60 protein-coding genes and 1 pseudogene (2 of these 61 running past the window's edge) are annotated in these 55587 nt (G+C 62.2%); 31 read left to right on the top strand and 30 right to left on the bottom strand.

Annotation, left to right across the window (positions count from 1 at the left end; genetic code table 11):
• Positions 1-349 carry the 3' end of an MFS transporter gene (locus FDP28_RS15700; protein WP_144662474.1) on the top strand. Its footprint begins 1001 nt before the window's first position, so 349 of the gene's 1350 nt are visible here — the last part of the coding sequence; the start codon falls outside the window, past its left edge; the stop codon is at positions 347-349.
• Positions 349-1137 (top strand): triose-phosphate isomerase family protein, encoded by a 789-nt coding sequence (locus tag FDP28_RS15695; RefSeq protein ID WP_144662473.1) that lies wholly within the window; start codon positions 349-351, stop codon positions 1135-1137. The genes FDP28_RS15700 and FDP28_RS15695 overlap by 1 nt, the downstream gene beginning before the upstream one ends.
• A 37-nt stretch (positions 1138-1174) precedes the next feature.
• Here the strand turns inward: FDP28_RS15695 and FDP28_RS15690 are convergent, their stop codons facing one another.
• Positions 1175-4747, bottom strand: a complete 3573-nt coding sequence (locus FDP28_RS15690; RefSeq protein ID WP_144662472.1) for a TM0106 family RecB-like putative nuclease — start codon at positions 4745-4747, stop codon at positions 1175-1177.
• 96 nt (positions 4748-4843) lie between these two features.
• Here FDP28_RS15690 and FDP28_RS15685 point away from each other — a divergent pair, with 96 nt between their 5' ends.
• The 3 genes from FDP28_RS15685 to FDP28_RS15675 all read left to right on the top strand — a co-directional run bounded on the left by FDP28_RS15685 (position 4844) and on the right by FDP28_RS15675 (position 8413).
• Positions 4844-5299: a nucleoside deaminase gene (locus FDP28_RS15685; RefSeq protein ID WP_144662471.1), complete on the top strand. Its 456-nt coding sequence runs from the start codon at positions 4844-4846 to the stop codon at positions 5297-5299.
• A gap of 135 nt (positions 5300-5434) precedes the next feature.
• Positions 5435-5866: a CBS domain-containing protein gene (locus FDP28_RS15680; protein WP_144662470.1), complete on the top strand. Its 432-nt coding sequence runs from the start codon at positions 5435-5437 to the stop codon at positions 5864-5866.
• 132 nt (positions 5867-5998) lie between these two features.
• On the top strand, positions 5999-8413 hold the full coding sequence (locus FDP28_RS15675; RefSeq protein ID WP_144662469.1) for a Tex family protein: 2415 nt from the start codon (positions 5999-6001) through the stop codon (positions 8411-8413).
• A 17-nt stretch (positions 8414-8430) separates the two neighbouring features.
• Here the strand turns inward: FDP28_RS15675 and FDP28_RS15670 are convergent, their stop codons facing one another.
• Genes FDP28_RS15670 through FDP28_RS15660 form a run of 3 tightly spaced genes read right to left on the bottom strand, consistent with a single transcriptional unit; the run spans position 8431 to position 10774 of the window.
• Positions 8431-9441, bottom strand: a complete 1011-nt coding sequence (locus tag FDP28_RS15670; RefSeq protein ID WP_144662468.1) for an alpha/beta hydrolase — start codon at positions 9439-9441, stop codon at positions 8431-8433.
• Positions 9438-9830 (bottom strand): DUF1622 domain-containing protein, encoded by a 393-nt coding sequence (locus FDP28_RS15665; protein ID WP_144662467.1) that lies wholly within the window; start codon positions 9828-9830, stop codon positions 9438-9440. Before FDP28_RS15665 ends, FDP28_RS15670 begins: the two co-directional genes overlap by 4 nt.
• A 29-nt stretch (positions 9831-9859) precedes the next feature.
• Positions 9860-10774, bottom strand: coding sequence for an MSMEG_6728 family protein (locus tag FDP28_RS15660; protein WP_144662466.1), 915 nt, complete (start codon positions 10772-10774; stop codon positions 9860-9862).
• Positions 10775-10857: 83 nt separating this feature from the next.
• On the opposite strand from FDP28_RS15660, the gene FDP28_RS15655 reads away from it, so the two are divergent.
• From FDP28_RS15655 to FDP28_RS15645, 3 genes are all read left to right on the top strand, one after another.
• Positions 10858-11889, top strand: coding sequence for an adenosine deaminase (locus FDP28_RS15655; protein ID WP_144662465.1), 1032 nt, complete (start codon positions 10858-10860; stop codon positions 11887-11889).
• Positions 11890-12034: 145 nt separating this feature from the next.
• On the top strand, positions 12035-12913 hold the full coding sequence (locus FDP28_RS15650; protein ID WP_144662464.1) for a pullulanase X25 domain-containing protein: 879 nt from the start codon (positions 12035-12037) through the stop codon (positions 12911-12913).
• A 90-nt stretch (positions 12914-13003) separates the two neighbouring features.
• Positions 13004-13288 (top strand): acylphosphatase, encoded by a 285-nt coding sequence (locus tag FDP28_RS15645; RefSeq protein WP_144662463.1) that lies wholly within the window; start codon positions 13004-13006, stop codon positions 13286-13288.
• Between the two features lie 15 nt (positions 13289-13303).
• Here FDP28_RS15645 and FDP28_RS15640 read toward each other — a convergent pair whose 3' ends face one another.
• Positions 13304-13696, bottom strand: coding sequence for a type II toxin-antitoxin system VapC family toxin (locus tag FDP28_RS15640; RefSeq protein WP_144662462.1), 393 nt, complete (start codon positions 13694-13696; stop codon positions 13304-13306).
• Positions 13693-13959, bottom strand: coding sequence for a type II toxin-antitoxin system Phd/YefM family antitoxin (locus FDP28_RS15635; protein ID WP_144662461.1), 267 nt, complete (start codon positions 13957-13959; stop codon positions 13693-13695). The genes FDP28_RS15640 and FDP28_RS15635 overlap by 4 nt, the downstream gene beginning before the upstream one ends.
• An 83-nt stretch (positions 13960-14042) precedes the next feature.
• Here FDP28_RS15635 and FDP28_RS15630 point away from each other — a divergent pair, with 83 nt between their 5' ends.
• Positions 14043-14645 carry a TetR/AcrR family transcriptional regulator gene (locus FDP28_RS15630; RefSeq protein WP_144662460.1) on the top strand — a complete coding sequence of 201 codons (603 nt, stop codon included), beginning with the start codon at positions 14043-14045 and terminating at the stop codon, positions 14643-14645.
• Positions 14642-15703, top strand: a complete 1062-nt coding sequence (locus FDP28_RS15625) for an SDR family oxidoreductase (protein ID WP_144662459.1) — start codon at positions 14642-14644, stop codon at positions 15701-15703. The genes FDP28_RS15630 and FDP28_RS15625 overlap by 4 nt, the downstream gene beginning before the upstream one ends.
• On the opposite strand, the gene FDP28_RS15620 is transcribed toward FDP28_RS15625, so the two are convergent.
• Both FDP28_RS15620 and FDP28_RS15615 read right to left on the bottom strand, forming a co-directional pair.
• Positions 15649-16554 carry a ribokinase gene (locus tag FDP28_RS15620; RefSeq protein WP_144662458.1) on the bottom strand — a complete coding sequence of 302 codons (906 nt, stop codon included), beginning with the start codon at positions 16552-16554 and terminating at the stop codon, positions 15649-15651. The genes FDP28_RS15625 and FDP28_RS15620 overlap by 55 nt on opposite strands.
• A gap of 37 nt (positions 16555-16591) precedes the next feature.
• Positions 16592-17365 (bottom strand): GntR family transcriptional regulator, encoded by a 774-nt coding sequence (locus FDP28_RS15615; RefSeq protein ID WP_144662457.1) that lies wholly within the window; start codon positions 17363-17365, stop codon positions 16592-16594.
• A gap of 135 nt (positions 17366-17500) precedes the next feature.
• On the opposite strand from FDP28_RS15615, the gene FDP28_RS15610 reads away from it, so the two are divergent.
• Positions 17501-18952 carry an MFS transporter gene (locus FDP28_RS15610; RefSeq protein WP_144662456.1) on the top strand — a complete coding sequence of 484 codons (1452 nt, stop codon included), beginning with the start codon at positions 17501-17503 and terminating at the stop codon, positions 18950-18952.
• A gap of 75 nt (positions 18953-19027) precedes the next feature.
• Positions 19028-20020, top strand: a complete 993-nt coding sequence (locus FDP28_RS15605; RefSeq protein WP_144662455.1) for a nucleoside hydrolase — start codon at positions 19028-19030, stop codon at positions 20018-20020.
• 76 nt (positions 20021-20096) lie between these two features.
• Here FDP28_RS15605 and FDP28_RS15600 read toward each other — a convergent pair whose 3' ends face one another.
• The 4 genes from FDP28_RS15600 to FDP28_RS15585 form a co-directional block, all read right to left on the bottom strand.
• Positions 20097-20849 carry an ArsR/SmtB family transcription factor gene (locus FDP28_RS15600; RefSeq protein WP_144662454.1) on the bottom strand — a complete coding sequence of 251 codons (753 nt, stop codon included), beginning with the start codon at positions 20847-20849 and terminating at the stop codon, positions 20097-20099.
• A gap of 180 nt (positions 20850-21029) precedes the next feature.
• Positions 21030-21515 carry a DinB family protein gene (locus FDP28_RS15595; RefSeq protein WP_144662453.1) on the bottom strand — a complete coding sequence of 162 codons (486 nt, stop codon included), beginning with the start codon at positions 21513-21515 and terminating at the stop codon, positions 21030-21032.
• Entirely contained in the window at positions 21512-21943 is a 432-nt protein-coding gene (locus FDP28_RS15590; protein WP_144662452.1) for a VOC family protein, read from the bottom strand. Before FDP28_RS15590 ends, FDP28_RS15595 begins: the two co-directional genes overlap by 4 nt.
• 35 nt (positions 21944-21978) lie before the next feature.
• Positions 21979-22788: an SDR family oxidoreductase gene (locus FDP28_RS15585; RefSeq protein WP_144662451.1), complete on the bottom strand. Its 810-nt coding sequence runs from the start codon at positions 22786-22788 to the stop codon at positions 21979-21981.
• Positions 22789-22928: 140 nt separating this feature from the next.
• Between FDP28_RS15585 and FDP28_RS15580 the strand changes: the two genes are divergently transcribed.
• Positions 22929-23618, top strand: a complete 690-nt coding sequence (locus tag FDP28_RS15580) for a hypothetical protein (protein WP_144662450.1) — start codon at positions 22929-22931, stop codon at positions 23616-23618.
• An 8-nt stretch (positions 23619-23626) separates the two neighbouring features.
• On the opposite strand, the gene FDP28_RS15575 is transcribed toward FDP28_RS15580, so the two are convergent.
• Both FDP28_RS15575 and FDP28_RS20845 read right to left on the bottom strand, forming a co-directional pair.
• Positions 23627-24136 carry a GNAT family N-acetyltransferase gene (locus FDP28_RS15575; RefSeq protein ID WP_144662449.1) on the bottom strand — a complete coding sequence of 170 codons (510 nt, stop codon included), beginning with the start codon at positions 24134-24136 and terminating at the stop codon, positions 23627-23629.
• Positions 24137-24192: 56 nt separating this feature from the next.
• Positions 24193-24615: a hypothetical protein gene (locus FDP28_RS20845; protein WP_260842495.1), complete on the bottom strand. Its 423-nt coding sequence runs from the start codon at positions 24613-24615 to the stop codon at positions 24193-24195.
• Positions 24616-24895: 280 nt separating this feature from the next.
• Between FDP28_RS20845 and FDP28_RS15565 the strand changes: the two genes are divergently transcribed.
• The 4 genes from FDP28_RS15565 to FDP28_RS15550 all read left to right on the top strand — a co-directional run bounded on the left by FDP28_RS15565 (position 24896) and on the right by FDP28_RS15550 (position 29537).
• Positions 24896-25633: an ANTAR domain-containing response regulator gene (locus tag FDP28_RS15565; protein WP_144662448.1), complete on the top strand. Its 738-nt coding sequence runs from the start codon at positions 24896-24898 to the stop codon at positions 25631-25633.
• A gap of 177 nt (positions 25634-25810) precedes the next feature.
• Positions 25811-27196 (top strand): AAA family ATPase, encoded by a 1386-nt coding sequence (locus tag FDP28_RS20685; RefSeq protein WP_222120649.1) that lies wholly within the window; start codon positions 25811-25813, stop codon positions 27194-27196.
• Positions 27180-28013 carry a hypothetical protein gene (locus FDP28_RS15555; protein ID WP_144662447.1) on the top strand — a complete coding sequence of 278 codons (834 nt, stop codon included), beginning with the start codon at positions 27180-27182 and terminating at the stop codon, positions 28011-28013. The genes FDP28_RS20685 and FDP28_RS15555 overlap by 17 nt, the downstream gene beginning before the upstream one ends.
• Positions 28014-28172: 159 nt before the next feature.
• Positions 28173-29537 carry an MFS transporter gene (locus FDP28_RS15550; protein WP_144662446.1) on the top strand — a complete coding sequence of 455 codons (1365 nt, stop codon included), beginning with the start codon at positions 28173-28175 and terminating at the stop codon, positions 29535-29537.
• A 58-nt stretch (positions 29538-29595) separates the two neighbouring features.
• On the opposite strand, the gene FDP28_RS15545 is transcribed toward FDP28_RS15550, so the two are convergent.
• Complete coding sequence (locus tag FDP28_RS15545) at positions 29596-30783, bottom strand: TerC/Alx family metal homeostasis membrane protein (protein WP_144662445.1); 1188 nt, start codon at positions 30781-30783, stop codon at positions 29596-29598.
• Between the two features lie 178 nt (positions 30784-30961).
• On the opposite strand from FDP28_RS15545, the gene FDP28_RS15540 reads away from it, so the two are divergent.
• On the top strand, positions 30962-31405 hold the full coding sequence (locus FDP28_RS15540) for a hypothetical protein (protein WP_144662444.1): 444 nt from the start codon (positions 30962-30964) through the stop codon (positions 31403-31405).
• On the top strand, positions 31402-31707 hold the full coding sequence (locus tag FDP28_RS15535) for a winged helix-turn-helix domain-containing protein (protein WP_144662443.1): 306 nt from the start codon (positions 31402-31404) through the stop codon (positions 31705-31707). Before FDP28_RS15540 ends, FDP28_RS15535 begins: the two co-directional genes overlap by 4 nt.
• Before the next feature lie 76 nt (positions 31708-31783).
• Here FDP28_RS15535 and FDP28_RS15530 read toward each other — a convergent pair whose 3' ends face one another.
• The 11 genes and pseudogenes from FDP28_RS15530 to FDP28_RS15480 form a co-directional block, all read right to left on the bottom strand.
• Entirely contained in the window at positions 31784-32023 is a 240-nt protein-coding gene (locus FDP28_RS15530) for a PLDc N-terminal domain-containing protein (RefSeq protein WP_144662442.1), read from the bottom strand.
• A 109-nt stretch (positions 32024-32132) separates the two neighbouring features.
• Positions 32133-32540, bottom strand: a complete 408-nt coding sequence (locus FDP28_RS15525; RefSeq protein WP_110505829.1) for an SRPBCC family protein — start codon at positions 32538-32540, stop codon at positions 32133-32135.
• Entirely contained in the window at positions 32537-32863 is a 327-nt protein-coding gene (locus FDP28_RS15520) for an ArsR/SmtB family transcription factor (RefSeq protein WP_144662441.1), read from the bottom strand. Before FDP28_RS15520 ends, FDP28_RS15525 begins: the two co-directional genes overlap by 4 nt.
• A gap of 104 nt (positions 32864-32967) precedes the next feature.
• Positions 32968-33975, bottom strand: a complete 1008-nt coding sequence (locus tag FDP28_RS15515) for an agmatine deiminase family protein (protein WP_222120648.1) — start codon at positions 33973-33975, stop codon at positions 32968-32970.
• An 8-nt stretch (positions 33976-33983) separates the two neighbouring features.
• Positions 33984-34973 (bottom strand): nitrilase-related carbon-nitrogen hydrolase, encoded by a 990-nt coding sequence (locus tag FDP28_RS15510; protein ID WP_144662439.1) that lies wholly within the window; start codon positions 34971-34973, stop codon positions 33984-33986.
• Positions 34974-35057: 84 nt separating this feature from the next.
• The gene (locus tag FDP28_RS15505; protein WP_144662438.1) at positions 35058-35663 is read right to left on the bottom strand and encodes a TetR/AcrR family transcriptional regulator; all 606 of its coding nucleotides are present in this window, start codon (positions 35661-35663) and stop codon (positions 35058-35060) included.
• Entirely contained in the window at positions 35656-37170 is a 1515-nt protein-coding gene (locus tag FDP28_RS15500; RefSeq protein ID WP_144662437.1) for a purine-cytosine permease family protein, read from the bottom strand. The genes FDP28_RS15505 and FDP28_RS15500 overlap by 8 nt, the downstream gene beginning before the upstream one ends.
• Before the next feature lie 295 nt (positions 37171-37465).
• Positions 37466-37669: pseudogene (locus FDP28_RS20985) on the bottom strand (helix-turn-helix domain-containing protein); the annotation flags it as partial.
• A gap of 511 nt (positions 37670-38180) precedes the next feature.
• A complete protein-coding gene (locus tag FDP28_RS15490) occupies positions 38181-38993 on the bottom strand; it encodes a DUF2599 domain-containing protein (RefSeq protein ID WP_186313655.1) in 813 nt (270 codons plus the stop codon).
• A gap of 711 nt (positions 38994-39704) precedes the next feature.
• The gene (locus FDP28_RS15485) at positions 39705-39893 is read right to left on the bottom strand and encodes a hypothetical protein (protein ID WP_144662435.1); all 189 of its coding nucleotides are present in this window, start codon (positions 39891-39893) and stop codon (positions 39705-39707) included.
• Between the two features lie 31 nt (positions 39894-39924).
• Entirely contained in the window at positions 39925-40479 is a 555-nt protein-coding gene (locus FDP28_RS15480; protein ID WP_260842493.1) for a MarR family winged helix-turn-helix transcriptional regulator, read from the bottom strand.
• Positions 40480-40515: 36 nt separating this feature from the next.
• Here FDP28_RS15480 and FDP28_RS15475 point away from each other — a divergent pair, with 36 nt between their 5' ends.
• Both FDP28_RS15475 and FDP28_RS15470 read left to right on the top strand, forming a co-directional pair.
• Complete coding sequence (locus FDP28_RS15475; RefSeq protein ID WP_144662434.1) at positions 40516-41415, top strand: EamA family transporter; 900 nt, start codon at positions 40516-40518, stop codon at positions 41413-41415.
• A 206-nt stretch (positions 41416-41621) separates the two neighbouring features.
• Positions 41622-42776 carry a serine hydrolase domain-containing protein gene (locus tag FDP28_RS15470; protein WP_186313654.1) on the top strand — a complete coding sequence of 385 codons (1155 nt, stop codon included), beginning with the start codon at positions 41622-41624 and terminating at the stop codon, positions 42774-42776.
• A 215-nt stretch (positions 42777-42991) separates the two neighbouring features.
• On the opposite strand, the gene FDP28_RS15465 is transcribed toward FDP28_RS15470, so the two are convergent.
• On the bottom strand, positions 42992-44194 hold the full coding sequence (locus tag FDP28_RS15465) for a YDG/SRA domain-containing protein (protein WP_186313653.1): 1203 nt from the start codon (positions 44192-44194) through the stop codon (positions 42992-42994).
• A 548-nt stretch (positions 44195-44742) separates the two neighbouring features.
• Here FDP28_RS15465 and FDP28_RS15460 point away from each other — a divergent pair.
• The 5 genes from FDP28_RS15460 (at position 44743) to FDP28_RS15440 (ending at position 47754) form a co-directional block, all read left to right on the top strand.
• The gene (locus FDP28_RS15460; RefSeq protein WP_144662431.1) at positions 44743-46134 is read left to right on the top strand and encodes an APC family permease; all 1392 of its coding nucleotides are present in this window, start codon (positions 44743-44745) and stop codon (positions 46132-46134) included.
• A gap of 68 nt (positions 46135-46202) precedes the next feature.
• Positions 46203-46403, top strand: a complete 201-nt coding sequence (locus FDP28_RS15455) for a hypothetical protein (RefSeq protein WP_144662430.1) — start codon at positions 46203-46205, stop codon at positions 46401-46403.
• 105 nt (positions 46404-46508) lie between these two features.
• On the top strand, positions 46509-47129 hold the full coding sequence (locus FDP28_RS15450; RefSeq protein WP_144662429.1) for a dihydrofolate reductase family protein: 621 nt from the start codon (positions 46509-46511) through the stop codon (positions 47127-47129).
• A 118-nt stretch (positions 47130-47247) separates the two neighbouring features.
• The gene (locus FDP28_RS15445; RefSeq protein ID WP_144662428.1) at positions 47248-47523 is read left to right on the top strand and encodes a hypothetical protein; all 276 of its coding nucleotides are present in this window, start codon (positions 47248-47250) and stop codon (positions 47521-47523) included.
• A complete protein-coding gene (locus FDP28_RS15440; RefSeq protein ID WP_144662427.1) occupies positions 47524-47754 on the top strand; it encodes a hypothetical protein in 231 nt (76 codons plus the stop codon).
• Between the two features lie 49 nt (positions 47755-47803).
• On the opposite strand, the gene FDP28_RS15435 is transcribed toward FDP28_RS15440, so the two are convergent.
• On the bottom strand, positions 47804-49042 hold the full coding sequence (locus FDP28_RS15435) for a flavin-containing monooxygenase (RefSeq protein WP_144662426.1): 1239 nt from the start codon (positions 49040-49042) through the stop codon (positions 47804-47806).
• Positions 49043-49092: 50 nt separating this feature from the next.
• The gene (locus FDP28_RS15430) at positions 49093-49416 is read right to left on the bottom strand and encodes a hypothetical protein (RefSeq protein WP_144662425.1); all 324 of its coding nucleotides are present in this window, start codon (positions 49414-49416) and stop codon (positions 49093-49095) included.
• Positions 49417-49576: 160 nt separating this feature from the next.
• Between FDP28_RS15430 and FDP28_RS15425 the strand changes: the two genes are divergently transcribed.
• From FDP28_RS15425 to FDP28_RS20930, 5 genes are all read left to right on the top strand, one after another.
• On the top strand, positions 49577-50125 hold the full coding sequence (locus FDP28_RS15425; protein WP_144662424.1) for a hypothetical protein: 549 nt from the start codon (positions 49577-49579) through the stop codon (positions 50123-50125).
• Positions 50126-50368: 243 nt separating this feature from the next.
• Positions 50369-50572, top strand: a complete 204-nt coding sequence (cspE, locus tag FDP28_RS15420; protein WP_144662423.1) for a transcription antiterminator/RNA stability regulator CspE — start codon at positions 50369-50371, stop codon at positions 50570-50572.
• Positions 50573-50972: 400 nt separating this feature from the next.
• Positions 50973-53519 (top strand): helix-turn-helix transcriptional regulator, encoded by a 2547-nt coding sequence (locus tag FDP28_RS15415; protein WP_260842492.1) that lies wholly within the window; start codon positions 50973-50975, stop codon positions 53517-53519.
• A gap of 72 nt (positions 53520-53591) precedes the next feature.
• Entirely contained in the window at positions 53592-54848 is a 1257-nt protein-coding gene (locus FDP28_RS15410) for an APC family permease (RefSeq protein ID WP_144662421.1), read from the top strand.
• A 239-nt stretch (positions 54849-55087) separates the two neighbouring features.
• Complete coding sequence (locus FDP28_RS20930) at positions 55088-55297, top strand: hypothetical protein (protein ID WP_144662420.1); 210 nt, start codon at positions 55088-55090, stop codon at positions 55295-55297.
• Positions 55298-55314: 17 nt separating this feature from the next.
• Here the strand turns inward: FDP28_RS20930 and FDP28_RS20590 are convergent, their stop codons facing one another.
• Positions 55315-55587: the final stretch of an ABC transporter ATP-binding protein gene (locus FDP28_RS20590; RefSeq protein WP_186313652.1), read on the bottom strand. Its footprint extends 375 nt past the window's final position; only the last 273 of its 648 coding nucleotides appear in the window; its start codon lies off the right edge, out of view — the gene reads right to left on this strand; its stop codon occupies positions 55315-55317.

Raw genomic sequence — 55587 nt, 5'->3', positions numbered from 1 at the left:
CATCTTCGGTTCCGCTTGGGCCGGGGCCAACCACCAGCCGACGCTTGGCATCATCTTCATCACCTTGGCGGTGTGCAGCTTCCTCGCGATCGGTCCCATCGCCTGGTCCTACCCGACGGCGTTCCTCACCGGAACTGCCGCAGCGGCCGGTATCGGCCTCATCAACTCCCTGGGAAACCTGGGCGGTTTCGTCGCACCGATCCTGCGCACCTCGGTCAACGAAATGACGGCCTCGGACACGGGAACCATGGGTGTGTACGCCCTGGGTGTTCTGCCCTTCCTGGCAGCAATCATGATGTTCGGAACGCGCGCCTTCACCAACAAAGCCGATGAGCTGCTGGACAAGTGATGCTGTTGGACACTGACGCCTTGTATGTAGGAGTCAGCACCAAGATGTACATGGGCTACGCGCAATCGTTGGCGTGGCTGGAGCAGTTGGTGAAAGAAGTGGACGCCCGTCCGGCCCTCGCGGCCGGGCGGGTGGTCCCGTTTGTCATCCCTTCCTTCCCGGTTCTTCCTGCGGCGGCAGACCTTGCGGCGGATTCGCCGCTGGTTCTGGGGGCGCAGAATTGCGGGTGGTCGGACGGTCCGTGGACCGGTGAAGTGGCTCCGTCGATGCTCGCCGAACTCGGCGTCGGGTTGGTGGAAATCGGGCACGCCGAACGCCGGCGGTGGTTTGCGGAGTCTGACGCGATGATCGCGCGCAAAGTGGACGCCGCCGTCGAATCCGGCGTGACGCCGTTGCTGTGCGTGGGGGAGAACGAGGAGTCAGCCCCGGAGGTTGCCGCCGATGTTGTCTTCGAACAGATCGGCGCCGCTGTGTCCGGCAACTGGTCCTTGGCCGCCAGGCTCGTCATTGCCTATGAGCCTGTGTGGGCGATCGGCGCACCCGAACCTGCCTCGGCAGGGTACGTCTCGGCTGTTGTTGGCGCGCTGCGCGCCGCCCTGGGGCAGCACGGCTTGTCGGGGCTGCCGGTGATCTACGGGGGCTCAGCGAAGCCGGGCCTCCTGCCGCAGCTCAGCGGTGTCTCGGGGCTCTTCCTGGGCCGCTTCGCGCACGACGCCGCGAACTTCGGCCGGGTCCTGGACGAAGCCCTCGCCCTCCCCAACCAAGCAGCCCAACCAGGGGACAGCTAACGTCGCTATGGGCCGCCAATGGAGCACTAACTGTCCCCTAGGTGGGTGAGGCGCGTTGGCAGAGGGCCACAAAACCGCCCAGGTTTTCCAGCCCCTCCGGATGCGTCGGGAGGTAGTTGGTCAGCTCAGGCGAACGGACGACGACGGCACGCCACTGGCCGCGCGACACCGCCACGTTGATGCGGTTGCGGGAGAGCAGGAACTCCATGCCCCTGGGAACCTCACCTGCAGCGGAGGCAGCCATGGACACGATCACCACAGGAGCTTCCTGGCCTTGGAACTTGTCCACGGTGCCGACGCGGACTTTGTTCAGACCCACTGAGTGCAGTAGATGCTTGATGAGCTGGACCTGCGCGTTGTAGGGAGCTACCACCAGGATGTCGGCCTCGTCGAGGGAACGGCTTTGCGGTGATTGGGAGGGGTCCAACCACGTGAGGCCCAAGTGCGCCTGTACTTGCCGCACCACTTCGGCCGCTTCCTCGGGCGAGCTGGTGGAGTTGCCGGTGTGCTGGACGTAGACACACGAGATTCCAGGTTCTGCACCGTCCAGCCGGCGATGCGAGGCTGCGGGAGCCGCCTCCAACCGGGAGTCATAGGACAGCTCCGAGACAGCACCACAAAGTTCCGGATGCATGCGCCATGACAGGGCCAGGAAGTAGCCGAGCTCCGACGGCAAGGTGTTGTGGCCGTCGGACAACCAGCCCAGCGCGGACTCGTCAACCGGCTCGGGGTGCGTTCCCTGGGTGACCTGGGGAAGCTGTTGGGGATCACCAAGGAGCAGGAGCCGCTTGGCCGCCCGCGAGACGGCCATGGTGTTGGCCAGGGAGAACTGGCCGGCTTCATCGATAACCAGCAGGTCCAGCGATCCTTCCGGCACTTCCTTTCCCACCATGGCCCAGGCGGTGCCGCCGATCAGGGCGCCCCCGGGCATGGACAGGGCCTCGCTGACGTCTGCCTTGCCGCAGCCGCTCCAGGGCACGGGGTCGTTGTGCCTGACCTCCTTGGCCACCCGCTGAGGGTCCACGCCGGCTTTCTCGACGGCGGCACACAGCATGTGTTCCACCACGGCATGGGATTGCGCCACCACACCGACTTTCCAGCCGTCAGCCACGAGCCGGGCCAACACGTGCGCCCCCACATGGGTCTTTCCGCTGCCCGGAGGCCCCTGAACCGCAAGGTAGGAGTGGTCAAGGTCTTTGACGGCCGCCGTAATGGCGTCGACATATCCGTCCGGCTCGGGTTCCACGGCAGGAAGCGCAGAAAGAGTGCGCAGCCTGGGCGGTTGCCGGCGGACCAGGTCCAGCGCAGCGTCCTTGGGCCACTCCGGGAGGGAAGCCCGGAGCCGCGTGGCCAGGGCTGCCAACGCTGCCCGTTGGCCGTTCGTGGGAATCGGGCTGTCCGGGGTCAGTGCCATGGGCAGTTGGCTGAACTCGGTGGAATCCTTGCGCAGGCCTTCGGCGATGGTGACGAATTCAAAGTCCCCGTCGTCGCCAACCTCGCTGACTTTCGTATTTCCCCAGCCGGCACGGCCAAGCACCGACGATTCCTTGGCCAGCAACGCATCCGGCAGCGGGGGACCGTACATTCTGAAGTATGTCTTGCCCGGGTCCAGGCCCGCACCGTCCCCCGACCGTCCGAGCAGTTTGACCATCCGGACCGGGTTGCTGCGGGGTGTGGGTTTGGCCCAATCCTGCAGCAGCTCCGCGTGGTCCACAACGAAAATGTCCCTGGCGTCATCCCACTGCGAAGTGGGTTTCTCGAGACGGTCGAAGTGCCCCCACCAGTGTTGCTTGTCCTCGCGCCGGTGGTAGCCCACCCCTGCTGCGACAATTCCAATGGCCCGTGCATCAAGGCTGGAGCGTTCGTCTTCGGAAAGCTGCGCCAAGTACTCGAATAGGGCTGTCTCCTCGGGGGCAGCCTCGTAACCGGCCGCGTCCTTATCGCCGTTCCCGCGGTCATCGGGTTCTTCACTGAGCGAGCCCGGCACGATGGAGCGCTCAGTGGCCCGGGCCAGCAACCAGTTGCGCAACTCCAGCGTGGAGAGGCAGTCATACTCGTTGTAGTCCCGGATGCTCTCGAGAATCCGGGTGGCCAGGGCGGCCTTGCCACTGTCCCGGGCCGTGCAGTAGTCGGCGTAGGCAACCACGGAGGCACCGGCGTCGGTCACGTCACCGGAACGCAAGTGCTGTCCCATGTAAAGGGGTTCCAGCTTCTTGATGCTGTAGGAGTTCGAAGAGACCCGGATACTGTGCCGAACGGTGTCATAGAGATCCACCAGGACGCCTTGCTTGAGGAGGTCATCAACGGCGGTTTCGCCCATCACGTGCGTCAGGGACAGGTTCCGCAGGGCGGTCTTTTCGTAGGCCGCGTAGTGGTAGATGTGCATGCCCGGGTACTGTGCACGGCGCTTGGCGACGTAGTCCAGGAAGTCGACGAAGGCCTTGCCTTCTTCAGCCCGGGAGTGCGCCCAGAAAGGACGGAATACCGGTGACGCCCCCGGTTCAACGGGGTTCTCCATGACGCCGAACAGGTATTCCAAGCCCCATTTTCCCGTGACCGGGTCCTGCCACAGGGGATCGCCCTCGAAGTCGAAGAAGATGTCGCCAGGGTCAGGTTCGGGAAGCCTGCCCAGCGTGTTGTCGGCCAGGACGTTGTAACTGACGGATTTGGACTCGCCTGCCTTATCCGTATAGCTGACCGTGCCATCAGGGGACCCGACGCCGGTCTGCAGCCGGGCTTGTTCGCGCAGTCGAAGCTGGGTGTGGTCGCCCTCGGCCGGCATGGCGGCCAGTTGGTCGATGGTGGTGACTCCGGCTTCCATCAGCTTTTTGCGCCGGCTGATCCGCATGCCTGCCACCATGAGCAGGTCCCGGTGCAACAGGACCTGCTCCGCGCAGTAATCACAACGGCCACAGGCTGTGAAGCGGGGATCTCCCCACTCCGCAGCTCCGGACTCCGCCATGTGGGTCGCGGCCAGATCCAGGAAACGGCTGCGACGTTCCTTGAACACTGGCAAGATCTGGGAGAGAGGGTGGTCACTGTGTACCCGGTTCCCCAGCACCAGGGTGACTGTGGGATCCGGTGTGATGCCGGCCTTCAGGAGTTGGTCCCCGTAAGCGGCAAGCTGAAGGAGCGCCGTGACCTTGGCATGCCGGGCCAGCTTGGTATCGAAGACCGCATACTGGCCGCCAGGCTTCTTCACCAGGAAATCCGAGCGACCATGGAAGGTGCCATCAAAGAAGGCGGCCTGGAACACCACGTCCGCTCCGCCAACCAGGGCGTCGATGGATTCCGCATGCTTGGCCCTCAGGGTGGCGCGGTCCATTGCTGAGGCGGGTTCGACGTCGTAAACGCCTTTGCCTGTAGCCGGGTCCCATGGCCCAAACTCAGCCACGAACCCGTCCAGGACCTTGTGCTCGTGGACATCTCCAAGCTCGGCAGTGCGTTCCAGCATGGCATCAGTGGGGAAGTCAGGCCGTGGTGTGCGGCCAAGCTTTTCATCAAGTTTCCGCAGCAACTGGTATTCACACGTAGCGGCGATGACGAGATCGCTGGCAGAGAAGACCAGGTCCTGCGGGGCGCCAGCCAACTCCGGATCGAGAAAGAACACCGAGGGCCACCTGCCTTCCTTGCTGTGAATACCCTTGTTAGCCAAGCTATCAGCGGGCCCCGACAATTTAGCGTGCCTCAGCTTTAGACTGCCCCCATGACTGAATCGACCCATGCCACGGACGCAGCCTTTGAAGCCGCCTACCAAGCCGCACAGAAAAGCCTCAGCGAGGGCGGAATCCCCATCGGGGCAGCCTTGGCCCGCGACGGAAAAGTCATCGCCAGCGGACACAACGAGCGCGTCCAGCATGGCGACCCGATAGCCCACGGCGAAATGTCCGCGCTGCGTGCCGCGGGACGGCAGAAGAGCTACCGCGACACCACGTTGTACACCACCCTGGCACCTTGTGCGATGTGCACGGGAACCATCATCCAGTTCAAGATCCCCCGCGTGGTGGTGGGGGAGGCCGCGACCTTCCCCGGTGAGTTCGACCTCCTGCGTGCCCGCGGCGTTGAGGTGATTGTCCTGGGCGATCAACGTTGCGTGGACATGATGCGCACCTTCCAGCAAGAGCACCCTGAACTGTGGGCCGAGGATATTGCCGAGGACTGAATTCCGTCTGTTCAGGGCTACCTGCCCGGCGTAATCTGGCATCATCGGCGCCGGTGCCGAAGGACCCCCATCCGCAGCATTTCCGAGGACCCCGCAGCTCCCGCGTCGATGAACCCAATCGATGAAGGAGGACCCATGAGTGTCGTACGTGAATTCATGACGACCGATGCCAAGTGCGTCGTCGAGGACCAGACTCTTGAAGTGGCCGCCCGCATGATGCGGGATATGGACTGTGGTTCACTTCCCATCTGCGGCAACGACGGCAAACTGACCGGCGTCATCACCGACCGCGACATTGTGGTCAAGTGTATTGCCGAAGGAAAGGATGCCCGAGAGGTCCTGGCCAGGGAGCTCGCCCAGGGTAAGCCGTACTGGATCGACGCAGATGACAACGTGGACGAGGCCATCCGGATGATGGAAGAACACCAGGTCCGCCGGCTTCCCGTCATCAGCAACCACGCCATGGTGGGCATCATCAGCCAGGGGGATATTGCCCGCAACTACACCGAGCAACGCGTCGGCGAAATGGTGGAGCACATCTCCGCCAAGGAGCACATGGCCCACTAGGATCCAGTCGCCAACATCCAGCCGCCGCGAAGCGCTCCGTGGAGGAACGCCTCGCGGCCCGTTCCTCCGCACCAACGCAGCCGCCCAAACATGCCCCGACCTGAAACTGTCGGCCCGGTGAGGCAAACTGTCATGGTGACTTCACATCTCCAACACCAGTCAGCTGATTCCGCCATCCACGCACAGATCGCCGAAGAACTAGGCGTCAAAGCCTGGCAGGTCAAGGCGGCGGTGGAACTGCTCGACGCCGGATCCACCGTCCCCTTCATCGCCCGCTACCGCAAGGAAGCCACCGGGACGCTCGATGACACCCAGCTCCGCGACCTTGAAGAACGGCTCCGCTACCTTCGCGAGCTCGAAGAGCGGCGGAAGGCCGTCCTCGAGGCGATTGCCGCTCAAGGAAAGCTGACCCCGGAACTGGAAGCCGCCGTCGTCGGGGCCGATACCAAGGCCAGGCTGGAAGACATCTACCTGCCCTTCAAATCGAAGCGCCGCACCAAAGCCCAGATCGCCCGCGAAGCCGGACTGGAGCCGCTGGCAGACGTCCTTCTCGCCAACCCGCAGCTGGACCCGGCCACCGAAGCCGCGAAGTACCTGAATGCAGAGCACTCCATTGACGACGCAGCCACAGCGCTCGCCGGCGCCCGTGCCATCCTGGTGGAGCGCGTGGGCCAGGATGCCGACCTCGCCGAGGACCTGCGCGAACGCCTGTGGAAGCAAGGCCGCATGGTGTCCCGGGTCAAGAAGGGCATGGAAGCCGAGGGCCAGAAGTTCAAGGACTACTTCGAGTTCACGCAGGTGCCGTCCGGCATGCCTTCGCACCGCGTCCTGGCCCTGCTGCGCGGCGAAAAGGACGGCGTCCTGGAGCTCGACCTCGCCGAGGCAGACCCGGCCGACGACGACGCCCTGGCCGCCGCCCGTGGCAAGTACGAGAACGCTGTGGCCAAGTGCCTTGGGGTTTCGAACCAGGGGCGCCCGGCCGACGCTTGGCTGACGCAGACAGCGCAGCTCGCCTGGCGCGGGCGTATTCTGGACCGTCTCACCACGGACCTTCGTGGCCGCATGTTTGCCGATGCCGAAGATGAGGCAGTGCGTGTTTTCGCCGCCAACCTTCGTGACGTCCTCCTCGCGGCGCCGGCGGGCAACCGCGCAACGCTCGGCCTGGATCCGGGCCTGCGCACCGGCGTCAAGGTCGCCGTGGTGGACGGGACTGGCAAGGTAGTCGCCACCGACACCATCTACCCGCACGCTCCGGCGAAGAAGTGGGATGAAGCGTTGGCCACGCTTGGACGGCTCGCCAAGCAGCACAACATTGAACTCGTGGCCATTGGCAACGGAACCGCGTCCCGTGAAACGGACAAACTGGCCACCGAACTCATCAAATCCCTGGAAGCGTCAGGATCGAAGGGAATCCAGAAACTCGTGGTGTCCGAGGCCGGAGCATCCGTCTACTCCGCCTCAGCGCTCGCGGCATCCGAACTCCCGGGCATGGACGTGTCCCTCCGCGGTGCCGTGTCGATTGCCCGCCGGCTGCAGGACCCCTTGGCCGAGTTGGTGAAGATCGAGCCCAAGTCCATCGGCGTCGGGCAGTACCAGCACGATGTCACGGCTGCGAAGCTCGACCGTTCCCTGGATGCCGTGGTGGAGGACTGTGTCAACGCGGTGGGTGTGGATGTGAACACGGCCTCGCCTGCGTTGTTGAGCCGCGTGGCAGGCGTCGGGCCGCTGCTCAGCGAGAACATCGTGGCCTACCGGAATGAGAACGGTTCCTTTGCCAAACGCAGCGATCTGAAGAAGGTGCCGCGCCTCGGTGCCAAAGCGTTCGAGCAGTGCGCCGGCTTCCTTCGGATTACCGGCGGAGCGGAGCCGCTGGACGCCTCCAGCGTTCACCCTGAGGCCTACTCCGTGGCCCGCAAGATCCTTGTGGCGGCCGGTGGTGGCCCGGCCACTGCCTTGGACCCGCAGGCATTCGTTGACGGTACGTTCGGCCTCCCGACGGTCAAGGACATCATGTCCGAGCTGGAGAAGCCCGGACGTGATCCGCGGCCCGCGTTCAAGGCGGCATCGTTCTCGGAAGGCATCGAAAAGATCTCCGACCTCAAGCCCGGGATGATCCTGGAGGGCACAGTCACCAACGTGGCCGCGTTCGGTGCCTTTGTCGACGTCGGGGTGCACCAGGACGGCCTCGTGCACGTCTCGGCACTGTCCAACAAGTTCGTCTCCGACCCCCGGGAAATCGTGAAGTCCGGCCAGGTGGTGCGGGTCAAGGTGCTGGAAGCCGATCCCGAACGTAAGCGCATCTCGCTGACGTTGAGGCTCGACGACGAACCCGGCACCGCGGGCGGCCGCACCTCAGGCGGCCGTACTTCGGCTGGTCCGCGCGAGGGGGATCGTCGCGGAAACCAAGGACGGCCGCAGCAGGGCAACCCGCGGCAGGGCAACCCGCGGCAGGGTGGGCCCCGCCAAGGCAAGCCGCAGCAGTCGCCGGCCGCTCCGGCCAACACAGCCATGGCCGAAGCCCTGCGCCGGGCCGGGCTCGGCAAATAGGGAACCCCGCCGTACTATTATGGCCCATCCAGGGGTGGATTTTGGGCCATAAGTGACCCCGCGTTGCTTCTGGGCAGCCAACGTCCTATCCGCTCGAACGCTTCCTTCCTGATGGGTTCCGGCGACAGGAAGATGTCGTGGAAGGCGTTGGGCAGCCGGCTCACTGTGACAGTGTCCGCCAGGGACAACGATCGGTGGGCCACAGCGTCCACATTGAGGGCTACGTCTGCGGTGAGGGCGTCGGCGGACCACTTCGGCTGCAGGTAGCTCTTGTCCGAAAGCATCACAAGCACTGGCACGTCGATGCCCAGGCCTGCGGCCACCGTGGCTTGTCCGCGGAACACTGCGTCAAGGAAGGCGGGCGTGAGTGGGAATCCGCGATCGGGACGCCAATCGAGGTTGTAGTCCCATTCACCGTCCAGGGCCGCCGAGACTGCCCGGGTGTAGATCCCCGGATCCACGGGAGGCAGCGGTGCCAGTGGATGGAGTTTGGCGTGCAAGCCCACCAAGGGTGCAATGGCTCGGCGTCCGAGTTCGGTGGCTTGGAACTCCAACCACGGGCTGTTGAGGATCAGTGCGGAGGCCACCCCGGGGTGACGGGAGGCCCACAGGCTCAGGGTGAGGCCGCCGGTGGAGTGGCCGAGGAGGATGAGCGGCCGGTCCTGGGTCCCGGAGCGGCCCATGGCCTCCAAAGCTGCGGCGATATCGGCGTCGTATTCGGCGAGGTTGGTCACGAAGCCAGGGACCAGCCCCGGCCTGAGGCTGCGGCCATAGTTGTGCAGGTCCAGGGCGTGGAACCGTGCGCCTGCCCGGTGCCAGAACTCGGCGAGGTGGCGTTGAAAGAAGTAGTCGGACCAGCCGTGAACGTAGAGGACGTCGGCGTCGAGGCCAACGCGTTCAGAAGAGTCGGGCCGGTGCGGGCCGGTGCCAAGGTACCTCACCAAGGTGGCGACAGCACCGCCGTCGAGCTCCAAAGTCTGTTGCTCGAAACCCTCGCCAAGAATGTCCGGTACCCACGGCTGCGTCATGGATCCGATCGTAGCGGTTCACTGGTGCCGGAGCTTTTTTCCTTCTGCCATGGCCAGCGGCCGGTGATCTCCAGCTCCAGCGAAAAGCTGAGGAAGGTCCGGATGAGCACGATGATCGCCAGGACGCCAACGCTCTCGAAGGTGGGGGTTACGGCGACGGTACGAATGATGTCGGCGGCCACCAGGAGCTCCAAACCCAGCAAGATGGAGCGTCCCAGCAATTGTCGATAGGCGCGGTACGGCGTGAACGGTTCCAGTTCCGGGGCGCGTTCGGGTTGGTAGCCACGGAGGGCCATGGGAATGGAGACCAACGCTCCAATCACCATGACGGCCACGCCCGCAGCGTCCATGTACCTGCCAACGGACTCGATGATGTGCTGGAAATCCATGGCCCTCCCTGTGTTGGTGGAAAGCTCCGCTACAGCGCCGGTGCGGGGACCGGGAAGAACACCCGGGGATCCTGCAGCAGCGCGGGGTAGTCGAAATCAGAGCGCTTGATGACGTTGGTGACCTCGAAGTTTCGGGCGAACTGACCATCGACCGTGATGGGACGGCCGTGGATCAACCCGACGGCGAAGGTGCTGCCGCCGTCGAACGGGACCGCGATCTCTGTCTTGCCGGGAAGGGTGCTGAAGGCCTTCTCCTGGGCCTGGCGCTTGCGCGTGGGCTTCTTTTCCTGCGGCTTGACGGGACGCTTCTTGGGGCCGCCGACTTGCCGCCGCGACTTCTCCTCGGCGTAAACGAACTGGTATTCCTCATCGGCTGAAGGAGCAGCCGAACGTGCCTTGCCATGGGGTGGCATGCTCACGGTGGTGAGCTCTTCGGGCCTAAGGTCCCCGACGGCGGAGCGCAGGATGAACAGGCGGTCCTCTTCGGGATCCTCCGGGTGGAATTCATGGTTGGGTTCTGGCCACACATATTCCAGCTTCTCCTCGGTGCCCGGGAAGAGCTGCGCGTAGTGCTTGGGATCCTTGCTGATCAGCTTGGAACGGTGGCTGATGTGCAGGTCCTCGTGTCCCAACCAAGGCGGCATGATGATCCTGGAGGCGTAGTCCGGGTGGGCCGCCTGCGGAGCGAACTCGGCAATGTTGCTGCGCGTGTTGTCCGGGTGGCCCCGTTCCATCCATTCGTCGGCCATGGCCAAGCCGTAGAGGGTGAGGGCGGGAACGTGCCCCATCCACATACGGACGGCCGGGTGGGACTGCCAACCATACTCCGGGATCACCAACGCGCGGAGGACCTGGAGGGCTTCGACGCGTTGTTTGCCGAGCCTTGAAGTGTCGAGTGCCGCGGCGCTCTCACGGAAATCGGCAAAGGGGAGGAAAGTCTGCATCCTTTCAGTCTGAGGGTGCCGGGCGTGAGAACCAAGTTGAGTGCTCCGGGACACGTGCCCGTGTTCGGGCCTAGAGTTATCGGGTGGAAACTATTGGCGAGAAAACAACCACCACGGCACCCCCGGTTGCCGAACTGCACCTGCACATTGAAGGGACCCTCCAGCCAGAGCTGATCTTTGCCCTGGCCGAACGCAACGGCATTGAACTGCCGTACGAAGATATTGAAGAACTGCGCGGGAAGTACGAATTCTCGGATCTGCAATCCTTCCTGGACCTCTACTACGCCAACATGGCTGTCCTGCAGACTGAGCAGGATTTCACCGACATGACCCGCGCCTACCTGGAGCGGGCAGCCGCCGGGGGAGTCCGGCACGCGGAGATCATGATGGATCCCCAAGCCCACATTTCCCGGGGTGTGGCTTTGGAGACCTGCGTCAACGGAGTGGCCAACGCCCTGGCAACCTCCGAAGAGGACTTTGGCGTCTCCACCCTCCTGATTGCCGCGTTCCTGCGGGACATGTCCGAGGAATCTGCCGTTGAGGTGCTGGAACAGCTCCTTGCCATGCATGCTCCCATCGCGGGCATCGGCCTGGACTCAGCAGAGGTGGGCAACCCGCCGTCGAAATTCGAGCGCCTGTACCAGCGTGCCGGCGAGGCGGGGCTTCGAAGGATCGCCCACGCCGGCGAGGAAGGGCCGGCCTCGTACATCACGGAGGCGCTGGATCTGCTGCACGTTGAGCGGATCGATCACGGCATCCGGTGCATGGAGGACACCGATGTGGTGCAGCGGCTGGTCGCCGAGCAGGTGCCGCTGACCGTTTGTCCGTTGTCCAATGTCCGGCTGCGCGCCGTGGACAAGCTGGAGGACCACCCGCTGCCGGAAATGCTGGCCATTGGCCTGAACGTCTGCGTCAATTCCGACGACCCCGCCTACTTTGGCGGCTACGTGGACGATAACTATGAGCGCCTCGTGGAGGTCTTGAAGTTCTCGGTGCCCGAGCAGGCTACGCTCGCGGCCAACTCCATCCGCTCATCCTTTGCTTCGGACGCACGAAAAGCAGAGCTCCTGGACGAGGTGACCGAATGGGTCAAAACATCGGTGACGGGCGCCTGAACCGCTGCAGCCGATACCCGTACATCACTTGCGCCGCTTGTGATGTCACACTCAGTCACGACACACGGTGTTTACCTGCTGCAGTCGCGGGAATTAACAATTCATTGGCAAACTGCAAGGGAATATCCCCCGTAGAAGGAGAAGCATGGGCGCGAACACCGCCGAGAACACCAACCTTCGTCTGAAGGCCGTCCTGGACATCCTCGCAGAGGGCGTATGGTCCGGGACAACGCTGAACGCCGGCGAAGTGCTGGCCGAAGCGACTGCACGCGTTCCTTTCAACGACCACGAGGCCGAGCTGCTCAGCGGCGGCATCCCGCGCGGCCACAAGACCCTCACCACTGCCTCGGCCAAGCTGGTCAAGGCAGGCTGGCTGGTCAAGGGACGTTCGGGCTGGACCATCCCCGAAGACGGCCTTCGCGCGACTGTCGCGTTCGCGGATGTTGCAGCTTTCGCCGCAGCGCTCGACGCCGGAACACCGGTACCTGCCGACGTTCCGGTTCCGACCGCCCCGCCTGCCAAGGCCAAGGCCAAGCGCGTAGCCGCTCCCAAGCGTGCCGCCGCAAAGAAGGAAACGGCGCCGAAGGTCGCGGCCGGCGAGGTAGCGGAGCCCAAGGTGGCAGCAGCCAAGGTGTCGGCTCCGAAGGCAGCTGCCGCCACTAAGAAGCCTGCCAGCCGGAAGGCTCCCGCCAAGGCAGCGGCAACCACCGCCGTCGAGACCGTGCCGCAGCCGGACGCCGTCGCGATTGCCGGTGACTTCAACAAAATCCTCGGCGCTCCGGAGGATTGGGCACCGCAGTATGACGAGGCGCAGATGACCTTCAGCCCCTTGGCCCAGGTGTGGACGCTCACCGCCGAACTTCCGGCGGGTTTCTACACCTACAAGATCGCGCTGAACCGCTCGTGGTATGAGAACTACGGCGCGTTTGGCGCCCGTGACGGCGCGAACCACGAGTTGAACCACGACGGCGGTCCCGTCACCATCACGTACAGCCACGCCACGCGGGACATCGTAGTGAGCTGATTTTCAGTGGCTCAGCGCTGCCCTTGTTCGTCACGTACTCCGTTGCGCGGAGAGGCGACGGGCAGGGGCAGCGTTGGTTAAGGTGGGTCCATGAACTCTGTGGGGAAGCGGCTCACGGCACATGTCACCGGCGTCGTCCAGGGGGTGGGTTTCCGCTATTGGACCGCCCGGAAAGCCGACGAACTGGGCTTGACCGGCACGGTCCGTAATAACGCTGATGGTTCGGTGGAGTTGGTGGCCGAGGGGTCGGCAGGCGACATCGACCACATGGCGAAGTGGCTTCAGTCTTCACAGGCCCCGGGCCGGGTGGAAAACGTCGACATTGACATCTCCGAAGCTGCCGGAGGCTTCACTGGATTCCGGATCGTGGGCTAGGGCCCCGGCGAGACCTTAGGCGCCGGGTGAGACCGTCATGAGTCCGGATTCCTTCGCAGCCAGGAGCAGCTCTTCGTCGTAGGCCACCAGGGAGTCCGCCTGGAGTCTGATTGCGGTTGCCAGATGGATGGCGTCTGCGCTGCGGAGTTGCCTGGGCAGCGCGGAGGCATACATCAGATCCGAGCGCGTGACATCCACCAGGTTGATGCCCGCAAGGACATCGTTGACAAGGTCAAAGGGAAGCTTGCAGCGGCGTGCCGCGCAGTGAAGCTCGGTGTACAAAAGCATTGAGGCAACGAGGTGCCCTCCGGAAACTGTCGCATCGTAGAGGTGCGCGGCCAGGGTCTCGGATTCCTGCTCCTGCACAACGAGCTTCAAGATGGCGGAGGTGTCCGCGTAGACGATCACCGATCGCCGCGGAGGTCGGCCAGTATCGCGGCAGTGGTCATATCGCTTTCGACGCGGGGCAGGAACCGGAAGTCCACGGGTGACCCTGACGCCGGGCGAACGCTACCGGCCTGCAGCAGACGTTCAAACGGGGACGCGGAGGGCGGAATGAGCGTAGCGGCAACCTCACCATTGTTTGTGACGTCGATGACCTCGCCATTTCTGACGCGTTCAAGGATCTTGCTGCTCTGATTGCGCAGCTCGCGGTGCGGAATAGTTGTCATGTCTAACCTCCGTAGCAATCGTAGCACTGAAGGTTGGCGGCGGACTTTTGACAGAAATATATAGACTGGTCTATTTTTTTCATATGCCTTCTTCCTACCCCAAAGGACTCGCGACCCGGCAGCGTCTGGTCGAGTCCATGCTGGCCCTGATCCAGCTGAACGGCTACCACGGGACCGGGCTGAACACCGTGTTGTCGCAATCCGGGGCGCCGAAAGGCTCCCTGTACTTCCATTTCCCCGAAGGAAAAACCCAACTCGGAATTGCTGCTGTTGAATTGGCCGGCGAACAATTCGGCCAACTGGTCAGTGAGGCAACCGCGTCATCCTCATCACCGGAAGATGTCGTGGACACGCTCGTTGGTGAACTCAAGGACATCCTTGAGAACAGCGACTACCAGGCCGGATGTCCGGTCTCATCCGTTGCCTTGGACGCGGCCTCGGAGAACGAACCACTTCGGGAGGCCTGCAGCCAGGTGTATGACGCTTGGATCAACGCAGTGTCCAGCCATCTTTCAACGTTTGGGCTTGGAACGGATCAAGCGCATCCTCTGGCGACATCCATGATCAGCCTGGTGGAAGGCTCCCTCATCCTGTCCCGTGCCCACAAATCAACCCAGCCATTGGACGCGGCCGCCGGCACGCTCAAAGCGCTGATGAACGCAATTCACAAGGAGGCAAGCGCATGAGCTCCCGCCATGCTTTGGTATTCGGGGCCACTGGCCATATTGGAAAGTGGCTGGTCCGCGAACTCCTGATGCAGGATGTGACCGTGACGGCTGCGGTACGAACCGGGCATTCTTTCGGGAAATTGACCGATTGGCTGGCGGAACACGGTGCGGACGGGAGCCTGACGCACGTCCTGGTGGACTTCAGCCGCGAAAACCTGGGCCAGGATCCGGCGTCGAGCGTCTTCAGTACGGTGACCGAAGTCCACAACCTCGCAGGGGCGTTCGCTTTTGGCATGACCGCCGAAGCGGCCTACGCCGCGAACGTCAGCAGTGCTGAGGGCGTGGTCCGCTTCGCCGCGGAACTTCCGGCGTTGACCAGGCTGGTGCACCTTTCGGGTTACCGGGTGGGTGGCCAGGACCCGTCCGGGGTGCCGTGGAGCGAATCCCGTCGCGCCAAGCTCTACAAGCGTTTAGGCGCGTATGAGGGGTCGAAAGTGGAAGCCGACGCTGTCGTGCAAGCAACAGCGACGTCCCTGGGCATCCCGTTCACCATGGTCAACCCGGCCACGGTGATCGGCGATTCGGTGAACGGAGAATCCGGGCAGGTGGTCGGCCTCGCCACCACCATCTTGGACCTTTTCCATGGGAAGCTGCCGGCGCTGCCCGGAAACGACCGCACGTTCCTCCCGGTGGTCACCGCCGACTATCTGGCCTCCTTCATGGCGCTGATTCCCACCAGGTCCGAGGCCGAAAACGCCTCGTACTGGGTGCTCGATGAAGCCACGCCGCCGCTTCCACAGCTGCTGGCAATGCTCGGGCAGCACCTCACCGTCAAGGTTCCGCGGCTGAGGATCCCCAGCGGACTGCTGAAGAGACTGCCCGCCAAACTCACCGGAGCAGATCCGGAAACGTTGACGTTCTTGTCTGAGGACAGCTATCCGACGACGGCGGCGCGCGCCTTGGCGGAGGCGTCCGGATTGCACCACCCGCCGGTGGAAGTTGCCCTGAAACGCTGGGCCGACTACCTGGTGGCGGCCGAACCCGCCGCGAGGGAAGGCCGTGTCGCCTCGATGTAGTGCTCAAGTGTCCGAAGTGCCGGCTGGGACGAAGAGTCGCGGACCGCATCTGCGCCAACGGCGTTCGCTACAGCCAGGGCGTGTACGTGCTCAAGTCCACCTTGCAAGGCCAGTACCAAGGCTGCGCAGAAGGCATCGCCGGCCCCAATGGTGTTGGCGATGTCCGTGACGCGCACGGCGGGGGCTTCTGCCACGCGTTCGCCGTCCACGAAGATCGCCGAACCCTCGCCACCGTAGGTCACGGCTACCAGCGGGGCGTTCTTCAGTGCCGGGATGAGCTCGTACTCGGTCTCATTGACGATCACCAGGTCGCAGCGTTCCAGCAGTTCAGGAACGATCGGCGCGGCGGGAGCGGCGTTCAGCGCAAAGAAGCCCTTGGTGGCGCGTGCGGCTTCCAACACCACGTCCTGGTCCACCTCCAACTGGCACAGCACGGCCTCGTGTTCCTCGAACCTGACACCATCCAGCGCAACGGAGGCGTTCGCGCCTGGGCACACAACGATCTGGTTTTCGCCGTCGCTGTCCACAAGTACCAGCGCCGTACCGGTTGCCTCGTTCACCCGGGCGACGCTGCTGATGTCGACGCCGGCGGCGGCCATTGCGTCCAGAAGTGACCCCCCGGCGTCGTCCTGGCCTACCGCCCCCACCATGCGTGAGATGCCTGCGAGCCGGGCCGCGGCGACGGCTTGGTTGGCGCCTTTGCCGCCGGGCTGCTGGCGGAGGACGGCGCCACCCACCGTTTCGCCGGGGGAGGGGAGGCGGCTGGCTGTGGCCGTGATGTCGAGGTTGATGCTGCCGACGACCGTGAGGTTCAACGGCGAAGCGGGCGCGGCAGGAACGGTGTTGCTCATGGGAAATCCTTTGTGGTGGGTCAGCTGGGCGTGAGCTTCAGGAGGACTGGATGACGGAGAGGTGCCCTGCCTTGGCGGCAACGAGGCACTTAGCCAGGTAGAACGGTGAGCCCTTCCGCCGGACGTACTGGGTGAGGACCAGAACGGGATCGGACGGACGCAACCCGAGCAGCTTGGCGCGGCTGGGGCCAGCGGTGCTGAGGCTGATTTCGCACTCACCCGGGCCCAAGGGCGAGCCCGGCAGTCCGCTGAGAACTTCAAGGAGCGTAGCTGCCGAAAGGGTGGGTGCTTCGGCGGCTTCTTGAAGGGCTGACGCCTCGGGGATGTCCTGGGCGACGTTTTCCTGCAGGTGTGCCACGGGTTCGCCGTCGCGAATGAGCACGCTTTCCCAGAACCACACGTCCTGATCGGGTTCCACGCCAATGCCCGGAGCTACGAATTCGGAGGCCGGTTGCTTGATGGCGGCGACGCGTTTGACCTGGATGTCCTGGTTGGGACCACCGAGGAGCTGGTCGAAGGGGCGGATGTGTTCAATGCCAATGCGGGGGAGCGAGTCGGCAACGAACCTGCCAACGCCCCGGCGTGCCCGGGTTAGGCCGTCTTCTTCCAGCAGCATCAGCGCTTCCCGGATCACGGTGCGGCTGACGTCCATCATGGTGCCGAGTTCAGTCTCCGTGGGGAGCAGCGAACCCGGTGGCAGGATCTTGGTCCTGATGGCTTCGGCAATGCGGGAGTACGCGGCGACGCGGAGGGGTTGACCCGGCTGGGTTGCGATGGGTCGGGACAGGAACTGGACGGCGTTGTCGGTCAAGGGTGCCTCACTTGGAATGGGTTACCGACACTGTACCCGAAGAGTGTGACAGGTTGCACAAGCTCGTAATACATGCTTGTATAACAACTCACATCTCGCGGCGCCGCCCCGCGCCCTCGGACAAAGGAGTTTGATGTGAACATCCCCAACGCCACAGGCCAGCAGACGGTCGATCCGCTGGCCCCATCGTCGGAAAACCCCAACACCACTACGGATGAAGGCCGGATCCACGGCAAGGCCGCAGCCATGCTCATCTCGACGCTGGTGCTGGCTGTGCTGGCATTCCAGCTCAACGCCAGCATGATTACGCCCGCCCTTCCGCACATCGGCTCTTTCTTTGGCGAGACCCCCGAAGCCGTCGCGCAGGTGCAGTCGATGTTCTTCCTGGCCGGCGCCATTTCCGGGCCCGTGATTGGCCGTTGGAGCGACTTCATCGGGCGCCGCAATGCGCTGCTCCTGGTGTTGGTGATCATGGGATCCGGAACAGTGCTCTGCATCTTCGCCCCCACGCTGCCACTGCTGGTCACCGGCCGCTTCATGCAGGGTGTCTCCAGTGCCATCTTCGCGCTGTCCTACATTGTGCTGAATGAGTACCTTCCGGCGCGGCTCTTCGGTACATCCATCGGCATCATCGCCGCCATCAACGGAGGCGTTGGCGGCGTGGATGGCTACTTCGGCGGACTCATGGCCGAGACCTTGGGTTTCCAGTCGATCTTCGTCGCCGTGCTGGTACTGGCCGCGATCGCCGTCGTCTGCGTCATCAAAGTGGTTCCGGGCGGTAAGTCGGCGGTCGCTCCGGGCCGCATGGACTGGTGGGGAGCGGGTTCGCTCTCCGTGTTCCTGGTCTTCATTACCTACTTTGTGTCCACAGGGTCCTCCGCTGGCTGGACCTCGCCGTCCGCCCTCGGTCTGCTCGCCGGCAGCATCGCGTCCTTCACTGCTTTCTGGCTCATCGAAAAGAAGCGCGACACTCCCTTGGTAGCCGTGCACCACCTCCGTTCGCGCCAGGTGTGGCCGGTCATCGCGACCACCGTGCTGACCCTCGCCGGAATCTTCGCCATCATCAACTTCACCGTGGTGCTGCTCAGCCAGGACAAGGTGAACGGCTTCGGCCTGCCGGCCTCGGTGGCGGCGCTGCTGTTCCTCACCCCTGCCGCGCTGATCGGCGTGTTCGCCGCTCCGCTGGCCGGTTGGATCGCCGACCGCCGCGGCTGGATCAAGACCGTCCGGGTCGGCACTGCCAGCAGCCTTGCCTGTGCCATGGTCGCGGCTTTGTTCGCCAACAACCAGATCGCGGTACTCATCGCCATTGCCGCGCTGGGCATCTTCTACAATGGCTTCTTCCTCACCGCCATTAATGGACTGTCCGTGCTGCTCTCGCCCAAGGAAGCACCCGCCGCACTACCGGGAATCAACGGTGCCTCCTTCGGTATCGGGGCGAGTCTCGGCGTCGTGGTCGTTGCACCGTTCGCCGGGCAGGGCACCGCAGCCGGGTACTCCGCGGCCCTCTGGATCTCGGTGTCCATCACCGCCGTCGCGTTCATCGTGAGCCTGTTCATCGCCGCGCCGAAGGGCGAAAAGATCTAAAGCACGACGCCGGTCCGCCGGTTTCGCGCGCACCCACCCTTACCCTCACCACCGCTCCACCTGAAACGAGAGACCATGACCAAGCCTGCCCCCTTCTTCCTCGACTGCGATACCGGCATCGACGACGCCCTTGCCCTTGCCTACCTCCTGGCCTCGCCGAGGGCCGAACTCGTGGGCATCGGCACCGTGAGCGGCAACGTCAGCGCGGCCGGCGGTGCCCGGAACACCCTGGACCTGCTGAAGCTGGCCGGCCATCCGGACATCCCGGTTGCAGTGGGCGCGCACGATCCCCAGGTGGGCACTTTCCATGGCGGTGCCCCGCATGTCCACGGCGACAACGGGATCGGCGGTGTTGACCTGGCTCCGTCCGACCGTGAGCCTGTGGAAGCCACAGCCGCGGAGCTCCTTGTCCAGCTGGCACATCGGCACGCCGGGGAGCTGCGGCTGGTGGCGATCGGTCCGCTGACCAACATCGCCCAGGCATTGCGGCTGGAACCGAAGTTGCCGGAACTCATTGCCGAGGTGACCATCATGGGCGGGGCGGCGCTGGCGCCCGGGAACATCACACCCGTGGCAGAGGCCAATATCGCCAATGATCCCGAGGCCGCGGCAGAGGTCCTCGCTGCCGACTGGGACATCACTCTGGTACCGCTGGATGTCACCATGACCAATGTCCTGGAAGAGAATCACCGGCAGGAACTGCTGGCAAACGAGCACCCTGTTTCCCAGGCGCTGGGTGACATGTTGGGCTACTACTTCGGCTTCTACGTGGATATCTTTGGCCGGGCGTGCTCTGCTATGCACGACCCCCTTGCCGCAGCCATTGCCGTCAGGGGAGTGGAGCTGGATGTTGCTCCGAAGGTCAGAGTAAAGGTGGACACCACTGATGGGCCGGGCCGCGGCCAGACGGTCTGCGACCTCCGTGGTCAGTACGTCGGCTTCCCGGACCAGCGTGGCGCGCGGTGCCGGGTAGTGCTGTCGATCGGGGAAGAATTCGCGCCGCACTTGCTGGGAACCATGCAGGCGGCGTGGCTGAGCGAAGACCAGATGTCCGCGCCGGTCGCCTAACTCTCCCCCACCCAAGTAGGGGACAGATAACGTTGCTCTGGCACTCGGGAGCGACGTTATCTGTCCCCTACTTGGGTTAGGCGTACATGAGCGAGCCGGGAGTGGTGAGCTGCTCGCCGGTTTCGAGCCAGGTCTTCAAGCCGGACAAGATCATGGGCCAGCCGCCGTAGAGCTGGTCGTTGGCACCTTCGCGGAGTTGGTCGTGGGTCACTGTGAGATGGCAGGAATCTCCCACCGGCTCGATCTCCCATGTGATCCGGGACGTCCCTTCGGCCTTCACGTCCTCGCCCCACAAAGCGGTCATGGTCTGTACCAGCCGGCGTGGCGGATCGACCTCGATGTTCTCGCCCTCGCCCAGCGGCGCGTCAGCTTTGGGGTTGCGCATTTCGAAGCGGCTGCCCGGCGTCCAGTCGGAGGTCAACGTGTTGCCGAACTGGTACTTGCTCCGGATCTCGCTGTTGGTGATGGCTTCCCAGAGCAGTTCCGGCGTGGTCTTGATGTAAATTTCGAAGATCTTTTCCATGGGACTTTCCAATCTGGATTTGAGGTCGCTGAGGGCAGCGGCCCATGGTTCTGCGTACTTGCTCACCCAACGGTCGTGGATGAGTCGGATGGGGACCGGGTTCAGGAAGTGCAGCTTTTCACGCCCACGACGCCGGACCACCACCAGTCCTGCATCTTCCAGCAGCTTGAGGTGCTTTGCGATGCCGAAACGGGTCATCTCGAACCTGGCTCCGAGGGCTGTGGCGGACTGGCCGTCCTCACGGAACAACTCATCCAGGAGTTCCCTGCGAGTGGGGTCTGCCAGAGCCTTGAAGACGGCGTCCATGGCTTCAGAATAGGTGACTTTTTGGTCACGTGTCAACGGATTTTGGTGGGTTGCTCCGCGAGGAGGCTCCGCGGAGTTCCGACAGATCGCTGGAATGCAGCGAGATCGCTGGTTCTTTGCGGGGGTGTTCGCAGGCTTCCCACGATTTCGGTGCGGCGCCACGCGGCGACGGGCTTGTGCCTAAACCGATGTGATCTGTTCCCGCAAGATATCCGCGTGCCCGCAATGCTGGGCCAGTTCACGCAGCATGTGCAGGTACACCCAGCGGAGGGGCAGGGGTCCGCGGCGGTTGCCGTGGAGAAGATCGTCCAGCCCGAGACCCGACGTGGCTTTCCGCGAAGCTTCGCAGGCTGCCGAGTAAGCCGCTTGGATGCTGGCGACGGTGTCATCTTCGTCGAGGATGAACGATTCGTCGGGAGTGGCCGGAATGCCAATCTCGGCCCGAGACCTGCAGGTGATGGCTTCGTCGAACCACACCTTTTCCACGAAAGTCGCGTGCTTCACCAGGCCCAGAAGCGTCGTGCGCGACGCGACCAGCCGTCGTCGTGCTTGTTCTTCGGTGAGTCCGTCCAAACTTGCTTCCAAGGCCCGGCGGTGCTCATCCAGAAACGCCTCGAATTGCGTCCGGATGTCCTCGTGCGCGACGTCCTGCGTGGAAGCGCTCATGCGAAAACCACCGTACCGTCCTGGTCGATCCGCCAGCCGGGGTTGTGCGCGATCTCCCAGACGATGCCATTGGGATCCTTGACGTGCCCATGGAAGATGCCGCCGAAAGCGCCTGCCTGTGCGGGTTTGACCAGCGTGGCGCCGGCAGCCACAAGTGCCTCGATAGTGCTGGAAACCTCCGCTGCATTGCCGACGTTGTGCGAGAGTGTCACGCCGCTGACACCAACGGTTTGCGTGCCGCTGGCCAGATCCTGGTCGAACTTTTCGGCGTCGAACAGGCCAAGCATCAAACCCGGCGCAACCTGGAAGAAGAGGATTTCGCCGGTCACGTCCATGAGCGGCTCCCAACCGAGCCCGTCCTTGTAAAAGGCTCGGGCCCGGTCGAGATCAGGCGTGGCGAACGTGATGAAGTGCAGTCGCTGGTCCATACGGACATGCTAGCGACAGGGTACGACGCCGGGACTTAGGCAAGGTGCTGACGGGTACCGTTCAGGTGGGAAGCCGGGGCGTCGAAGAGCGCGGCGATGTGTTCGGCCAGTTCGGTGACGTGCGTGTAGCCGGGGAACTTGCGGTGCGGGGCGGCCTCCTTCATGGCGTCGTCCAAGAGGGCTTTCACAACGAAAACCACCGCAGCCGAGGTCTGTTCCTTGGGCTCAGTCTTGTGGCCGGATTGTGCCGAGCTGAAGCCGTCCGCGACGCCGAGGACCCATGCTTCAGAGGCGGCCTTGATGGCCGAGTAGCTCGCACCACCAGCGGTCGGGTTCGCCGCGGCCGTGGCGGAAACAATAGCCAAGCGACCGCGCGGTGATGCCTCCAAATCCGGGTAGAAGACGCGGGAGGTGTTCCGGAGCGTGGTCATGATGCTGGTGTGCAGGACGTCCCAATCGTCATCCTTCTGACCCGTGATTCCGTCGCCTCCGCGCCAACCGCCTACCAGGTGGATGAGTCCGTCCACTGGTCCCAGGTCGCTTCGAACTGCGGCCGCCAGCTTCTCCACCGACTCAAGGTTCGCCAGGTTGCACGTGTAGGGGAGGACGCCGTCGTGGTTCCGGGCGAGCTCTTCCAGGCGGGCGGCGTCGACGTCGACGGCGGCAACGCGGGCGCCTGCAGCGAGAAGCGCGGCGACAACCGCCTGGCCGGCGGCGCTCGTGGATCCTGCCACCACGACATTCGGGCCCGGGGTGGATGCCACGTCGTTGTGGCCATTCGTAGTCGGCAAGGTGTGTCCTTCCATAGGGTGTTGAGGGTTGGAAGGAGCATACCGACCCAGCAAGTGGAACTAATGTTTTATAGGTGTTAGGGCAAGAAAATCTAATGCTTCTGCGTTGCACAATGCCGTTAGGCCGCTGGCGGGTGGCGCTCCTTGAAATGGGACTGTTGAGGGGTAGTCAGCGGCGGTGGGAGGATGGAGCAGTGGAACCCCTCTTCGACTTCCTTGGCAGTTACTGGTGGCTCATCTTTCCCATCGGCGGTATGGCTGGCGGCTGGGCCAGGTCATGGTCGAAGGCTAGCGAAGAGCGGCACCGTCGCAAGGTGGAACTGTTGAAGCTGCGAAACCAGTTGGCCGTGCACGAGGAAGCGAACCAGGCTGAGGTGGTTTCCCTGATGGCCGCGCACGATTCCGTGAATCACAGATGGCTGGACTACGAGCTCGACGTCGGGAACCTCATCGATTTCCCTCTCATGACAGACGTTCGTGAGCCACTGACCGTCGCTTTCCTGCGCGCCAAGAAGGAAGCCGACGGCTTGCGCCCAGGAGTGCCGGAAGAAATTTCGACGCCGGCCCGGCTCGCCGAGTACCGCGCGGCAATCCACAGCTACGAACTGGCATTCGACGTTGCCGAGCGGGAAGCCCGGCGTATCAAGGACGGGAACTTCTCAGGCCCCGAGCGGCAACGGCTGGCGACGGCACGGAAGTTGCTGCGCATCGCCGAGGACACCGCCGCCACCCCGGCCGAACGTCAAACGGCGTACAAGCGGGCCCGGAAGGAACTCGATGGTTTGATCGTCCTGCCGGAGGCGACGGTTGCCGCATTGGAAGGCAAAATCGCGGGGATGCTGGACGAACGGAGAGACCCGGACACGGACGCCCGGTTGGCGTAACAGGTGCGCTAGATGGACGAACCTAACTCCACGCCCATCACTGTCCGCACCGAGGGACCTGCAACGTCATCCTCCAGGTGCCGCATCCCCAGATGCTCTGCTACGCGCCGCGAAGCCATGTTGTCTGGGTGAATAATGGCTACCAGGCGACCCGCCCCCACCACATCCCGGGCGTACTCCAGGCAGGCCAAAGCCGCTTCCGTGGCATATCCGCGACCCTGAAGCTCCAGGCGCACGTGATAACCGACCTCCAGCTCCGACCGGCCATTGACGTTCTGCCACGTTAGCCCGCAGTCGCCCACGAATTCGCCGTCGTGCGTCTCGACGAGCCACAACCCGTATCCGTGGCGGGCATAGTTCGCCTGGTTCCAGGCGATCCAGGCCGCTGCTTCGTCGCGGGACTTCGGCGCCGGGTAATACGTCATCACCTCGGGATCTCCGAGCAAAGCGCTCATCGCATCGAGATCAGGGAGCGTCATCTCGCGGAAGCGCAATCGGGCGGTCGGATGGGGGAGCACCCCCACAGCCTACAGAGAGGCGCTCCCGACCATTGGCCCGCTGCTTCCGGCGACCGTCAGCCCCGGCCCATGGACGTGGACGGGTCCTCGCCGCCTTCTGAGGGGTCTGCCCGGAGGGAATCCGGATCACCTTCAGGCAAGCCTGCCGGGCCGGGGACATCGCCCGAGGCAGAAGGTACGTCCCGATCGCCTTCGCGGTCCTGGTTGATGTCGCTGTCTGTCACGCCTTGATCGTGGTGAACGTGCTCTTCATGAGTCTCGCCGTGGCCGTCCACGGCGAAAGAACGCTCATCGGCTTGTTCCTCCGGCGTTTCCGAGTCCATGGCGTTGGATCCTTCGCTGATGGACGAGTGGACCTGAACGTCGTCGTCCTTCTCCCCGGGTTCCGGGACATTGTCCTTTTCCACGGGATCGGAGGTGCCTGCCAGATCTTCCATGGCATTTTCAGTGGCCTTGCGGATGCTGTCTTCTACGCCCATCTGATGACTCCTTTGCATGAATGGTTCATTGTTGGGCCGCGGTTTGGTGGGCCGCGCTTGCATAGTAAGCCTACTTACTTATTCTGTCCCCTGTAAACGTTGCCGGGGTTGACAAAACGGGATGTTGCTGGGGACGTTGCCGCAGGTCAGCTCGTCTTGGGATGCACTTTGTACCGGTGATCGTTGGGCGATAAGGTATTGCCAGACCGTTTTGCAGAGGGCGGCCCTTTTCGCTCCTTTGCTGTCTGCTGGGGACGCTTTTCAGTCAGTAGGAACGTGCATGGTCAACCCCCTCCCCGAGCAGGAAGCTCTCCAGAACGGATACTTTTTGGATCTGGTTCTGGGCAGCGAAGACGTTGAGGCATTTCTCAGCGATCTCGCAGCTTTCTCCGCCGAGAGTCTCTCCCACCCGGAGAGCCCCGTCTTCAGCGGCATCACCGTATTACGCCGCAAGAAGTCGGCTACCGCTGCCAGCAGCGACGAGCGTGCACGCGTCATGGATCAACTCCAGAGCACTTTTGACGGTCCCTGTCTTACGGCCATGGACAAACTCGCGCCTGTGCTGGTTGAGGACCTTCTGAGCGAGCACCGCTGGCCCGAATATGTTCGGGCTGCCTCGGACCAGGGCCTGCGCTCCATCCTCAGTGTGCCGCTGATGGTCGAAGGCGACACCCGCGCTGCCCTGAACCTCTACTCAGAGAAGGTCAAGGCTTTCAGTGATACGGACGTGGAGCGCGCCGAGGTCTTTGCCCTGCACGCATCCAAGTCCCTCCGGCTCGCCCTGAAAATCGCCCAACTCAGCGACGCCCGAAACGACATGGCAGCGGCAATGCAGTCGCGTACGGTGATTGACCTGGCAGTCGGCGCGATCATGGCCCAGAACCATTGCAGCCAGGACGAGGCGTTCACCATCCTCCGGACTGCTTCCAGCAACCGGAACATCAAGCTGCGGCACTTGGCCAAGTCCATCATCGCCGCCGTTTCCTCGGGGAAGATCACTACGCACTTCGAGGAGTGATCACCGACGCAGCGCTCCGTCCAATACGTGCTGACGGCGTTGCGGAGCTGTTAGGTCAGTAAACAGGTGCGTTGTGGGGTGCCTTGGGGACTTGTCCAGTGAACTCGAATAACGAGCGTGCATTGGACAATACTGATATATCGTTGCTGTTGGACAAGAGGCGAGTGGGGTCTGGGAATGAGAAGAGTAGTTCGGGTCAGAGTTGAGAAGCTTTTTGGATACGTAGATCACGACACGGTGATCCGCACTTCCACACCAACAATCCTGACGGCGCCGAATGGGGCTGGCAAAACGCACTTGCTTATGTTGCTTCGGGCAGCCCTGGGGCCGGACGTGCGAAGCTTGCTGTCGATACCTTTCTCAAGATTCCAGGTTGATTTCAGCGACGGCCGTGGGCTTAACATCGAGCGTTTCCAAGATGACAAGGCGAGCATTAGTCTTCTCTTCGAGTCTCTTACCACAGGCAAGAATGGGGGTGATAAGGCGATTTTCACTGAAGATGATTTGCCAGATGTGCAGCGTGAGCTTCCGGCCTATATAAAACAATTAGGTAATGATAGATGGTACGACGCGCGGATGGACCGTACCGTCTCAAGCGAATTTATTGAAAAACGATTTGGTGTACAGCTCAGTGACCAGAACTCTGAGCGCTTCAGACATACCCCCGAGATCCTTGAGCTATTCATGCCAAATAAGCCAATCCTCATCGACACTAAGCGGCTTGACGCGGCCGTCCCTGCAGGGTTGAGTGTCGCAAATTCAGAGCGCCTAAGCGAGACTGGATCCTTCGCTGGAGCAACCCGGATCAATGAGTACACCAATCAAATCCGCAACGAAGTGACTGATGCGCGCAGGAATTCTATTCGGGAGACGCAACGTGCGGACTTAAGTTTTGCAGGCCGTGCCATTGCTGCCGCTCACCAGGAAGTAGATGAGGACGCCCTTCATGTGCGGTATGACATGATTGTCGACCGGTATGAAAATTTGGCTCGGAATGCTCTAGCTGTTGGTCAGGCACCAATGGAATTTCCAAAGAAAACGACATCCACCGTACGTACAATCCTGAATGTCTTTCTCGATGACTGGGAGCGCCGTCTGGATCCTCTACTCCCGTTAAATGACAAGATTAGGCTATTGCGGGAGATCTTGGATACCAAACTGTACAATTCAGGTAAAAAGACATCGATGTCCCCTCAAGGCGGGCTAATGTTTACTACGTTTGCAAAGCGCCGCGTGCGAGTCTCCAGCCTATCCTCAGGTGAACAACATTTGGTCGCGCTTTTTACTCTATTGCTGTTCTCGGCCAAGCCTGGCTCGCTTGTTCTGATTGATGAACCAGAAATATCATTACATGCGGGCTGGAAACATGCATTCCTTGATGATATAAGTCGTGTCGCACAGTTGGCTGATTTGCAAATTATTTTGGCAACTCATTCCACTTCAATTATTAATGGCCAGTGGAGCTTGACTGAGGAACTAAGGTTTCCCTCTACTCGTGATGAACTATCCACAGTGGATGAGGAGCGTACCACCGAGGACGAAATGGATGACCTCCTTGAGTAAAGTGCTTGAAGCGCAATCGATTCGGCATTTTGATCGACCTGCTGATCGCATTCGACAACATCGTCAGGCGAGTAATCAAGCCATCGTTATTGTTGAAGGTCCGAGTGATGTGCGGGTGCTCAGGCCACACCTTGATGCTGTCGCCTTCTTCCCTGTCGATGGCAAGACGAATGCAGTGAATTGTGCGCGCTCCTTGAAGGAATGGGGCTTTGATAATTTTATTTGCGTGACCGATAAGGACTTTGACGACCCGAATGAGTTCACCGACATAGAAATCTGTCATCATCCCTATTTATTGCGGGACCTTGAGGCAATGCTAATTGAAATGGGTGTTTTAACGCACGTTTTGGAGCATCTTGGTTCGAGCGACAAGTTGAAGTCTCTGGGCGGTGCTGCGGCATTAGTTTCCCGTCTAGAGGAACTCGTTCGGCCGGTGACGCTCCTCCGTTACAGGAACTCTCGTGAGAATTGGGGCCTGCCCTTTGATGGCGTCGATCTCGCCAGCAAAATAGTTAAACGAGAGCTGACCTTGAAGATTAATAATTACTGTGTTGCGCTCGTTCAGGCCTCGGGCTCGGCCGCAACAGTCAGCGCGCTCGTCTCGGCCATTGAAGAGGGACAAACTGACGAGCTCGGGCCTCGCGGTAAGGACGTGGTGGCAGGTGCCGTTGTAGCACTTCGTCAAGTCGCCGGCTCACTGAAGCACGGCGTGGATGAGGATGTATTAGTGGCACAACTGCACAGCAGTTGTGGTCTTGCGTTATCGAAGAGTGCGTGGCTTGCTGGCCTTCGCGAAAAACTCCGGTTGGCGTCCTGATCGAGAATGCGATGACAGCATGCAGCGTGAGCCGTCGCCGGAAATCGTGCCAATTGGCAGTAGGGTCCTCAGAACTGTCTCGTGTCACCTGCACATGGAAAAGTCCGCCCACCGAACCCGTTTGGTAACCCGAGGCAACCATAGAGCAGACTGGGTTGGGTGACCGCCAACAAACCCCGTCCCGGGCTCGCCATTGCTGCGCTGAGCCTTGGAACGGCGCTGAATCCGCTGAACTCGTCCATGATCGCTGTGGCTTTGGTGGTCCTACGGGAGCACTTTGCGCTCGACGTCGCGACGGTGACCTGGGTGATTACCTCGTTCTACCTGGCATCGGCTGCGGGCCAGCCCCTTATGGGCAGGCTGGCCGACCGCTTCGGTCCCCGGCGGCTCTTCATGTTCGGCATGGCCTTGGTGGCGGTCACGTGCGCAATCGCCCCGTTCCTGCCCAACTTCGCCCTGGTCTGTGTGGCCCGCGCCCTCATGGCGGTGGGCACCGCAACCGCCTACCCGTCCGCCGTCGTAATGGTCACCGAACTGAGCCAGCTGGCGAACCTGCCGTCCACCCGGCCACTGGGCCGGATCCAGATGGCGAACACGTCCGCGGCCGCCGTCGGTCCCGTGGTGGGCGGTCTGTTGGTGAGTTTGGTGGGGTGGCAGGCCCTGTTCGCGATCAATGTGCCTATCGCCTTGCTCGCGCTCTTCGTTGTCCGTCAGATCGCTCCTGCAGATTCTGGCCGTGAAACAGGTTCCTTGGGAACTCTCATCCGCGACTCCGACATCCCCGGCATCCTTGCCTTCGTCACCTCGCTCATGCTCGCCATGATGGCCCTGCTCAACGTACTGCCGGGATACCGCTGGTACCTGCTGGGTGCCGCTACGGTGATTGGCGCGCTCTTTGCCTGGCGCGAGTTGAGGTTCCGGCCCCCGTTCCTTGACCTGCGCCTGTTGGGTCGGAACCGGCCGCTGCTGCTGGTCTACCTGCTCTTCGTCGTCTTCAGCGGCGTGTATTACTTCGCGTTCTTCGGACTTCCGCAGTTGCTGCAGGAAGCAGGCCATTACGACGCCGGTGTAGTAGGGCTGCTGATGCTGCCCCTTGCGGCGTTGTCGGTTGTGGTGACGCCGCTGACGGTGCGGTTCATTGAGCGGTTCGGCGTCCGTTCGGTGCTGATCACCGGGGTGTTGATACTAACCATGGCGGCGGGAGCACTGGGGTTCCTGACTGCGACTCTGTGGGCGCCGGTGGTCTTCGTGCTCACCGCGGTGATGGGCGTCCCGTATGGGATGGTCAGCACGGCCTCCAACCAAGGCCTCTACGTGTCCGCGCGGCCGGAGGAGAGGGGAGTGGCAGCCGGTATCTTCCAGACCTGCCGGTACCTCGGGGCCATCACCGCGACTGTCCTGATCGGTGTGCTCTACGGCTCGGGCGTGAACCAGGCCAACTGGGGTTTCATGGTGCTGGTGATGCTGGGGCTCAGTGCCGTGGTGTTGGCCCTCGCGGTGATGTGGCGGAAGCCCGCTACGTAGCGGGAGCAACGAAACGGGACCCTGGCTGTGAGCCAAGGTCCCGTCCGGTTCCTAACGCCTAGCGGTTGAGGAATTCCTCGTGTTGGCGGTGTGCCTCGGCCACTTGCTCGCGGATCTTGTCCACGTCCTTGGCCTTGTTCCTGTACTTGAGGGGCATCTGCACGATCTGTGCTTCCTCGGCCGTCAGGGCGCGGTAGATGCGTTCGCGCTCGTTGGCGTCGGCGGTGTAGTCCAGGTCCAGGTAGTCCACCGCGTGCCGGCGGGCGTTGTTGATCGCGGTCTGGGCCTTGCCCGCCGGGCTCAGGAGCGAGAGTGCAACGGTGATGATCAGCGTTCCGACGATCACCGACAACGAGAAGCCGGTGGTGATTTCGATGACGTTGACGTGCTCGCCGTCGTTGATGAACGGCAGGTTGTTCTCGTGAAGGGCGTGCAGGATCAGCTTGACGCCGATGAACGCGAGGATGGCTGCAAGCCCGTAGGAGAGGTAGATGAGGCGGTCCAGCAGGCCGTCGATCAGGAAGTAGAGCTGGCGCAGGCCCATCAGTGAGAATGCCGTGGCCGTAAAGACGATGAACACATTCTGCGTGAGGCCGAAGATGGCGGGGATGGAGTCGAGCGCGAACAGAATGTCGGTGCCGCCAATTGCCACCATGACCAGCAGCATGGGAGTCAGGGCACGCTTGCCGTTGACCATGGTGAAGAGCTTGTCGCCGTCGTACTTATCTGTGGTGTGGAAGAACTTCTTGGCCAGGCGGATGATGAAGTTGTTGGCTTGATCGTCGCCGTGGTCGCCGGGCTTGAGCAGGTTGCCGGCCGTGAGCAGCAGGATGAGGCCGAAGATGTAGAACACCCAGGCGAACGAGTTGATCAGCGCAGCGCCCAGGAAAATGAAGCCGGTGCGGGCGATCAGCGAGAACACGATGCCGAACAGGAGGACCTTCTGCTGATCCTCGCGCGGCACCCTGAAGCTCGCCATGATGATCAGGAACACGAAGAGGTTGTCGACCGAGAGTGCTTTCTCCGTGATGTATCCGGCGAAGTACTCGGAGCCCATCTGGGCTCCGCCGAAGACCAGTACCAGGATGCCGAAGATGACGGCCAGCCCCACGTAAATGGAGGACCAGATGGCTGCTTCTTTGAGCGATGGGACGTGGGCTTTGCGGATGTGGAAGAAGTAGTCAAAGGCCAAAAGCGCCAGAATGACGACGATGGTGATGCCCCAGATGAGGGGTGAGACGGTCATATGATCCTGCTTTCGTGAGGCGCGCGAGTGGTGTTGCTCACCGAGGGTCAAACTCGTGGAATCAAATTTACCGGGTTCGTGACGGCGACGGGCAACTGCAGGGCTCATGGAAAGTACTTGACAATGTGGAAAGTGCTTTCTTAGGCTCAATGCACCAGACCAACTTCTTGGGGGAACAATGACAGAAAACATCAGCGGCCCATCCGCTGCGGAAGCCCGCGAACTCCTGGCCCGGGCGGAGGCCATCAGCGCCACGTCCACCAATGCCGCCGCTTGGCCGGTCGCGGTGACCTTTACCAGCCTCGCGATCCTGGGTTCCTTGCTCATGATCGGCATGCACATTGTGCTGGTTACCGGCTATGGCGCCGCATTGCTGGCTTGCTCCGTGGGCGCCTGGGCCGCCGTGACGGCCTGCGTCTGGCCCATGTTCCAGCGCTCTACCAAAGCCGGGTTCAGCAAGCGCTTCCTCACGTCCCTGCTGGCGTACTTTGCCCTTTACGTGGTGCTGCTCGTCGTGGGAGCGTCCTTCTTCCGCGACGGCAATCTCTGGTTCTACATACCTGCGGCGATTGCCCTGGCCGGCATCGGCCTGGCCGCGGCCTTCCGTGAGCTGCGCGCATGACGACCCCGGCGGAGCACCCGCGCCACAAGCTCAACGAACTCGTTCACTCACCCGTCCGCTTCTCCATCATGGCCGCCTTGGCGGGGGCGGAGTCGATGGACTTCAAGGACATCCGCGATGCCATCCAGGTGAGCGATTCGGTCTTGAGCAAGCAGCTGGCCATCCTGGAGAAGGCCGGGTACGTGAAGATCAAGAAGAGCTTCGCGGGCAAGATGCCGCGGACCTCGGCCAGCCTCACTGCCTCCGGGCGTGAGGTGTGGGCAGCGCACTTGCAGACGCTGCGGGAGATCGCGGGCGGCTGACGGTTGGCTCGCCGGGAAGCATACGACGGCGGGTCGCGGCATTTGCGGGGGCCAGGCGCCCGGCGGGTAAGCGCCCCTAAAGGGTTTTTTTCAGGCGGACGTGGTCACTGCCGCCGGCGATCCGGGGTTTGGTGTAAAGCCATGCCAGGATGCCAAAGAGCGGCAGGGCGAAGATCAGTAGCGCCCATACAGTTCGCGTTGCTTGGTCAAGGCGCTTGTCACCAAGAACGTCGAATAACCCCCAAACGATCGATCCCGTCACAAAGAGTGCGGCGGCTCCCGCCAGGATCGCTGGTATCCACTGCAAAGCTTCCATGCCGTTCCCCCTTGAACATGCTGTTTCCCTGCAATGTAACACCGAGGCCTAGGTGCCGTAACGGCGCCCGCACATATGAGCCAGTCGCAGGGAACCGCCGCCCCCGCAATCAGCCCACACTCACCAGCACCTGCTCGATCCGCCCCAGCAGGCCCGGCCAGCCGTTGCCCATGCCCTCGATGGCCTGCCGTCCCATGGGCGAGTCCAGGTTGAAGCCGGCGTGTTCGAAGTGAAGTGTCGTCCCGGCGTCGACCGTTTCCAGCGTCCAGGTGATGGTCGTATCCAAGGTGCCTTCGGCGAAGACGAAAGTGATCGATTCGCCGGGCTCGACGGCGGTGACTTCGCACTGCTGCTGGCCCCAGGCGCCCATGTCCATGGTGAAGCGGTGCCCCACGACGGGCGCGATGTCCCCGGGCGCCCACCAACGGGCCAGGAGCTCTGGCGTCGTAAGCGCGGCCCACACTGATTCTTTGGGGTGGGGGAAGGTGCGCTCGAGGCGGATGGCGTTTTCAGTCATGGGTGTTTTCCTTCAGTAGATTCGTCGTCCAGCAGATCGGCCAGGGCATCGAGCCGCTGGTTCCAGTAACGCTCGTAGTGCTGCAGCCAGCCACTGACTTCACGCAGTCCTTGCGGCTGGAGGTGGTAGATCCTGTGCCGGCCTTGCCGTTCCTCGCGGATCAGCCCCGCCTCTTTGAGGACGGTCAGGTGTTCCGACGCCGATGAGCGGCTGAGCTCCAGTCGACCCGTCAGTTCGCCCGCGGTCAGGGGACCGGCGAGGAGGGTGTCGAGGATGCTCCGCCGCGAAGGGTTCGCGAGGGCGCCGAAGACGTCGGAGGGCACGTGAAGATGATATGTCGGAAATTTCCGAAATGACAAGCGGTCCGCTAACGCCAGCAGCCCGCCGTCGTGCGTTTAATGCACGACGGCGGGCTGCCGCGACTAGATCAGATGGCCGGTTGATGCTGCGTGATGCAGTGGATACCGCCGCCCCGGGCGAAGATGGGGCGGGCGTCCACGGTGACTACTTTGCGTCCCGGATAGGCCTGCTCGAGGATCCGCCGGGCTTCGGCGTCGGCGGGGTCATCGAAGCTGCAGGCGATCACGCCACCGTTGACCACAAGATGGTTGATGTAGCTGTAGTCCACCCAATCGAGCTCGTCGCGCAGCGTCTCAGGGGCGGGTACTTCCACGATGTCCCACGCACGTCCCTGCGCGTCCCGGGTCCGGTCGAGCATCGCGATGATGTCCGCCGTGACCTGGAAGTCCGGATGGGCCGGGTTGCGTTGGGAGTGGACCAGCAGGACGCCGGGTGACGGGATGGCAGCGACGATGTCCACATGCCCGCGCGTTCCCAGGTCCTGCGCGTCCCGGGTCAATCCACGCGGCAACCAAATGACATGGGTAGCGCCGATGGTTCGGGCCAGCTCGGCTTCGACGTCGGCCTTGCTCAGCTCAGGATTCCGGAACTTGTCGAGCTGCACGGTCTCGGTAACCAACACCGTTCCCAGGCCGTCCACCTGGATCCCGCCGCCCTCGTTGACCAACGGGCTCTCAACCAACTCGGCTCCGGCCTGGCGCACGACCGCCTGGCCGACCTTGGAGTCCTTGTCCCAACTGGCCCAGTCCTGCTGGCCCCACCCGTTGAAGACCCAGTCCACCCCGCCCAGCCTGCCGTCGTCGCCGATCACGAACGTAGGCCCGATGTCCCGCATCCACGCATCGTCAAGGGGCGCTGGGACCAGGTCGATCTCCGGCGAGAGGTAGGTCCGCGCGATCTCCACATCCGGCGGGTCAACAACCATGGTGACGGGCTCGAATTCCAGCACGGCGTGAGCCACGGCGGCCCAGGCGGTGCGGGCCTCATGGGTTTCCTCGGCAGTATTTCCTATCGAAGAACGCTCCGGCGGGAATGCCATCCAGACCCGTTCCTGGCGGGCCGTCTCGCTCGGCATCATCCAATTCATGACCGGCCCACGGTCTGAGCGGCGGACGTGGCGCCGTGCGGGTGCTCGAAGTCGACATCACGGGTGAGTTCGGCGTACGTGTCGGGACGACGGGTGGTCAGGAACGGGAACAGATCCAGCCAGTCCTTGCGCTGGTCCAGGTCGAGGTCGGCCACCAAAACGGCTTCCCGGTCCCGCGGTGCCTGGACCAGGACGCGGCCGTAGGGATCGGAGATGAACGAGGAGCCGTAGAAGGTGATGTCGCCTTCGTCGCCGGTCCGGTTGGGGACCACCATGAACGTACCGTTCGTGATGCCGTGGCCGGTGATGACGTGCTGCCACAGCGGCTGGTGGTCGAACTCAGGGAAGGTGGGCTCCGATCCGATCGCCGTGGGGTAGACCAGGATCTCAGCGCCGCCGAGTGAATACAGCCGCGCGACCTCCGGGAACCATTCGTCCCAGCAGGTAGGAAGTCCGACGGCGGCATGGTCCAGTTCCGCTGGACGGTACACCGGGTAGGCATCTTCGGCAGGACCGGCCCGGAAATAGGTGTCCTCGTAGTAGCCCGCGCTGACCGGGATGTGGGTCTTACGGGTCCGTGCCAGCAGTTCGCCCTGGGGTGAGATGAGGATGGCCGTGTTGAACCCCAGGCCATCGCTGGCGTCCGCACGCTCGTAGAGGGATGCGTGGACGGTGACGCCATGGGTGCGGGCCGCGTTGGCGGCGAACTCGAAGGTGGGGCCGGTGAGCAGGTCTTCGGCATTGCGGCCGGGGTTCTTGTCGGCTCGGACGTTTGCCGGGTATTTCGAGAGGGTGAGTTCCGGCAGGAAGACGGCGGCAGCACCGGCGTCGGACGCTTGGCCGATCGCCTGGGTGAGCACCGAGGTGAGTTCGGCGGGGTCTTCCCGCCAGTGGTGCTGGACCAGGGCGACGCGGAGCGGCTTGCGGGTGGTTTCCTGGCTCCTGGCGAAGGATACGGGCGGTTCGGTGTTGACGATGATGTCCATGGTGGTGCGTCCTAACGGGACCCTAGGGGTCCTTGCATGATGGTTCGATTCCGGCGGAATCGCGTCGTTTGATGTGTGGGAAGTTCATTTGCCCAGCCCCTGTGTTGCGGTTTCCTGGGGGCTCGCGGGGCGTGCTGCGGTGAGTGAGTCAATTGCGGTGGTCAGCAGTGACCGGGCGTGCTCTGTGGTGATGAATCCGTTGAGCCAGCGGCCGGAGATGCCCTCGACCAGGCTGGTGAGGATCTCCGCGGTCACTGCGGCTTCTTCCTCGCTGGTGCCTTCGTTGGCAGCGGCGAGAGCCTGTGCGATCTCCCGGTTCCACTCCGTAGTGGTCCGGGACAACGGCTCTGCCAGTTCCTGTTCGAAGATGGTGCAGGCCCTGAGTTCGTTCCAGGCCACCGAATTCCTGCGGACGTTGGCGTCGTCCTTGATTTCGTCAAGGAGGAGGTGCCGGACGTGGCGGGAAGGATCCACGGTGTTGGGGGAGGAGGGGTCGTCCTTGCTGACCTGCTTGTTGATGTGTTCCAGCGTTGCGGCAAGCAGGCCGGCCCGGTCAGTGAAGTGGTAGTACAGCAGGCCCGGTGAAACTCCGGCCTCTGCAGCAACATCGTTGACCCGCATTCCCCGCACGCCGCTCCGGGCGATGCACGTGGTGGCGGCGTTGAGGATCCTGACTAATTTTTCACTCATGGTTTGACAGTAATACGTGCTCACCTCCTGCCTGTGCGGACTCGGTGTTGAGGACAGTTTCCGGCCAAATCCACTCGGCGATCAGGTAGCCGGCGCCGCCTATCAGCGTGGACCCGATGAAGCTGAGGTCGATGCCCCCGGCGAGCTGCGAGAGCGGCCCGGTGTAGAGGGACGTGTCGGTTGCCAGCAGGCCGAACACTGATCCGATGGCCCACGGGATGACGGCCCGCAGATTCCAGCCGTTGCTGAACCAGTACCGGCCACGCGGGCCGTTGGCGCGGAACATTTGGAGGTCCTTGGCGTGGTATTTGCCCCGACGGACCAGCAGGAAGCCCAGGACGTTGATGGCCACCCACGGCCCGGCGAATCCGTTGAGCACAAGCGTCATGGCGGTGATGGAGTCCACCGCGTTGAAGACGAACACCCCAAGGTAGAGCAGTCCGACGGCGATGACCGACGTGATGAGGGTGGTGTGGATGCGGCGCAGGCGGGGGAAGAGGGCCTCTAGGTCCAGGCCGCTGGCGTAGAGGTTGAGGACACCCTGGCCGAGGCCGCCCGCCAACGCGATAATGAGGATCGGCAACAGGTACCAGGCCGGGGCTGACCTCACCAGGTCCGCGACGTAGGAACCGCCGAGCTCGGGGATGGCCGACGCCGTGAAAGCGCCGAACAGCGCTGTCACAAACAGGCCAAGGAAGACGCCGAGGCAGGTTGCGGCGACGACGGAACGGTCCGAGTGGTCCTTGCGGGAGATTCGCCGGCTGTAGTCGCCCAGCGTTGGGGCATAGGACAACGGCCCTCCCACGGAAATGACGGCGGACAGGATCCACGTGGGCCAGAAATCGCCCAGGAGGTAGTCCGCGTGCACGTTCGTAGGGCTGAAGGTCGGAGCAAAAGCGACGACGCCGATGAGCAGCAGAATGCCGACGACGGGCGCCACAAATTTTTGCATGGCGACCACTGTGCCGTGGCCGAAGAGGGCCACGAGGACGATCTCCAGGGAGATCACTGCGTAGCCGATTGCCAGGGTGGTGCCGTCGATGGGTATCCCCAGCAGCCGTTCGGCGGCGGCGACCAGGGCGTCGCCGGAAGTCCAGACGGCGATGGCGGCGTAGGCGAGGGCAAACAGCAGGGTTAGGCCGGAACCTATCAAGCGTCCGCGTGTACCGAAGTGCGCGGCGCTTGAAACTGTGTTGTTGGTGCCGGTCCGTGGTCCCAGCAGGGCCATGGGGGCGATGAGGGCTGTGCCCACAATGAGCCCGGTGAGGCTGGCCGTCGCTGCTCCGACGAAGTCCAGGCCGAAGGTGATGGGAAGCCAGCCGAAAACGATGACGGAAAAAGCGAAGTTGCCGCCGAAGAACACAGTGAAGAGATTTCGGGGGCGGGAGGTGCGTTGGTCGTCGGGAATGTACTCGATGCCGGCCGACTCGATGCGGCCAAAGCGGTCCTTGTGCGCGGATGCTGCACCGGCGGAATCCGCGTCTTTGCGAATGCGCGTGCTGATCATTGCAAGCCTTTCATGAGCTGCATCACTCGATGCGATGGTGACAACTGTAATCCTGACTGAATTTTCAGTCAAGGCGATCATGAGTGGTGGGAGGTTAGGGTCGAAGCCATGGGGGAGTTGTTGAGCGGAGTTCTCGGTGCCGGTTTTGACGCGTTGTTGGCGGCGGGACCGGAGGGGCCGGTTCGGCTCCGCTGGTATCGGGCGGCCTCTGATTCGGGGGCGCTGGGGCATGGTCCAACGGTGGTGTGGGCCCATGGTGGGGCCTTCTTTGCTGGCGGTCTTGATCAGAACTGCCGTGCGGGCAGCTCAGTGGTCGGCTGGGACGATCGAGCATGCCGGCCTCCCCGGATTCGACGAAACGTCCCGCCCAGCGGGCCGCAGTCGGCACGGAGACATTGAATCGTTCGGCGGCGCGGCGCAACGGCAAGCGGGCATCCACCACGCACCGGGCCAGTTTCAGCCGACCGGCAGAGGCAAGGATCGCGTTAGAGTGGGACACGAGGACCTCCTGGACATTGTGTTTTTGCTCTCGACAAGCACCACACAACACCCGGAGGTCCTCTTTATTGCGTTACTCCCAGCCCCTTGTCACCAACCTGCCGGGACACTACAGCTAGCCGTCCGGGCGTATCGCGGTTCGCCCGGACGGCTTCGCCCGGATAGCCCGCCAGGTGACGTGACGCTCGCTTACCGGAGGGCTGCCAAGTTCCTGGACCCACGCCCAGATGCAGTGCTGGGGCCCTAGCCCTTCACTTTCCTAAGGAGCCGGTATCCGTAAAGCGCGATCAGCGGGCCGACGATAGCACCGAACCAGATCAGCGGAATTGGAGTTCTACTGGGGTCAATTTTCTGTTCGTCAACTATGGTTCCCGCGACATACATGGCAATTATCCAGCTAATAAATAGTGCGCAGCCAAGCGCAATTATTGCTACCGGAACAATCGGTCTCTTGCGGTGTGATGGAGAATTCAATGTCATCTCACGTCCCCTAATGTAACTTTACGGATCATCTAATTACACAAGTTCGCGATGTACGCGTAATAGGAGTCCCGCCACAGCCATGAGTCAAGATTCCAGGTCGCCTTGAACGGTGCGAACTGAGCGTGGCAGGCAAGTTGCCACCACATCTGAGTGTTGCACGCACTGCCGTACTTGCTGCAAAACTCGGAAAGAAGAGCTTGGTGCATAAGCGGGCTGTTTCCGTTAGCACGCGCCCACCACGTGGGTGTCACAACGAAAGTGCGACCGGACCAGTAGGCCGAGGAAATGAGGTCTATGCCCAAGTAGGGGTCAGCTGTAACGGGGTAGGCGATATTGGCCGAGGAGTGATCAACAACCTGTACCAGAGTCGTACCCGTAACCTCGTAGTGTGTGCTCACATCCGCGCCGTGGGCGTCCTTAGCCCATGCTGGCGCGAAGGCTCCGATGCGGGATCCATCAGGGGCGAGAACTGAAACGCTCCCGTCGCTCTCGCTGGCCAGTGATGAACCTGGGGGTAGCCCAATGCGGTAGGTGTAAGCGGACGGCGCTTCGGAGTTATTGATGACTGTCATGATCTGAACCGAACCATCGTTCTTCACCACAGGCACAGTTGTAGACCCATTGTCATTGTCGTAAGCAACGACTCCGCTCAGAACTTCCTTCGCACTGGCCGCTTCACCGGCGAAGGGCAATGAAACTTTGATGCTGGTCCCAGTGGCAGACTCAACCGATACCGGTTCGACCGGATCAGTCGGAATGACGACGCGGATGTCGTTGACTGTCGCATCAATTGCATGGGCACCGACGTCATTCGTCGGAACACTCGCGACATCAGAGAGCACGTCAGTTGAGGCTGAGGATGAACCTGCCGTCAAAGTCTGGAGCGCGGACAATGGATTGCTTGGAAGCTCCGTTGTGGCCGATGAATGGGATGGTGGTTCAAGCGCGTCCTTAGCAAGGACAACATTAGTTGGACCCAGAATAGATATAGATACCGTCGCGGCAGCCAGCAAGGAAGATAATGACCTAGACTTCATTTGATCCCCAATATCGTTTCAGAGTGCTTCCACTCGTGGCTTTTCAGCCGACCCTGCAGGCCCCAATTGACGCCCGCCGAAGCCACCAGCACCTGTTGAGGTGACAGCGCCTACGAGCTGGCGTACCAACCCGCCGAGGTCTTGTTGCGGCGGATTCATTTGCATGTCCATGAGTCCCCACACCGATTGGCTTCATAGGACCGAAGCCAACCACGTCAAATGGGTAACTAGGTGGTTAGAAAATTCGTCTAGGTGTCGGTTGTCCCGCAAACACAAGGCCTCTGGAAACGGCCTAGGTGCCGAAAATCAAAAAATAGGTGGTCCATCAGGGTCTTCTAGGTGGCGTTGCCACAACACGCTCAAACGCCGCATAGGGCTTTAGTTACGGAAACAACCGCGACTGCTTGGCTGCTCATTACCGGACGGTGGTCTCGCCGTGCGATGCACGTAATGTAGCTTTTGGCACGTCGCAGTGCTTGAAGGTTCTCGTTACTGGACTTCTGCCCACTGCACTGCTCAGCTAGGCCCGAGCCCAGACACGAATCCGAAATCGATTCCGCCGTCATCTGCTTTCGACTCGCGCTCCAGCTTCCGGACCTCGCTGGGTGTGAAGTAGCTTTTCGCGACTCCGCTTTCGGTTTCGAACGTGAAGGATCCGAAGATCGTCGGGTCAGTGCCCTGCCTCAGGAGGAGGGTGGTGTCCACGCCTCATCCTTGCATGGGTGAGGCTGGCGCCCTAGGAGGGTTCGCCGTCGTTGTTCGCCAGGAGGAACTTCCGCAGGAGGTTCGCCAGCTGTTCGCGTTCGGTTTTTGAGAGTCCGTCGAGCATTTTCTGCTGGTTCTCCACGTGATGCTCGACTACTTCGTCGACCAGGGCGAGTCCTTCAGGCGTGAGGCTGACCAATAGTTGGCGGCGGTTGTCAGGGTTGGTCTCGCGGTGAATCAGGCCGCGGTTTACCAGGCGGTCGACGCGGTTGGTCATGGCTGCAGAACCGATCATGGTCAGGCTGGCGAGCCGGCCAGGGGTCAGGGGAGCCTCAGTTGCGGAGCGCCGCAGCGTTGCGAGGACGTCGAACTCCCAAGGCTCCAGGCCGAACTGGTTCATAAACTTCTGGATATCGAGCGACGCGAGGCGACTTGCCCTGCTCAGTCGGCCAAGCACGCCCATGGAACTGACGTCCAGATCCGGCCGTTCCCTGTTCCATTGGTCAAGAATCGTGTCTACCGCGTCGCGTTCCATCGCCCTCCCATGCTTGACCTCAAACAGTACAACACCTACATTGTCAGACATCAAATAGTTCGACATTAAAATGTATGGAAGTGAACAATGGCTAAAGCGTCTCCTCGTGACCTGCTCATCACCGCGCTTGCGCCGATGGTCTGGGGCTCCACCTATCTGGTGACCACGCAATTCCTCCCCGCCGACCGGCCACTCCTCGCCGCGACCGTGCGGGCACTGCCGGCCGGCATCGTGCTCATGCTTGTCACCCGCACCTGGCCTCGGGGGAGTTGGTGGTTTAAGGCGGCAGCTCTGGGCGCACTCAACATCGGTCTGTTCTTCTTCCTCCTGTTCTTCACCGCCTACCAACTGCCTGGTGGGGTGGCGGCGTTGGTTGGGTCGATTCAGCCGCTGTTCGTGCTGCTCCTGGGAGTGCCCCTACTTGGGGAGCGGATCCGCATTGCACACATCGTGGCGTGTGCCGTTGGCGCCGCCGGCGTCGGCTTGCTGGTCCTGCGGTCAGACGCGACGCTGACCGTCGTCGGTGTCCTCGCCGGGATGGCGGGTGCGCTGAGCATGGCGGCCGGCATTGTCCTCACCAAACGCTGGGGAAGGCCCGACGGCGTGGGGCTGCTTGGGTTTACCGGCCTTCAGTTGGCGATGGGCGGGGCGATGCTCCTGCCGGTGACGCTGGTGGTTGAAGGACTTCCGACGTCGGTTACCTTGCCTAACGTTGCAGGCTTTGCGTACCTCAGCGTTATCGGCGCCTTGGTCGCTTACGCGGTGTGGTTCCGGGGGATTCAGAGGCTGCCGACGATGGTGGTCTCGTTTCTGGGATTCCTGAGCCCGCTGGTCGCGACGGTGCTGGGGTTCGTGTTCCTGGGGGAGGCGTTGTCCGCGTGGCAATTGGTGGGCGCGTTGTTGGTGCTGGCATCGGTGTATCTGGTGCAGCGGGCCGCGGCTGATGCTGGTCGGCGGCAGCTGCTGAAGGAGGAAGTGCTCAGCTGAGGCTGATACTTGTCCCGCAGGTGGCGTGGGAGGACGATCAACGTAGCTGCATCGCTAATTGTGCGGTGCGGAACTGCGTTGTGGCGGCCCTGAGCCGTATCCAGGAACCAGCGCTCATCGGCTAGTCGTAGCCGGGAGCTGGATCCGAGGTCTTACATCCCGTCAAGGTTGGTGTGTCGATGAGCCGCCGGGGCTGGCTAGTTCGATTGACTGCACTCCTGGTTGCGACGCTTCTGGTGGGGTGCACATCGCCGGGCCCGTCGCCGTCGCCCTCACCCTCACCCACGCCGTCGTTCCGTGACGCCGAGGCGATCGCCTCGCTGGAGTACGCGATGCAGGCCTTCATGGCCCAAGATGCTGTGGCCGTCCTCGCGCAGGTGCGTTGGCCGGGCGGTGAATGGTCGAAGGCTTACGGTGTCCGCGACCTTGACACCAGGCAGCCAGCCCAGCCGCAGGACCGGGTCCCGGTTTCCAGTGTTACCAAGACCATGACGGCGGTCTCTGTCCTGAAGCTTGTTGACGATGGATTGATCAGCCTGGATGACCCCGTCAACGGGCTGTTGGAGGGTTTTGGGGTTGGCCTCAAGCCTCCTGTCCCGATTACTTTGCGGCAATTGCTCTCCGACACTTCGGGAATGCCGTCCTACGGAGACGTGATGTTCCGGGGCCTGGATGACTTTGTTGCCTCCAACCAGGAGCTGACTGCGCTTGAAGCTTTGAGGCTGGCCGGCACGTTGCCTTGGGAATCGCGGACTGTCGGGTTGTTCCAGTACTCCGACTCGAACAACCTGGCGCTGGGACTGATACTGGAAAGGTTCCGTGGGAAGACGTACACGCAGATACTTCGCGATGACATCATCGACCCCTTGGGGCTGACCCACACCACCATCGACGAGGAGGTAGCGGACGCGCCTGACTTGCTCAAGGGCTACGTCAGCATTGAGGGTAAACGCGTCACCGGCGGCACCGCATTGGAGCGGCTCGGTTCCCCCATGCCAGGCGTGGTCTCGACCATGTCCGACGTCAATGACTTTATGGCTGCTCTGTTCGGTGGCCGGCTGATCTCCGCTGGCGCTTTGGCGGAGATGAAGAAGGCTGTCATCGGCTCCTTCGCGCTGGGGGTGTACAAGTGGTCCCCGGACTGCAGTGGCGCGCCGCGGTTCTTCGCCAAGGGCGGTTTCCTCGACTTCCGGACCATCGCACTCAGTTCCAGCGATGGGCGGTACGAAGCAACCATGACGGTTTCCCCAGCTCCGGAGCCGTTACCGCGACAGAATCCGGGCACGCTGTACGAGCGTGATCTGATGAGCAGCCAAATTCTGTCGGCGCTTATGGAGGTGCAGGATCGGTTGTGTGGGTAGGGGTGAAGATGGGTGGTGAGCTAGGCCGACGGTGCTCGGAGTCGCTGGAGCCAGGGCGTCCGCTGGGGACGCCCGGCTTCTGGATGGGGCCGTTGTTAGAGGTGTTCTCGGCTGGGAATGGCCAATTAGAATGCCGGCCAATTGTGATTGGCCCGCACAAACCGCAGCGGAAAGCACCTTTCCGCGGCGGGGTAACCGCGATATGCCCGCCATAACTAGACCCCGCGACCCATGTCCCGACGTACCGTGGTGGCACGTGCAGACTCTGCCGCCGAAAACTGCTCTTGATAAGCAAGATGTTCGTAGTTCAGCCCGTGGGCCTTCACCACCTCTAGTTTTCCTACCACCCTCCCAAGATTCATGACTGTGCCGTCTGACTGAACCGTTAGGGCATGTCCATCAAAGAGAGCATGACAGTTGGGACAGAGGCAAAGGATGTTTTCCAAGGTATCCGGCCCGTTATGAGGGATACCTAGCGGGCGGATGTGTGCCCCCTGGGAATATGGTCCCGCAGCTGTGACAAGCCTTGTGCTGCAGATCTGGCATGTGTTGTCGTATAAGCGTTTCACCGACTCAGCTACGCCGTAGTCGCGGATGATTTGATTTACGTGCGTGCTGCGGCGAGCCGGCGCTACGTCTTCTCCTCGGACGAGTGACATGGCAACCTCGGACGGGATGAGACTTTCGCCAGCAACTGCCCGGAGTTGATAGATGAGTACTTTCCATCCGTCTCGCGTACCCCAGCCCCAGCTGGTGACGGTGAACAGCCCCAGGTATATGTACTCCTGGCTGGACTTCTTGCGTGTGAGCACAGACTCTTTGACCAGGACCCGTACCGGCCTGCCAAGTTTGTAATTCTCGACGAGGCCAAGGTTGCCCATTTCCAGCTTCTGATCCGCTATGTGCCGGCCCGTGTTGGCGTCCCGGCCACCAAAGCCGGTGTAAGTAATCAGGTCGCCCTGCACCGCGTCATCGGAGTATCCGTCGGAAAGGCAGATGGATTGTGTTCCGCTTGCCTGACCAGCGATGCCTGCCTGCGTCGTCCTGTGAACTCCGGCGTCGTAGGCTTCGCGCCGGTCCCTAAACGCCGTCCCAGGGGGACAATCCGGGATGTCCCCATAAACCCGCGCCGGTGTGTCTCCGGTCTTTGATACGAGCTCGATCCCGAACTGTCTCAGTGCTCTGCGAGTCTGCTCTCCACCTGAAAATAGGCGGACAGACAAAGGTCCTCGCTCGGGATGCTGGATCCCGTACGCAACGGCCAGGAGCGGTTTGGAGTCAATCAGGGTGCCGTCAGCTTCAGCGAAGTAGCGCACCGACGGTTGTTGACCGTGCTTTGCAAGGAAAGCCTCCCGCCCCAGAGCCCTGAACTCATCGATTGCTTTCGAAATTGCTGATGGATCTGTCAGCTCCGACAATGCCCCCACAATTAGCCCCAATGTTGTTGTCCCTTTTGTCGCCGGCTTCGGCCTGAGAACCAAAGCGGCGGATCGTCTGAGTACTGGCGCAGGCGCCGACGATCTAGTGTCCAAAATATAACGAAGATCCGCGTCACGAAACGACTCTTCCTCCCACTTATATCGGGGATCTATGTCTCCGGTTTCGAAGAAGTGCGGTGACAAGTGCGGTTGGGGCGCGGCTGTGACTCAAGTGTTTGGAGGACGCCAGGATTTGGTGTCGAAGATTTGCGTCGCCATCATTCGGTTTTCGGCATGACGGCGCTCTGGGTCGACCCAGTTCTGTGGATGGGTACCTAGCCCGTCACATATTGACTGTGACCCGGCTCACCGTCACACTAAATGAACGCTATTCATTTCCCGCTCCCATGGCCTGCGACCTTCATCCAGATCTCGCCAGCCACCCCAGCACTTCAGGATCCCGGTAACCCCGTAGATCCGGTCGCTGCTACGAAGTTCTGCAGCGCCGCAGCTTCTAAGCACATCAGCATCACGACCGAGGACCCAAAATGACCCCGACATTCAATACAGACACATCAGCAGGCGAGAAGCCTGTGGGGCCGACATCCGCCCAGCCAACCGCCCAAGGTTGGCGCCGCGTCCTGGGCGTTCCTTCGCTGGTCCTGCTGGGCTTGGTTTACATGGTCCCGCTGACGATCTTCAGCACCTACGGCATCGTCGTCGAGCTGACCGGTGGGCGCCTTTCCGCGGCCTATGCAGTGACGTTGGTCGTCATGCTGTTCACCGCCCGCTCCTATGGCCGGATGTCGCAAGCTTTCCCGTTCGGGGGATCCGCGTACACCTACGCAACCCGATCCTTTGGAGCCGGGCTGGGCTTCATGGCCGGCTGGTCGCTCCTGCTCGACTATCTGTTGCTCCCGATGATCAATTACCTGCTCATCGGTATCTACATGGAAGCTGCCTTCCCGGCCATCCCCGCCTGGGTATTCATGATCGTCTCCATCGCGGCGGTGACGGTGCTGAACATTCTCGGCATCACGGCGATCGCCAAGGCAAACTTCGTTGTCGTGGGACTGCAGGGGCTGTTCATAGTGCTGTTCGTCGCTCTGGGACTCTCGTCCATCACCGGCGCGGGCACCGTCGACTTGTTGGCGCCCTTCACCGGAGTTGACGGCGCCGACGGCCTCTCGCCCATCTTCGCGGGCTCCGCCATCCTCTGCCTCTCCTACCTGGGGTTCGACGCCGTCTCCACCTTCGCCGAAGAGACCAAGGACCCGAAGCGAAGTCTGCCCCGTGCCATCATGATCACCACGGTCCTCGCTGGCGTGATCTTCCTCGGTCTGGCGTACATCAGCCACCTCATTCTCCCGGTCAGCACCTTTAACGACGTCGACGCTGCCGCGATTGAAGTGATTGGCGCAGCCGGTGGAAATCTGTTGGTCGCTTTCTTCACCGCTGCATACATCGCCGGCAGCCTCGGGTCGGCTCTTACATCGCAGGCGTCGGTGTCGCGCATCATTCATTCGATGGGTCGTAGCGGGGTCTTCCCGGCAGCTTTGGGACGCTTGCACCCACGATTCCGCACTCCCGTGCTGCCGATCCTTCTGACCTCGGCCGTATCTCTCCTGGCCTTCGTTTTGGACCTTCTGACAATCTCATCGCTGATCAGCTTCGGCGCGCTCGTAGCGTTCTCGGTGGTGAACCTGGCCGTCATCAAGCACTACTTCATAGACCAGAAGGCCCGTGGAGTCAGAGGAGTAGTTCACAACCTGGTGCTACCCGCTATTGGATTCGCGCTGACCGTTTGGTTGTGGACGAGTCTGAGCGGGTTGTCGATCGGCTTCGGTCTCGCCTGGGCTGCCGTCGGCTTGGTATGGCTCGCCTACCTGACTCGTGGGTTCCGCAGGCCGGCACCTCAGCTGGACCTGAAGGAAGCCTAGAAAGTCGTTGCTTTCCGCGGATGACGTTAGTCTTCTTGGACGACATCGTAGGGGGAACGATTGTGAAAATGACTACCGCGCGGAAGCTCCGCGTTTTGAATATTGCAGCCTCAGTCTTGCTGATAGCCATTCTGACTCTGCAATTCACCAAAGTGATCGACGGGTTCTGGAGCATGGCACTCCTGGTGCTGATCGGGGCCCCGACGACGGTGGCTTGGGTGATTCTTGAGCGGCGCCAGGGCGCAGAGAAGATGAGGGACGGCGCGTAGATCCGCCGATCTTCCGGTGGCCATTGCCTGACAGTCCCACCTGTGGAACCCTCGACTTGATCCTGTCGCCGGGGTGACGACGGGCAGCTGGGAAGGAACCCGCGCATGGGACGCATCCATATTGACCTGTTCACCACACTCGACGGCGTCGCGCAGGCGCCCGGCGGGCCGGAAGAAGATCCAACCGACGACTTCGCATTCGGCGGCTGGCAGGCTCCACTTATTGACGAGGTTGTTGGCGAGCAGATCGATTCAGGTATGGACGGGATGGACGCGCTGCTCCTTGGACGGCGGACCTACGACATCTTCGCCGCGTACTGGCCGCACCAGGGCGGTGGAATCGCGGATCTGTTCAATCGCCTTCCGAAGTATGTGGCCTCGCGTCAGTCGCCACAGCTTGAGTGGAAGGGCTCCACGCTGCTCGGCGCCGACACGGTAGCCGGGCTGCGGGAGCTCCGCGAGAAGCATCAGAACATTCACGTCATCGGAAGCCTCGACTTCGTCCAAACCCTTTTCGCGGAGCGCTTGTTCGACCAGCTCAACCTGTGGGTCTACCCAATCCTTCTCGGAACCGGGAAGAAAGTGTTCGCCGATGGGGTGGTGCCAACAAGCCTCCGCCTTATCGAGCCAGTGGTTGCCTCACCAAAGGGCGCTGTGATGCAACGCTACGCCTTGGTAGAGGGGACTCCTGACGTGGGAAATATGGCGGAGATCGATCAGGCGTAAGGGCTGGTGTTGGAATGCGGGCGCGGATGGGGTGAAGCCCCTCAGCAGTTGGGTCAAGGTACGAGTTAGACCCGCGGGCTTCTAGGATGGTGTGACGGCCACGGACTGAAGGGGGACCATGTCGCTTGGATTCGTGTTCATGGCGATTGGCTTGGTGTGGCTGCTGTTCAGGAAGTGGATTGCCCGCCGGCAGTACTTCATCTCATCAGAGATGCTCGGACGGAAGATGGCAGCCTCTGAAGCAGACTCGATTGAAGCAGACCCGGAGCTGTATGAGGAACGGATTCGGGGCTTCGAGCTGCTCGGAGTGTTCTTCTGTGCGGTCCTGATCGTCGGTGGCGTGCTGATTGTGGTGCTGACGCTCATCTTCAGGCCACCTTGGGCCGGAGCGTAGATGGGCGACCCGTTCCTCGCCGTCGTTGGAGGCTTCCTGATACTCAGTGGGCTGGTCCTGTACCTGATGCGCGACATGATGGCACGTGCCGGTGTGGACGGTTGGTCGTGGCTGCCTGAGAGTACACCGTTCAAGACCTACGAATATCAGCTCGCACTCTCAAAGGTGGCAGCCGCTATTCCGGCCGTCGCCGGGCTGGTCTTCATAGGGATCTTCCTATGGCCGAGGTAGAGCCAGGAGGCTCATTAACGGGGAATTGGACCGCGTTGACAGCACACCGTCAGTCCCCAGCAACCCTTCCCGCCACATACTCCGCGTCCAGCCCGACGCCCCCGACGATCGACGAGTAATGCCGGGTCAACCACGGCAGCCCAATCACATACAGCCCGGGAAACTCCGTCACTCCCCGTGAGTGCTTCGGATAGCCCCACTCGTCCACCAACGGCAGGTCCACGAACCCGAAGTCGAGTTGGTAACCGGACGCCCACAGAACGGACGTAATGCCCGCCTCGGCCAGGCTCACACGTGAAGACTCCGCAGGTAGCCAGTCATCGGCCTCCGGAGCCGCCTGCTCCGGCGCATCGATCCCCGCCGCCGCGATGTAGGCATCAATCGCGTTGCCTGTCCGCTGTCCGAACGCGGACTCAACTGCCGCGAGGCGTTGGGGGAGGTCGTCGCTGAAGGTGATGGCGCCGTCGTCGACTGCTTCAAGGTGACCGTGCAGGTGCATGCCGCGGCGCCCGAGTTCGCGGAGGTGGATGCTGTGGCCGACGTCGGTGCCGGAAAGCAGGGGATTGGGGGCGAACCGCAACGCGGGGGAGGGCAGGGCCTCGCGGGTGAGTGCGTGGACGCCGTAGTCGGGGCCGTGTTTGCCGGTTTCGAGCATCCAGTAGATGAGGTCCTGGCCGCGGTATCGGCGCGGCGCTTCGGGGACTACGGAGATGGCAAGGTGGACGTCGCGGCCGGCGTCGTGGAGCTCCTCGGCGATCTGCCCGCCCGACTGCCCGGTCCCCACGATCAACACCGCGCCGTCGGGCAGCTGCTCAGGATTGCGGTAGTCGTGCGTGTGCAACTGGGTCACGCCGGTTGGCAGCTTGGCGGCAGGGGCCTTGGGCACCTGATATGCGCCCGTCGCCAGAACCACCTTCCCGGCCCGCACGCTCCCGAGCGACGTCTCCAGCAGGAACCCGCCCTCCGGCGCGGCCGAAAGCTTGGTCACGTCCACGCCGGTGTGAACGGGCGCGGCAATCAGCTCGGCATACCGCCTGAAAAGGTTCACCGCGGCGTCGCGGGGGATGAACGCGTCCCGGTCGCCGCCGTCGAACGGCATCCCCGGCAGGTCCAGCGAAAGGTTGGGCGTGTTCATATAGAAGCCGTCCCAGCGATCCTGAAACGCCCCGCCCAAGGTCTCCCGACGCTCCAAAACCTGATGCTCCACGCCCAGCTGCGACAGCCAGTAACTCGTGGTGAGGCCGGCTTGACCTGCACCGATAACCACCGTGTCCGGGATGCGTCCCATGAGGTGGACTTTACGCCTGGGGGCTGCACGCGAACAGGGGATCGTGGACCCTAAATCTGCTGGCCGCGCCCCGGTTTTTCAAGCAGTTCGCGGAGCACAGCCTCCACTCCAAGAGCGATCGACGGCGCCTTGCCGCCGAGCTCAAACAGCGGCAAGTAGCCCATGTGGCGGGCGGCGTGGTTCGCCATGGCGAGGGGTCCGACGTCGGCCGCGGACAACCGTTCGCCGAGCAGCAGGCGCCGTGCACCGCACTCGCAGCCGGAGATCTGCATGATGACCTTCAGGTCGAAGTCCCTCAGCACATGACCGGTACCGAAACTCCTGGGGGCGGGCACGGACGGCAGCCCGCCCTGCGGGACTTCGGTGGTACTCATGTGCTGCCCCCTCGCGCTCGCGGTGTTCCTGTAGGAGGAGTGCGGGGTGAGGCGGGGTCGTGACGCCGAATGCCGTCATGTCTTGCCGCGTCGGATCACTCACAAGAGGTGCCTTGTGACAGATGACAGGTACGTGGACGCAGAAAAAGGAGAGGCAGGCATGGATTTTTGGGTTGATATTGCAGAGATCATTGGGGCATTGGCTACGTCTGTGGCGTTGTTCTTCGTGGCGAAGGCAACGCGCCACTCCAGGCAAGCGGTCGAAGAAGCCCAGCGGATGCGCCGCTTGGAAGCCGAACGCGACGAACGGGCCATCACGACGGCGGCACGTCGCCAAGCGGGGCGGATCACCTTCTGGCCAGTCAAGAAGATGTTTCAGGGGAAGGAGCAGTGGGGGATCGAGCTGGTCAATTCCAGTGACGCGCCGATCTTCCGGCTCACCCTGGAGCGGGCCGAAGGCGTCACCCGGAAGGGGCGTGCGATCCAGCCGATCAGGGCCACCGCCAAGATTCTTCCTCCCGGCCGCTACTTCTTCAGCCACCAAGAACGCTGGCCCGAGTTCATCGACGCCAACCACGTCTGCGAACCACTTCCGGGGAACATCGATTACATGGGCACGGTGACCTTCATGGACAGCGACGGCCTGGAATGGGTCCGCGGCTTGGACGGAAAGTTGGAACGGGCCGGGGATAGTCAGGTTACTGCGTGAGACGTCGGCCCTTGAGCCTTTGGGTTCGGCCGGCGTGCACATCCGATGGATAAAACATTTCCCAGCACTAGCCATACGCTCGAATCCCTGTAGACTTGACGGTGTTGTTGTGTTTGGCATTTGGTAGTTCAGGCAGTCCCGCGGTCCCTCCGGATCGCGACCTTCTGAAGTAACGGTGGAGAACACCCCACACCGGAGACCCGAAAGTCGGGAGAATCTCCACCTTCAGTAAGGACTGAAAAAATGGCTACAGGTACCGTGAAATGGTTCAACTCCGAAAAGGGCTTCGGCTTCATCTCTCCTGAAGATGGCAGCCAGGACGTTTTCGCTCACTACTCTGCAATCAACTCCTCGGGCTACCGCTCCCTCGAAGAGAACCAGAAGGTTTCCTTCGACGTCGAGCAGGGCCCCAAGGGTCCCCAGGCAGTAAACATCCAGGCTCTCTAAGCTTCGGATAACCAAGAAGCAGGGCCGGTCACTGACCGGCCCTGCTTTTTTGTCGCCCGCAGAAGGGAAGATATGTTCTAGGCCCACAAAATGGATTCGAAGACATATCCACATAGCGAATTACACCCATGTAATTCTCCCCGCGCAGACCGTAGCGTCGATGGCGAGAGACCATGACGCAAGGGGTACCGATGATCTGCCCGCACACCAAATACCAGCGCGAACTATGCCGCCACCACCTAGATGATGCCGCCAACCATTCGAATCGGCCCCAATCACCACCTAGATTTGGCCGATCTCGCCTGTGCAAGGCATTTTCAGCACCTAGTCCGCTGTTCAAGATCTAGCCTGCGAGGTGAGCCGAATGTCGGTCATGCAGAGAAGCAGAAGGTTGGATCGGGTGTTCGATGTAGAGGTTCAGCGCGTCCTGGACTATATAGCGCACGGCATTGGTGTGCGCATAGTTGGGGTACCTGGCAGCGGCAAAAGCACGGTAGTGCGCAACGTCGTCACCAACCTCGAGAAATCGGGCGCGATGGTCCACGTCATCGCCGGTCTCCGGACCCACAAGAACATCCCTTACTCGGCCATCAAGAGCCTGGGACTGGACCTGCGTCCAGGCCGCAGTGGCGTGTTGGATCTGGCTGACGTCCTGTCGAGTCACTTGGCCGTGAGCGGCAAACACGTCCTGGTAGTGGATGACATCCACTTTGTAGACAGCGAATCCCTGGCAGTTCTGGAAGCCGTCCGCAGCCGTTCCAGCAGCCCGTTGGTCGCCACGGCACCGGAGCCGCTCAGCTTCACAAAGGGCCAACTGGCTGTCCTCAACCACGGGCGGGAAGCAGTCCTGCAGCTGGACCCGCTTCACTACGAGCAAGTCCACACCCTCCTCTCGCAAGTCCTGGGCGGATCAGCCGACGCTGACACGACAGCGCGGATTCTGACCAAGGCGGCCGGCAACCCTCGACTCATCGTGAAGATCGCGGAGACCGCCTCGTTGAGCGATCTGTTGGTCAGGCGTGGTGGGCTGTGGCGCATGACCGGCGAGACGCTTTGGAGCGATCATCTCCGCGGAACCATCGAGGGGTTGTTGGCGGAGCTCACCGCGGACGAGTTCACGGGGTTGAACACCATGGCCATTCTGGGTACGGCCCGTATCGATGTCCTTCAAAAGATAGTGAACCCCGAGGTGCTGGACGCGCTCGAACGCAAGGGCTTGCTGTCGGTCATGGACGATCACCACAACGGCGCCACGGCGGCGGTCAGCCCGCCTGTGGTCGCAGATTACTTTAACGGTCAGAAGTCCCTACGGGACAGGCACCTGCTGCGGAGCAGAATCGCTGGTGTGCTGGAGTCAACGCCAGCGGCTGCCGGCACCTTCACCACCGCGGACCGCCTCTCCCGTGTACTCGCCTCACTTCGCCGAGAGCGGAGCAGCGACGACGCCGTTACGGCCAGGCACTTTCATGAACACAGCACGGTCCGTGAGCGCGCCCGCTTTGAACGGTGGGAGGCCGAAAAGTCTGTCGCCAATGCAGCTGCGCTGTTGCGCATTTATTGGGGCGCGCCTGTGGATGTGAAGCGTGCCCAGCGCGTCTGCACGGAAACATCAACCCACGACGCTGACCCTTCGGACCTGCTGCTATTCACCATCTCCAAGGCCCTCCTCGCCATCAACACGGGCAGGGGATTGAACTCGGCCGTTGGGATTCTGAAGAACTTGGGTGAATCACATCCACAACTAAAATTTGGTGCGGATGCCGCCATTCTATTTTTCAGCGGATCCCATGGCCGTGTCCCTAGGACCCGGCTTGAAGCGGGAACAGGCCAAATGCCGGGAATCGGCAAGCTGATCGAGGGCCTAATGCATCTTTACCGCCTCAATCCGACCATTGCCCTGGAAGCCATCAAGGACATAAAAGACGACGAGACATTCCCGCACCTACGGCCATTCATCACCGGGTTCTCGCTTTTTGCCAGTGGCAAGATCGATGAATCGCTGGTGTTCGCACTGGACTGGCGTGCCGAAGCCCGTAAGAGCCTCGACCAGTTCGGAGTGGTCACCAGCAGTTACATTGCGGTCCACGGGCTGCTCTACCGAGGCTACTTCGAGGAAGCCGAATACCTGATGAGCAGCGTGTTCGCGATGGGCCGGCCCGGCTTTGTGGTGGACGTACTCTACGACGCCATGCTGCGCCTTGCGGGCCTGCGGCACGCCACGTCTTCGGCCGCGCCGGAACTATCCATTGCCACTCAGGCGCGGACAAAGGTGCCCGACGTCGGTCCGTTGCCGGGGGTAGGTAAGGGGACTTACGCACTGGTCGCCGGCAGCAACACTCGGCCGGCGGGATTTGACCGCCGTGCCTTACAACTGATCAACCGGCAGCTGAAGAGCGGGTACGTACTGGAAGGCATGATGACGGCGCTGCTGTGCACCTGCCTGAGTCCGGCACGCCCGGTGCTGGACCTGCTGAAAAAGATCCTCAGGGAAAGCAACATCACCGTTCATGAACAGTTTCTGGCCATCGCAACGGCTGTGGTGGAGGGAGAACACAAGACGCTCCGCAGTTTGTTGAAACACTACGAACCGGACATCGACCTCTACCAGGTTGGCATGTTGCTCCAGGGCGGCCTCAAACGTCAGGTTCTGGACGGCGACTCAGACACTGCGGAAGTCCTCGCGGCGGAGTCATCACTGTTCGCGGCCAGATTCCCGGCAGCATTCGAACCGGTCTCCGTCAGTGCAGTGAAGTCAATGCTCCTCACAGACAGGGAAACCGAAATAGCCTTGCTGGCCGGGTACCGCTCGAACGTGGAGATTGCTGAGCAACTTGGAATCAGTGCCAGGACAGTGGAGAACCACATTTCCAACGCTCTTAGAAAGACCGGCGCAACTTCGCGCAATCGTCTCTTCATCCTGGCCAGAAATTCACTGCCGCCCGAGTGACACTGGATATGCTGTCTGCGTCCCTCTCGCGGCACCGACATAGGTGCCGTGGCAGATGCTGAAAGGGCTCATGTGAACCAGCCACCCACGTTGGCCCGACGCCTAGGTACCTTCGACGCATCCCTTATCGGGTTGGGGTCCATGATCGGCGCCGGAGTGTTCGCCGCGTATACTCCTGCAGCCGGGGCTGCAGGGTCGGGACTCTTGGTAGGCCTTGTGGTGGCGGCCTTCGTGGCTTTCTGCAACGCGACCTCCTCCGCCCAACTCGCGGCAGCCTACCCCACCTCCGGTGGAACGTACGTCTACGGCCGGGAACGGCTCGGACCATGGCCCGGGTTCCTGGCTGGCTGGGGATTCGTCATCGGCAAAACAGCCAGCGCCGCGGCCATGGCCATGACGTTCGCCGCCTATGCCGCCCCGCAAGGTTGGGAGCGCCCGGTGGCGATTGCCGCCGTCGTAATTTTGACTGCGGTGAATTATCACGGGGTCACCCGAACCACGGGGTTGACGCGTGTGCTGGTGGCTTTAGTGCTTGCCGCCCTCGCCATTGCCCTTGCCGCGGTGTGGGGCGGTTCGGGCCCAGACTTCGGCGGAATCTTAGGTGAGGGCCTGCTGGCCCACGGCTGGTATGGCGTCCTGCAATCGGCAGGCCTGCTGTTCTTCGCGTTCGCCGGGTACGCCCGTATCGCGACCATGGGGGAAGAAGTACAGGAACCCCGCAGGACCATCCCCAAGGCCATCACCATCGCGTTGGGAATCACGATCGTCCTTTACGCGGTCATCGCCATCACCCTGCTCGCGGGGCTTGGCCCTGACGGAGTGGCCGGGACTCCAACGCCACTGGCGGACGCCGTGACTGCAGGCTCCATGGCGTGGGCGGCTCCCGTGGTCCGGATCGGCGCAGCCGTAGCGTCACTAGGGGCGCTCTTGGCTCTTGTTGCTGGCCTTGGTCGAACCAGCTTGGCGATGGCCCGGGAACACGACCTCCCGCACTGGCTCTCGGCCGTCCACGCAAAATACAAGGTTCCGCATCGGGCCGAGATGACCATTGGTGTGGTGATCTGTGTGGTCATTGCAGTGGCAGACCTGCGGGGAGCTATCGGCTTCTCGTCCTTCGGGGTACTGCTGTACTACCTGGTGGCAAACATTGCGGCGTTTACGCAGCCCTCTGAAGATCGCCGATACCCGAAGTTCTTGCAGGTGGCTGGGGCCGTGGCCTGCGTGGGCCTGGTTGCCACGCTGCCACCACTGTCCGTAGTGGTGGGCGTTTCGATGTTCGCCGTCGGCATCCTGTACCGGTTCCTGCGATTGCGCCGCAGTGACAGCTGAAGCTGGCAGGCTGGGCACGACTCCGCCTGGGGGTAGTCAGGTGGAGCCGTGCCGTAGTGCCGCCTACACCTGGAGCGGGTGGGGTTACCCGCCGGACACCGGGTTCCCGCTCCGGAGGCACAAAAGAAGACTATGGCTGGCTTCTGGAGTCTAGGTGTTCCAACCTCAAAATTAGGTGGTGTTCGGAGCCTTCATCCCCCAAAAAGCCCAAAAATGAGTGGTGGGACGGCCGGGCCTAGGTGTTGAACGGTGACGGGAGCTTCGTCGCTACCCACTTGGCAGCGACGTCATTCGGAGTGCTGGTGTACTACTTGGCAGCAAACATTGCCGCGTTCACGCAGTCTGTTGATGATTATCGCTACCCGAAGGCACTCCAGATGTCCGGCGCCATCGGCTGTGTGGTTCCGCTGTCCACATTGCTGCTTTTTCCGTGGAGCAGGGTATTCTGATCGGTCCAAGAGGGAGACTAAGTGCTCTGCCCCGGCCGCCTTTGCAAAAGGAATGAGTGACGCACGGCGAGTTTCGCCGGTAGCACGTGCGAGATCAGCATGACGATCCTTGTAGTGGCCCAATCCCGCAACTCCGCCGCCAGAATGTCGATCCCGTGCTGATCCAAGGCATTGAACGGTTCGTCCAGCACTGTAACGGGAGTATCGGCAATTGTGCACATCAGGATCCAAAGCTTGCGCTGATTGCCCGTGGATAAAGCTGAGGCGGGCTGCTCTAACCAGTCCGTCAG

This window comes from Paenarthrobacter nicotinovorans (assembly GCF_007670255.1).
Classification (GTDB): domain Bacteria; phylum Actinomycetota; class Actinomycetes; order Actinomycetales; family Micrococcaceae; genus Arthrobacter; species Arthrobacter nicotinovorans_B.
Note: the sequence above shows the minus strand (reverse complement) of the source record. Positions and strands in the feature narration are given on the sequence as shown.

Coding starts and splice junctions, on each gene's coding strand:
- FDP28_RS15695 (WP_144662473.1), top strand. CDS start 349: ATGCTGTTGGACACTGACGCCTTGTATGTAGGAGTCAGCACCAAGATG.
- FDP28_RS15685 (WP_144662471.1), top strand. CDS start 4,844: ATGACTGAATCGACCCATGCCACGGACGCAGCCTTTGAAGCCGCCTAC.
- FDP28_RS15680 (WP_144662470.1), top strand. CDS start 5,435: ATGAGTGTCGTACGTGAATTCATGACGACCGATGCCAAGTGCGTCGTC.
- FDP28_RS15675 (WP_144662469.1), top strand. CDS start 5,999: ATGGTGACTTCACATCTCCAACACCAGTCAGCTGATTCCGCCATCCAC.
- FDP28_RS15670 (WP_144662468.1), bottom strand. CDS start 9,441: ATGACGCAGCCGTGGGTACCGGACATTCTTGGCGAGGGTTTCGAGCAA.
- FDP28_RS15665 (WP_144662467.1), bottom strand. CDS start 9,830: ATGGATTTCCAGCACATCATCGAGTCCGTTGGCAGGTACATGGACGCT.
- FDP28_RS15660 (WP_144662466.1), bottom strand. CDS start 10,774: ATGCAGACTTTCCTCCCCTTTGCCGATTTCCGTGAGAGCGCCGCGGCA.
- FDP28_RS15650 (WP_144662464.1), top strand. CDS start 12,035: ATGGGCGCGAACACCGCCGAGAACACCAACCTTCGTCTGAAGGCCGTC.
- FDP28_RS15645 (WP_144662463.1), top strand. CDS start 13,004: ATGAACTCTGTGGGGAAGCGGCTCACGGCACATGTCACCGGCGTCGTC.
- FDP28_RS15635 (WP_144662461.1), bottom strand. CDS start 13,959: ATGACAACTATTCCGCACCGCGAGCTGCGCAATCAGAGCAGCAAGATC.
- FDP28_RS15630 (WP_144662460.1), top strand. CDS start 14,043: ATGCCTTCTTCCTACCCCAAAGGACTCGCGACCCGGCAGCGTCTGGTC.
- FDP28_RS15625 (WP_144662459.1), top strand. CDS start 14,642: ATGAGCTCCCGCCATGCTTTGGTATTCGGGGCCACTGGCCATATTGGA.
- FDP28_RS15620 (WP_144662458.1), bottom strand. CDS start 16,554: ATGAGCAACACCGTTCCTGCCGCGCCCGCTTCGCCGTTGAACCTCACG.
- FDP28_RS15605 (WP_144662455.1), top strand. CDS start 19,028: ATGACCAAGCCTGCCCCCTTCTTCCTCGACTGCGATACCGGCATCGAC.
- FDP28_RS15600 (WP_144662454.1), bottom strand. CDS start 20,849: ATGGACGCCGTCTTCAAGGCTCTGGCAGACCCCACTCGCAGGGAACTC.
- FDP28_RS15595 (WP_144662453.1), bottom strand. CDS start 21,515: ATGAGCGCTTCCACGCAGGACGTCGCGCACGAGGACATCCGGACGCAA.
- FDP28_RS15590 (WP_144662452.1), bottom strand. CDS start 21,943: ATGGACCAGCGACTGCACTTCATCACGTTCGCCACGCCTGATCTCGAC.
- FDP28_RS20845 (WP_260842495.1), bottom strand. CDS start 24,615: ATGGGCGTAGAAGACAGCATCCGCAAGGCCACTGAAAATGCCATGGAA.
- FDP28_RS15565 (WP_144662448.1), top strand. CDS start 24,896: ATGGTCAACCCCCTCCCCGAGCAGGAAGCTCTCCAGAACGGATACTTT.
- FDP28_RS20685 (WP_222120649.1), top strand. CDS start 25,811: ATGAGAAGAGTAGTTCGGGTCAGAGTTGAGAAGCTTTTTGGATACGTA.
- FDP28_RS15555 (WP_144662447.1), top strand. CDS start 27,180: ATGACCTCCTTGAGTAAAGTGCTTGAAGCGCAATCGATTCGGCATTTT.
- FDP28_RS15545 (WP_144662445.1), bottom strand. CDS start 30,783: ATGACCGTCTCACCCCTCATCTGGGGCATCACCATCGTCGTCATTCTG.
- FDP28_RS15540 (WP_144662444.1), top strand. CDS start 30,962: ATGACAGAAAACATCAGCGGCCCATCCGCTGCGGAAGCCCGCGAACTC.
- FDP28_RS15535 (WP_144662443.1), top strand. CDS start 31,402: ATGACGACCCCGGCGGAGCACCCGCGCCACAAGCTCAACGAACTCGTT.
- FDP28_RS15530 (WP_144662442.1), bottom strand. CDS start 32,023: ATGGAAGCTTTGCAGTGGATACCAGCGATCCTGGCGGGAGCCGCCGCA.
- FDP28_RS15525 (WP_110505829.1), bottom strand. CDS start 32,540: ATGACTGAAAACGCCATCCGCCTCGAGCGCACCTTCCCCCACCCCAAA.
- FDP28_RS15515 (WP_222120648.1), bottom strand. CDS start 33,975: ATGCCGAGCGAGACGGCCCGCCAGGAACGGGTCTGGATGGCATTCCCG.
- FDP28_RS15510 (WP_144662439.1), bottom strand. CDS start 34,973: ATGGACATCATCGTCAACACCGAACCGCCCGTATCCTTCGCCAGGAGC.
- FDP28_RS15505 (WP_144662438.1), bottom strand. CDS start 35,663: ATGAGTGAAAAATTAGTCAGGATCCTCAACGCCGCCACCACGTGCATC.
- FDP28_RS15500 (WP_144662437.1), bottom strand. CDS start 37,170: ATGATCAGCACGCGCATTCGCAAAGACGCGGATTCCGCCGGTGCAGCA.
- FDP28_RS15480 (WP_260842493.1), bottom strand. CDS start 40,479: ATGTCTGACAATGTAGGTGTTGTACTGTTTGAGGTCAAGCATGGGAGG.
- FDP28_RS15475 (WP_144662434.1), top strand. CDS start 40,516: ATGGCTAAAGCGTCTCCTCGTGACCTGCTCATCACCGCGCTTGCGCCG.
- FDP28_RS15460 (WP_144662431.1), top strand. CDS start 44,743: ATGACCCCGACATTCAATACAGACACATCAGCAGGCGAGAAGCCTGTG.
- FDP28_RS15455 (WP_144662430.1), top strand. CDS start 46,203: ATGACTACCGCGCGGAAGCTCCGCGTTTTGAATATTGCAGCCTCAGTC.
- FDP28_RS15450 (WP_144662429.1), top strand. CDS start 46,509: ATGGGACGCATCCATATTGACCTGTTCACCACACTCGACGGCGTCGCG.
- FDP28_RS15445 (WP_144662428.1), top strand. CDS start 47,248: ATGTCGCTTGGATTCGTGTTCATGGCGATTGGCTTGGTGTGGCTGCTG.
- FDP28_RS15440 (WP_144662427.1), top strand. CDS start 47,524: ATGGGCGACCCGTTCCTCGCCGTCGTTGGAGGCTTCCTGATACTCAGT.
- FDP28_RS15435 (WP_144662426.1), bottom strand. CDS start 49,042: ATGGGACGCATCCCGGACACGGTGGTTATCGGTGCAGGTCAAGCCGGC.
- FDP28_RS15430 (WP_144662425.1), bottom strand. CDS start 49,416: ATGAGTACCACCGAAGTCCCGCAGGGCGGGCTGCCGTCCGTGCCCGCC.
- FDP28_RS15425 (WP_144662424.1), top strand. CDS start 49,577: ATGGATTTTTGGGTTGATATTGCAGAGATCATTGGGGCATTGGCTACG.
- cspE (WP_144662423.1), top strand. CDS start 50,369: ATGGCTACAGGTACCGTGAAATGGTTCAACTCCGAAAAGGGCTTCGGC.